At 68.1% G+C, this 53,229-nt stretch carries 47 protein-coding genes, 3 pseudogenes and 1 riboswitch; of the genes and pseudogenes, 28 read left to right on the forward strand and 22 right to left on the reverse strand.

Translation table 11 applies throughout. The annotated features are described in order from the left end of the window. The 3 genes from galK to ACLN58_RS01235 all read right to left on the reverse strand — a co-directional run. On the reverse strand, nt 1-976 hold a 976-nt coding region (galK, locus tag ACLN58_RS01225; protein ID WP_415853454.1), incomplete at its 3' end, for a galactokinase. Further along, nucleotides 973-2,103, reverse strand: a complete 1,131-nt coding sequence (galT, locus tag ACLN58_RS01230; RefSeq protein ID WP_415853455.1) for a galactose-1-phosphate uridylyltransferase — start codon at nt 2,101-2,103, stop codon at nt 973-975. The genes galK and galT, both read right to left, overlap by 4 nt. Then, nucleotides 2,100-2,882, reverse strand: coding sequence for a DeoR/GlpR family DNA-binding transcription regulator (locus ACLN58_RS01235; RefSeq protein ID WP_415853456.1), 783 nt, complete (start codon nt 2,880-2,882; stop codon nt 2,100-2,102). The genes galT and ACLN58_RS01235 overlap by 4 nt, the downstream gene beginning before the upstream one ends. A gap of 178 nt (nt 2,883-3,060) precedes the next feature. Here ACLN58_RS01235 and ACLN58_RS01240 point away from each other — a divergent pair, with 178 nt between their 5' ends. Genes ACLN58_RS01240 through ilvA form a run of 3 tightly spaced genes read left to right on the forward strand, consistent with a single transcriptional unit; the run spans nt 3,061 to nt 6,533 of the window. Next, entirely contained in the window at nt 3,061-3,993 is a 933-nt protein-coding gene (locus ACLN58_RS01240; protein WP_415853457.1) for an aldose 1-epimerase family protein, read from the forward strand. 50 nt (nt 3,994-4,043) lie between these two features. After that, on the forward strand, nt 4,044-5,267 hold the full coding sequence (locus ACLN58_RS01245) for an AI-2E family transporter (protein ID WP_415853458.1): 1,224 nt from the start codon (nt 4,044-4,046) through the stop codon (nt 5,265-5,267). 12 nt (nt 5,268-5,279) lie between these two features. Beyond that, a complete protein-coding gene (ilvA, locus tag ACLN58_RS01250; RefSeq protein WP_415853459.1) occupies nt 5,280-6,533 on the forward strand; it encodes a threonine ammonia-lyase in 1,254 nt (417 codons plus the stop codon). An 82-nt stretch (nt 6,534-6,615) separates the two neighbouring features. Here the strand turns inward: ilvA and greA are convergent, their stop codons facing one another. Together greA and ACLN58_RS01260 are read right to left on the reverse strand one after the other, a co-directional pair. Next, nucleotides 6,616-7,107, reverse strand: coding sequence for a transcription elongation factor GreA (gene greA, locus ACLN58_RS01255; protein ID WP_415853460.1), 492 nt, complete (start codon nt 7,105-7,107; stop codon nt 6,616-6,618). A gap of 220 nt (nt 7,108-7,327) precedes the next feature. Further along, a complete protein-coding gene (locus ACLN58_RS01260) occupies nt 7,328-7,756 on the reverse strand; it encodes a DUF4307 domain-containing protein (RefSeq protein WP_415853461.1) in 429 nt (142 codons plus the stop codon). Between the two features lie 18 nt (nt 7,757-7,774). Here ACLN58_RS01260 and mca point away from each other — a divergent pair, with 18 nt between their 5' ends. Beyond that, a complete protein-coding gene (gene mca / locus ACLN58_RS01265) occupies nt 7,775-8,680 on the forward strand; it encodes a mycothiol conjugate amidase Mca (RefSeq protein WP_415853462.1) in 906 nt (301 codons plus the stop codon). Nucleotides 8,681-8,684: 4 nt separating this feature from the next. Further along, nucleotides 8,685-9,053 carry a hypothetical protein gene (locus tag ACLN58_RS01270; RefSeq protein ID WP_415853463.1) on the forward strand — a complete coding sequence of 123 codons (369 nt, stop codon included), beginning with the start codon at nt 8,685-8,687 and terminating at the stop codon, nt 9,051-9,053. A gap of 30 nt (nt 9,054-9,083) precedes the next feature. On the opposite strand, the gene ACLN58_RS01275 is transcribed toward ACLN58_RS01270, so the two are convergent. Further along, a complete protein-coding gene (locus ACLN58_RS01275; RefSeq protein ID WP_415853464.1) occupies nt 9,084-9,380 on the reverse strand; it encodes a hypothetical protein in 297 nt (98 codons plus the stop codon). A 252-nt stretch (nt 9,381-9,632) separates the two neighbouring features. Between ACLN58_RS01275 and ACLN58_RS01280 the strand changes: the two are divergent. Next, nucleotides 9,633-9,803, forward strand: a pseudogene (locus ACLN58_RS01280) (DUF255 domain-containing protein); the annotation flags it as partial. 762 nt (nt 9,804-10,565) lie between these two features. Here the strand turns inward: ACLN58_RS01280 and ACLN58_RS01285 are convergent. Beyond that, a complete protein-coding gene (locus ACLN58_RS01285; protein ID WP_415853465.1) occupies nt 10,566-10,856 on the reverse strand; it encodes a hypothetical protein in 291 nt (96 codons plus the stop codon). Further along, nucleotides 10,853-11,089, reverse strand: coding sequence for a helix-turn-helix domain-containing protein (locus tag ACLN58_RS01290; RefSeq protein ID WP_415853466.1), 237 nt, complete (start codon nt 11,087-11,089; stop codon nt 10,853-10,855). The genes ACLN58_RS01285 and ACLN58_RS01290 overlap by 4 nt, the downstream gene beginning before the upstream one ends. Before the next feature lie 107 nt (nt 11,090-11,196). Here ACLN58_RS01290 and ACLN58_RS01295 point away from each other — a divergent pair, with 107 nt between their 5' ends. Beyond that, nucleotides 11,197-11,859 (forward strand): helix-turn-helix domain-containing protein, encoded by a 663-nt coding sequence (locus tag ACLN58_RS01295; RefSeq protein WP_415853467.1) that lies wholly within the window; start codon nt 11,197-11,199, stop codon nt 11,857-11,859. Here ACLN58_RS01295 and mobF read toward each other — a convergent pair. Further along, a complete protein-coding gene (gene mobF, locus ACLN58_RS01300) occupies nt 11,856-14,411 on the reverse strand; it encodes a MobF family relaxase (protein WP_415853468.1) in 2,556 nt (851 codons plus the stop codon). The genes ACLN58_RS01295 and mobF overlap by 4 nt on opposite strands. Nucleotides 14,412-15,377: 966 nt before the next feature. Further along, nucleotides 15,378-15,553, forward strand: a riboswitch (M-box (ykoK) riboswitch). A 328-nt stretch (nt 15,554-15,881) separates the two neighbouring features. On the opposite strand from mobF, the gene ACLN58_RS01305 reads away from it, so the two are divergent. The 3 genes from ACLN58_RS01305 to ACLN58_RS01315 all read left to right on the forward strand — a co-directional run bounded on the left by ACLN58_RS01305 (nt 15,882) and on the right by ACLN58_RS01315 (nt 19,272). Then, nucleotides 15,882-17,495, forward strand: coding sequence for an NRAMP family divalent metal transporter (locus ACLN58_RS01305; RefSeq protein ID WP_415853469.1), 1,614 nt, complete (start codon nt 15,882-15,884; stop codon nt 17,493-17,495). A 92-nt stretch (nt 17,496-17,587) separates the two neighbouring features. After that, nucleotides 17,588-18,853, forward strand: a complete 1,266-nt coding sequence (locus ACLN58_RS01310; protein ID WP_415853470.1) for a magnesium transporter MgtE N-terminal domain-containing protein — start codon at nt 17,588-17,590, stop codon at nt 18,851-18,853. A 53-nt stretch (nt 18,854-18,906) separates the two neighbouring features. Further along, entirely contained in the window at nt 18,907-19,272 is a 366-nt protein-coding gene (locus ACLN58_RS01315; RefSeq protein WP_415853471.1) for a hypothetical protein, read from the forward strand. A gap of 35 nt (nt 19,273-19,307) precedes the next feature. Here the strand turns inward: ACLN58_RS01315 and ACLN58_RS01320 are convergent, their stop codons facing one another. After that, nucleotides 19,308-20,777, reverse strand: a complete 1,470-nt coding sequence (locus tag ACLN58_RS01320) for a glycosyltransferase family 4 protein (protein WP_415853472.1) — start codon at nt 20,775-20,777, stop codon at nt 19,308-19,310. 443 nt (nt 20,778-21,220) lie between these two features. On the opposite strand from ACLN58_RS01320, the gene ACLN58_RS01325 reads away from it, so the two are divergent. After that, nucleotides 21,221-22,396 (forward strand): serine hydrolase domain-containing protein, encoded by a 1,176-nt coding sequence (locus tag ACLN58_RS01325; protein WP_415853473.1) that lies wholly within the window; start codon nt 21,221-21,223, stop codon nt 22,394-22,396. 517 nt (nt 22,397-22,913) lie between these two features. Here ACLN58_RS01325 and ACLN58_RS01330 read toward each other — a convergent pair. From ACLN58_RS01330 to ACLN58_RS01355, 6 genes are all read right to left on the reverse strand, one after another. Beyond that, a complete protein-coding gene (locus ACLN58_RS01330) occupies nt 22,914-23,501 on the reverse strand; it encodes a recombinase family protein (protein WP_415853474.1) in 588 nt (195 codons plus the stop codon). 247 nt (nt 23,502-23,748) lie between these two features. Then, complete coding sequence (locus ACLN58_RS01335) at nt 23,749-24,282, reverse strand: hypothetical protein (protein WP_415853475.1); 534 nt, start codon at nt 24,280-24,282, stop codon at nt 23,749-23,751. An 85-nt stretch (nt 24,283-24,367) separates the two neighbouring features. Continuing rightward, nucleotides 24,368-25,249 carry a methylamine utilization protein MauJ gene (gene mauJ / locus ACLN58_RS01340; protein WP_415853476.1) on the reverse strand — a complete coding sequence of 294 codons (882 nt, stop codon included), beginning with the start codon at nt 25,247-25,249 and terminating at the stop codon, nt 24,368-24,370. Between the two features lie 518 nt (nt 25,250-25,767). Further along, on the reverse strand, nt 25,768-26,532 hold the full coding sequence (locus tag ACLN58_RS01345) for a cation diffusion facilitator family transporter (RefSeq protein WP_415853477.1): 765 nt from the start codon (nt 26,530-26,532) through the stop codon (nt 25,768-25,770). Next, nucleotides 26,520-26,846, reverse strand: a complete 327-nt coding sequence (locus ACLN58_RS01350; protein WP_415853478.1) for an ArsR/SmtB family transcription factor — start codon at nt 26,844-26,846, stop codon at nt 26,520-26,522. Before ACLN58_RS01350 ends, ACLN58_RS01345 begins: the two co-directional genes overlap by 13 nt. Nucleotides 26,847-26,921: 75 nt before the next feature. Then, nucleotides 26,922-27,923: an IS1595 family transposase gene (locus tag ACLN58_RS01355; protein ID WP_415853479.1), complete on the reverse strand. Its 1,002-nt coding sequence runs from the start codon at nt 27,921-27,923 to the stop codon at nt 26,922-26,924. Nucleotides 27,924-28,022: 99 nt separating this feature from the next. Between ACLN58_RS01355 and ACLN58_RS01360 the strand changes: the two are divergent. Together ACLN58_RS01360 and ACLN58_RS01365 are read left to right on the forward strand one after the other, a co-directional pair. Further along, a pseudogene (locus tag ACLN58_RS01360) lies at nt 28,023-28,436 on the forward strand (LexA family protein); the annotation flags it as partial. A 30-nt stretch (nt 28,437-28,466) separates the two neighbouring features. Continuing rightward, on the forward strand, nt 28,467-29,744 hold the full coding sequence (locus ACLN58_RS01365) for a Y-family DNA polymerase (RefSeq protein ID WP_415853498.1): 1,278 nt from the start codon (nt 28,467-28,469) through the stop codon (nt 29,742-29,744). A 30-nt stretch (nt 29,745-29,774) separates the two neighbouring features. On the opposite strand, the gene ACLN58_RS01370 is transcribed toward ACLN58_RS01365, so the two are convergent. Beyond that, the gene (locus ACLN58_RS01370) at nt 29,775-30,326 is read right to left on the reverse strand and encodes a hypothetical protein (RefSeq protein ID WP_415853480.1); all 552 of its coding nucleotides are present in this window, start codon (nt 30,324-30,326) and stop codon (nt 29,775-29,777) included. A gap of 223 nt (nt 30,327-30,549) precedes the next feature. Here ACLN58_RS01370 and ACLN58_RS01375 point away from each other — a divergent pair, with 223 nt between their 5' ends. The 8 genes from ACLN58_RS01375 to ACLN58_RS01410 all read left to right on the forward strand — a co-directional run bounded on the left by ACLN58_RS01375 (nt 30,550) and on the right by ACLN58_RS01410 (nt 40,639). Then, nucleotides 30,550-34,086, forward strand: a complete 3,537-nt coding sequence (locus ACLN58_RS01375; RefSeq protein ID WP_415853481.1) for an SIR2 family protein — start codon at nt 30,550-30,552, stop codon at nt 34,084-34,086. 76 nt (nt 34,087-34,162) lie between these two features. Continuing rightward, complete coding sequence (locus tag ACLN58_RS01380) at nt 34,163-34,345, forward strand: hypothetical protein (protein WP_415853482.1); 183 nt, start codon at nt 34,163-34,165, stop codon at nt 34,343-34,345. Between the two features lie 149 nt (nt 34,346-34,494). Then, nucleotides 34,495-34,929, forward strand: coding sequence for a hypothetical protein (locus tag ACLN58_RS01385; RefSeq protein ID WP_415853483.1), 435 nt, complete (start codon nt 34,495-34,497; stop codon nt 34,927-34,929). Further along, nucleotides 34,926-36,458 (forward strand): tyrosine-type recombinase/integrase, encoded by a 1,533-nt coding sequence (locus ACLN58_RS01390; protein ID WP_415853484.1) that lies wholly within the window; start codon nt 34,926-34,928, stop codon nt 36,456-36,458. Before ACLN58_RS01385 ends, ACLN58_RS01390 begins: the two co-directional genes overlap by 4 nt. An 80-nt stretch (nt 36,459-36,538) precedes the next feature. Further along, a complete protein-coding gene (locus ACLN58_RS01395) occupies nt 36,539-38,194 on the forward strand; it encodes a hypothetical protein (protein ID WP_415853485.1) in 1,656 nt (551 codons plus the stop codon). A gap of 112 nt (nt 38,195-38,306) precedes the next feature. Beyond that, on the forward strand, nt 38,307-39,233 hold the full coding sequence (locus tag ACLN58_RS01400; RefSeq protein ID WP_415853486.1) for a hypothetical protein: 927 nt from the start codon (nt 38,307-38,309) through the stop codon (nt 39,231-39,233). Nucleotides 39,234-39,236: 3 nt separating this feature from the next. Further along, nucleotides 39,237-40,235 carry a hypothetical protein gene (locus tag ACLN58_RS01405; RefSeq protein ID WP_415853487.1) on the forward strand — a complete coding sequence of 333 codons (999 nt, stop codon included), beginning with the start codon at nt 39,237-39,239 and terminating at the stop codon, nt 40,233-40,235. Beyond that, complete coding sequence (locus ACLN58_RS01410; protein WP_415853488.1) at nt 40,232-40,639, forward strand: hypothetical protein; 408 nt, start codon at nt 40,232-40,234, stop codon at nt 40,637-40,639. Before ACLN58_RS01405 ends, ACLN58_RS01410 begins: the two co-directional genes overlap by 4 nt. A gap of 24 nt (nt 40,640-40,663) precedes the next feature. Here ACLN58_RS01410 and ACLN58_RS01415 read toward each other — a convergent pair whose 3' ends face one another. Further along, nucleotides 40,664-41,902, reverse strand: coding sequence for an IS256 family transposase (locus tag ACLN58_RS01415; RefSeq protein ID WP_415853499.1), 1,239 nt, complete (start codon nt 41,900-41,902; stop codon nt 40,664-40,666). On the opposite strand from ACLN58_RS01415, the gene kdpB reads away from it, so the two are divergent. The 5 genes from kdpB (at nt 41,874) to ACLN58_RS01440 (ending at nt 48,523) form a co-directional block, all read left to right on the forward strand. After that, the gene (kdpB, locus tag ACLN58_RS01420; protein ID WP_415853489.1) at nt 41,874-43,946 is read left to right on the forward strand and encodes a potassium-transporting ATPase subunit KdpB; all 2,073 of its coding nucleotides are present in this window, start codon (nt 41,874-41,876) and stop codon (nt 43,944-43,946) included. The two genes, ACLN58_RS01415 and kdpB, sit on opposite strands and share 29 nt — an antisense overlap. Nucleotides 43,947-43,974: 28 nt before the next feature. After that, nucleotides 43,975-44,556: a K(+)-transporting ATPase subunit C gene (gene kdpC, locus ACLN58_RS01425; protein WP_415853490.1), complete on the forward strand. Its 582-nt coding sequence runs from the start codon at nt 43,975-43,977 to the stop codon at nt 44,554-44,556. A 37-nt stretch (nt 44,557-44,593) separates the two neighbouring features. Beyond that, entirely contained in the window at nt 44,594-47,113 is a 2,520-nt protein-coding gene (locus ACLN58_RS01430) for a DUF4118 domain-containing protein (protein ID WP_415853491.1), read from the forward strand. A gap of 36 nt (nt 47,114-47,149) precedes the next feature. Further along, nucleotides 47,150-47,824 carry a response regulator gene (locus ACLN58_RS01435; RefSeq protein ID WP_415853492.1) on the forward strand — a complete coding sequence of 225 codons (675 nt, stop codon included), beginning with the start codon at nt 47,150-47,152 and terminating at the stop codon, nt 47,822-47,824. A gap of 255 nt (nt 47,825-48,079) precedes the next feature. After that, a complete protein-coding gene (locus ACLN58_RS01440) occupies nt 48,080-48,523 on the forward strand; it encodes a hypothetical protein (protein WP_415853493.1) in 444 nt (147 codons plus the stop codon). Nucleotides 48,524-48,776: 253 nt separating this feature from the next. Here ACLN58_RS01440 and ACLN58_RS01445 read toward each other — a convergent pair whose 3' ends face one another. After that, nucleotides 48,777-49,271, reverse strand: coding sequence for a DUF805 domain-containing protein (locus ACLN58_RS01445; protein ID WP_415853494.1), 495 nt, complete (start codon nt 49,269-49,271; stop codon nt 48,777-48,779). A 470-nt stretch (nt 49,272-49,741) separates the two neighbouring features. Here ACLN58_RS01445 and ACLN58_RS01450 point away from each other — a divergent pair, with 470 nt between their 5' ends. Continuing rightward, the gene (locus ACLN58_RS01450) at nt 49,742-50,107 is read left to right on the forward strand and encodes a hypothetical protein (RefSeq protein ID WP_415853495.1); all 366 of its coding nucleotides are present in this window, start codon (nt 49,742-49,744) and stop codon (nt 50,105-50,107) included. 31 nt (nt 50,108-50,138) lie between these two features. On the opposite strand, the gene ACLN58_RS01455 is transcribed toward ACLN58_RS01450, so the two are convergent. The 3 genes and pseudogenes from ACLN58_RS01455 to ACLN58_RS01465 all read right to left on the reverse strand — a co-directional run bounded on the left by ACLN58_RS01455 (nt 50,139) and on the right by ACLN58_RS01465 (nt 52,562). After that, nucleotides 50,139-50,420, reverse strand: coding sequence for a hypothetical protein (locus ACLN58_RS01455; protein WP_415853500.1), 282 nt, complete (start codon nt 50,418-50,420; stop codon nt 50,139-50,141). A 131-nt stretch (nt 50,421-50,551) separates the two neighbouring features. Next, nucleotides 50,552-50,965 (reverse strand): annotated as a pseudogene (locus ACLN58_RS01460) (HNH endonuclease); the annotation flags it as partial. Nucleotides 50,966-51,155: 190 nt separating this feature from the next. Then, complete coding sequence (locus tag ACLN58_RS01465; RefSeq protein ID WP_415853496.1) at nt 51,156-52,562, reverse strand: hypothetical protein; 1,407 nt, start codon at nt 52,560-52,562, stop codon at nt 51,156-51,158. Nucleotides 52,563-52,725: 163 nt separating this feature from the next. Between ACLN58_RS01465 and ACLN58_RS01470 the strand changes: the two genes are divergently transcribed. After that, the coding region (locus ACLN58_RS01470) for a thioredoxin domain-containing protein (RefSeq protein ID WP_415853497.1) at nt 52,726-53,229 on the forward strand (504 nt) is incomplete at its 3' end.

Here is a 53,229-nt window from a genome sequence, read left to right on the forward strand (position 1 = left end):
CGGCCCGGCTCGCTTCGACCGCCGTGTCGAGCTCGGGGCATGAGATCTCGAAGTCGTCGCGCATGGAGGCGTGGCTCGAGTCGAGGTAACCAGCGATCGCGGCTGGGCCCGAGGCGCGCAGGGCGGCGACGGTGTCGAGGACGCGCTGATCCTCCGTGACGACGTGGCGAACGCGCCGGAACGTGACGGCGTCCATGAGAGCGCGCGCCTCGTCGAGGTCCGCGACGGCCACGTCGCGCAGGGCCTTGACGCCGAGCACCTCGGCCCCGAGTTCGCACGCGGCGCGGCGGCTCGCGTAGCCCCCGTCCGCGTGCGAGTGCGCCACACGCGTGTCGACGACGAGCGTCACGAGGCCCGCGCCCTCTGCGTCGAACGGAACGAGTTCGGCGTTCTGGTCTCGGCAGTCGAGGAACACCGCGTGCCCGGATTTGCCTCGCAGCGACGCGGACTGGTCCATGATCCCCGTCGGCGCCCCGACGAACGCGTTCTCGGCCCGTTGCGTGGTGAGCACGAGCTGCTGCGCGTCGAGCCCGGCTCCGGTGACCTCATTGAGCGCTGTCGCGACGGCGCACTCGATCGCGTGCGAGGACGAGAGGCCGGCGCCGAGCGGCACGTCCGAGTCGAGCACGAGGTCGAATCCTGGCACGTCGATGCCGCGCTCCTGAAACGCCCACACGACGCCGGCGGGGTAGACGCTCCACCCCGGAGCGCCCTCGCGGCTGAGGTCCGCGATGGCGAGCTCGGCCACGCCGGCCTCGCCCGCCGTCGAGAGCAGGCGAATCACGCCGTCGGCCCTTGCGCGGAGGGCCACGCGCGCGGCGAGGTCGATCGCGAAGGGGAGCACGAAACCCTCGTTGTAGTCGGTGTGCTCGCCGATGAGGTTGACGCGCCCCGGCGCCGTCCACACGCCGTCGGGCTCGCCGCCGAACGCCTCGCGGAACGCGGTGGTGACGCCCTCCACGCCGCCCGCGGTCATCGGGCGGCTCCTGCGGAGGCGACGGCCTCGCGCAGCTGGGCGGCGACGCCCTCCGCGAGCGTGTCGTTGATGAATGCGCCCATCGCGGCCTCCGATCCGGCGAGGTACTTGAGCTTGTCCGCGGCCCGGCGCGGCGACGTGAGCTGGAGATGGAACCGCGAGGCGGGCCGCAGCGTGGGGTCGAGCGGGGCCTGGTTCCACGCGGCGATGTACGGGGTGGGGGTGTCGTAGAGGGCGTCGACGCCCGCGAGAAGGCGCAGGTAGACCTCCGCGAGTTCGTCCTTCTCCTCGCCCGTGAGGCCCGCGAAGTCCCGCACGTCCCGATGGGGGACGAGGTGCACCTCGATGGGCCAGCGGGCTGCGAACGGCACGAACGCGCTGAAGTGGTCACCCTCGAGGACCATGCGCTCCCCATCGGCGCGCTCGCTGTCCAAGAGGGAGCCGAGCAGGGTCTCGGTGCCGCCGTTGGACTCGTAGTGCTGGCAGGCGGCGGCCGCGAGCTGCGCCCCGCGCGGGGTCAGGTAAGGGTAGGCGTAGATCTGGCCGTGCGGGTGGTGGAGCGTGACGCCGATCTGGGCCCCGCGGTTCTCGAACGGGAACACTTGGCGGATCCCGGGGAGCGCGCTCAGCTCGGCGGTCCGGTGGGCCCACGCCTCGACGACGGTGCGGGCGCGCGTGTACGGCAACGCGCCGAACGATCCCGTGTGCTCGGCCGTGAACGAAACGACCTCGCACCGTCCCGCGGCCGGAACGCTTTCGCCCCACGGAAGCGAGCTCGGGAGCTCGGCGAGGACCGGGCCGAGCGACGGGAATCGGTTCTCGAACACCACGACGTCGTAGTCCGGATCCGGGATCTCGGACGCGAACCGCGGCGATGTGGGGCACAGCGGGCACGCGTCGGCGGGCGGGAGGTGGGTGCGGGTCTGCCGATGCGCGGCGACCGCGACCCAGTCGCCGCTCAGGGCGTCGAACCGGAGCTGTCCGGGATCGGGCCGCTCGGGCAGGTCCCGGGCGTCAGGCACGGGAACCCGTTGGGGGCTGCCGGGGTCGTCGAAGTAGATGAGGTCGCGGCCGTCGGCAAGCGAACTTCGGGTCACGGAAGGGGAGAGTCCGGCGGTCGTGGTCATGCTTGGCTTCCTTGGAGGGCGGTATCGGCGAAGATGACGTGCGGTACGCGGTCGTCGAGCTCGCGGCGGGCCGTGGCGGAGAGACCGGTGTCGGAGATGAGGGTGTCGGCGCGCTCGATCGGCGCGATCTGGGCGAGGCTCAGGAGCCCGTACTTGGAGCTATCGGCGAGCACCACGAGCCGCGCCGCGGCGTTCGCGGCAGCCCGGTTCGTCTCCGCCTCGAGCAGGTTCGGCGTCGTGTAGCCGCCCCGCGGATGGACCCCGTGGACGCCCATGAAGCACAGCTCGACGTGGAGCTGCCCGAGCGACGAGGTGGCGAGCGGGCCGACGAGTGCCTCCGACGGCGTGCGCTCGCCTCCCGTGAGGATCGTGCGGACCGAGTGGCCGAGCGCCTCGGCGACCTTGATGGAGTTGGTGGCGACGGTGAGGTCGGGGACGGTGGGGAGGAGCTTCGCGAGGGCGAACGTCGTGGTCCCTGCCGTCACGAAGAGCGTCGACCCGGGCCGGATGAGGGCGAGCGCCTCCCGCGCGATCGCGGACTTTGCGTCGGCGTGGTGGCCGAACTTGACCTCGAACCCCGGCTCGGCGAACGCGAAGTCCGCGACGCGGGCGGCGCCCCCGTGGACGCGCCGCGCGAGACCTTGGCTCTCGAGCTGCTCGATATCTCGACGAATCGTCATCTCGGACACCGCAAGCGACGCCGCGAGCTCGGCCACGCGGACCGCCTCCCGCTTGTCCAGCTCCGCCATGATGCGCGCGTGGCGCTCAGCTGCCAGCACGGTTCATCCCCCCTGCTCTGTCCGCTTGTGGATCCCTGCGGAGGGCCCGGCTGATTTTCGCAACTGGGATCCTCACAGCAACTCAATTTTTCTCACAAAATATAACATTGTTGCGGGCGGATGGGAAGGCCCTGCCCTCACTTTTCCGCCGTGTCGCTCCGCGCTAACGTGGGGGACCATGAGCGCCCTGAGCCCTGCCGCGACCCGCCGATCCGCCGCCACCGGCCGTCAGTTCCGCATCGAGCGGGGCGGCAGCTCCGCCGTCGTCACCGAACTGGCCGCGGGGCTGCGGTCCTTTGAGATGGGCGGCGTCCTCCTCACCGAGACCTACGACGACGGCGCCATCTCGCCCGGCGCGGCTGGCATCACACTCGCCCCGTGGGCCAATCGGATCGAGGACGGCCGCTGGACGCTCGGCGGGAAGGTCCAGCAGCTCGACATCACCGAACCGTCCCGCGGCAACGCGAGCCACGGCCTGCTCCGAAACACTGGCTATACCGCGCTCGAGACGGGCGCCGACCGCGTGAGCCTCGAGGCCGCAGTGTTCCCCCAGCACGGCTACCCGTTCCTCGTGCGGCACCGCGTCGACTACCGGATTGACGACGACGGCGGCCTCCGCGTGCGCCAGACCCTCGCCAACGATTCGTCCGGGTCCGCGCCGTTCGTGCTGGGCGCGCACCCGTACCTGCGGCTCGGGGACGTCGACTCGGGAGAACTCACGCTCACGGTGCAGGCCCGCACGCGGCTCGTCTCGGACGAGCGCCTCATCCCGCGCTCGAGCGCCGCCGCGAGCGGCGAGTGGGACCTGTCCGCGGGGCGCACGGTCGCGGAGCTCGACCTCGACGCCGCCTACACGGACCTCGCGTTCGCCGATGGCACCGCGCGGGCCACGCTCACGGCGCCGGACGGCCGGTCGGTGTGGCTCTGGCAGGACGAGAAGTGCAGGTACACCCACGTCTTCGTGACGCGGACATTCCCGGGCCGCGATGTCGTCGTGGCGCTCGAGCCGCAGACGGGACCGGCCAACGCTTTCAACAGCGGCCAGGACCTCGGCTGGCTCGAGCCCGGGGAAGAGTTCTCGATGGAATGGGGCATCGGGGCCTCCCTCTGAACCCGGGCCGCGGGCCTCTTCGGGGCGCGGGGGTCTGGCAGGATGAGGTCATGGACGCCTCCGACGCACCCCGGACCGACGCCCCTGCCCCTTCTGATCCCGCCAGCCCCGCCCCTTCTGGTCCCGCCGCCCCGACCCCGTATCGCCGCGTGAGCGACGCCGACCTGCCGTTCGCGCTGCGCATCTCCGCCGCGTGGGCATGGCGGCTCGCGATCATCATCGCGGTGGTGAGTGCGCTCCTGTGGGGGCTCGCCCACCTGAGCTTCCTCGTGGTTCCCGTTCTGGTCGCAGCCTTGCTCGCGGGGCTCCTGAGCCCCGTCGTCGCGTGGCTCGTTCGCGCGCGCGTTCCGCGGGGCCTCGCCGTCGCCATCACCGAACTCGGCTTCATGGGGCTCGTCGCGGGGCTCCTGACGCTTGTGGGCCGGCAGATCTCGGAGGGCTTCTCGCAGCTCTGGGGCGAGGCCATCGCCGGCCTCACGGAGGTCCAGAAGTGGCTCGCCGAGGGGCCGCTCCAGCTCACGGCTGGACAGCTCGAGACATATATCCACGACGCCCAGAGTCTCCTCCAGAACAATCAGAGCACGCTCGTGAGCGGCGTCCTGAGCGTGGGCAGCTCGGCGGGACACATCATCACGGGAGCCCTCATTGCGCTGTTCGTGCTCGTGTTCTTCCTGCTCGAGGGCGAGCGCATCTGGAGGTTCCTCGTGGGCCTCCTGCCGCGGGCGGCCCAACCTGCCGCGAACGGCGCGGGCCGTGCGGGATGGCGCTCGCTTGTGAGCTACGTACGGGTCCAGGTGCTCGTCGCGGCCGTCGATGCGGTGGGCATCAGTGTCGGCGCCGCGATTCTCGGCGTCCCGCTCGCGCTCCCGCTCGCGATCCTCGTCTTCGTCTCCTCGTTCATCCCGGTGGTCGGCGCGCTCGTGAGCGGCGCCGTCGCCGTCCTGCTCGCGCTCGTGGCGAACGGACTCGTCAACGCCGTGATCATGCTCGTGGTCGTCGTCGCCGTCCAGCAGCTCGAGAGCCACGTGCTGCAGCCCCTCGTCATGGGCCGCGCAGTCTCGCTGCACCCGATCGCGGTGGTGCTGAGCGTCGCCGCCGGCTCGTATCTCGCGGGCATCCCCGGCGCGCTCTTCGCGGTGCCCGCGCTCGCCGTCGTAAATTCGGCCGTTCGCTTCATATCCGCGAGGGCGTGGGAAACTGAAACTGCGCCCGGGGGTTCTGCTGAGATTTCCTCAGGAGCCGCGGGCGCAACTGAATCCGCCCCGACCTCTTAGGAGCACGCAACCATGACTGCCCTCTCGACCCTCGCTGTGACGCTGGACGATGTCCTGGCCGCGCAGGAGCTGCTCGGGGGCATTATTGCGAGGACGCCGATTGAGACGTCGCGGGCACTCGGGCAGATGGTCGGCGGCGAGGTGTTCTTCAAGTGCGAGAACCTCCAGCGCGCAGGCTCCTTCAAGGTGCGCGGCGCGTACGTGCGCATGGCGCGGCTGAGCGAGGAGGAGAAGGCGCTCGGCGTCGTCGCAGCGTCCGCTGGCAATCACGCGCAGGGCGTCGCGGTCGCGGCCAAGCGCCTCGGCATCCGCGCCCGCATCTACATGCCGCTCGGCGTCGCGCTTCCCAAGCTTCAGGCCACCCGCAGCCACGGCGCGCAAGTGATCCTCCACGGCCACAACGTGGACGAGGCGCTCGCCGAGGCCAAGCGCTTCGCGGAGGAGACCGGCGCGGTCTTCGTGCACCCCTTTGACAACGTCGACGTCGTCGCGGGCCAGGGCACCGTGGGGCTCGAGGTCATCGAGCAGATCCCGGACGTCGACACGATCCTCATGGGGGTGGGCGGCGGCGGGCTCCTCGCGGGCGTCGCCGTGGCCGCCAAGGCCCGGGCCGCCCAGCTGGGCCGCGAGATCCGAGTGATCGGTGTCCAGGCCGAGAACGCCGCCGCCTACCCGCCGTCGCTCGCCGCAGACGCGGTCGTGCCGCTCCAGAAGGTTGCGACGATGGCGGACGGCATCGCGGTCGGGCTGCCGGGCCAGATCCCGTTCAGCATCATCCGCGAACTCGTCGACGACGTCGTGACGGTGAGCGAGGACTCGCTCGCCCGCGCGCTCATCTTCCTGCTCGAGCGAGCCAAACTCGTGGTCGAGCCGGCCGGCGCGGTCGGCGTCGCGGCGCTCATGGACGGCAAGCTCGCCGAGCTTGGCATCGACGCGAAGAAGACCGCGGTCATCCTCTCGGGCGGCAACATCGACCCGATGCTGCTGCTCAAGGTCATCCAGCGCGGCCTCTCCGCGGCCGGCCGCTTCCTCACGGTCCGCATGATGCTCGACGACCGTCCCGGCTCCCTCGCGACGATCTCCCGCATCATCGCCGAGAACGACGCGAACGTGACCGGCGTCGACCACACCCGCGTGGGCGGATCGATCGCCATGGGGGACGTCGCGATCACGATCGACATGGAGACCAAGGGCCACGAGCACTCGCAGCAGGTGCTCGAGGCCCTGCGCGCCGAGGGCTTCCAGCCGGTCGTCATGCACGTCTAGCACCGCGCGCAGACGACGACGGCGCCGCTCCCCCGCGGGGGAGCGGCGCCGTCGTCCGTCGTCAGCCCGTGCGACGGGCCGGTCAGCCCGAGTACGGGGTGGCCGAGATGATCTCGACCTTGATTTCCTTGCCGTTCGGCGCGGTGTAGGAAAGCTTGGCGCCCTGCTTGTGCCCGATGATCGCGGCACCAAGCGGGGACTTCTCGCTGAACACGTCGATATCGGCGTCACCGGCAATCTCGCGCGAGCCGAGCAGGAAACGCTCCTCCTCGCCGGCGATCTTTGCCACAACAAGCATGCCGGGCTCCACGACGCCGTCGTCAGCGGGCTTCTCGCCCACCTGGGCGTTGCGCAGGAGCTCCTGGAGCTGGCGGATGCGGGCCTCGATCTTGCCCTGCTCCTCCTTGGCCGCGTGATAGCCGCCGTTCTCCTTGAGGTCGCCCTCCTGGCGGGCCGCCTCGATCCTTTCGACGATCTCGTGACGGCCGGCACCGGAAAGGTGGTCCAGCTCGGCCTTCAGGCGATCGTACGCCTCCTGCGTGAGCCAGGCGCCGCCATGGTGGGTGGTGGTCATCTCGTCTCCTCAATCAGTCCGCGCGGGGTTCCGCACGGCTATCCATACAAAGACCCCGCCGGGGGTGCTGCGGCGGCTCCGGGAGCGCGTCCCGGTCCGCCTGCTGCCACCGACGGGGCAATGGGTATTAGTACATTGTAGTGAGCGTGACAGGCGATCCCAAGTTTCCGTGCGGCGCGTGTCACACCGCGGGCCCGCTCCCGGGCCCCGCTTTCAGGACTCAGGTCCCGGCGATCCAGCACGAGTCGATGGCCACGGAGACGGCCTGGCTCTCGGTCCGGAGTGCCACGTTGGCGGTCTGCGTGACGTTGCCGGATGCCCCCGCGGTGGGCCCGAACGTCAGCTGCTTCCAGCCCACGACGCCGAACGAGTCGTCCAGGGCCTTGACCGTGCAGTAGGCCGTCTGCGAGGCATCCTTCGTGACCTCGAAATTCTCGGTCGCGTGCCACGCGTCCGGCGTCGTGAAGCCGACGTCGCGGAACGTCACGGTCTTCGCGTTTCCGCTCCACGCGAACACGGCCACGCCGGCGATGACCACGAGGAGCGCCACCGCGGCGATGACTGCCGCGGCACGGCGGCTGAGCCGGCCCCGCGGGGCGCCGTAGCGCTGGGCGTATCGCGAGGCGGCTGCACCGGGGGTTTGGGTCACCCGACTATTCTAGGAGGCGTGTCTGAGAACGACGGCGCTCTGCGCCTTCTGGCAGTCCACGCCCACCCCGACGACGAGTCGAGCAAGGGCGCCCCGATGATGGCCAAGTACCTCGCGGAGGGCCACGAGGTCATGGTGGTGAGCTGTACCGACGGTTCGCGCGGCGACGTCCAGAACCCCGCGCTGCTCGGCAACCCGCATGCCTCGCGGGACATGGCCGGCGCGCGGCGGCTCGAGATGGCCAAAGCCCAGGACATCATCGGCATGGACCACCGGTGGCTCGGCTTCACCGACTCGGGCCTCCCTGAGGGCGATCCGCTCCCGCCGCTGCCGTGGGGCGCGTTCGCCTCCCTGCCGCTGCACCAGGCCGCCGCGCCGCTCGTGCGGCTCGTGCGCGAGTTCCGCCCGCACGTCATCGTCTCGTATGACGAGAACGGTGGTTACCCCCACCCCGACCACATCATGGCCCACCGCGTGGCCGTCGAGGCGTTCCGCGCTGCCCCGCTCGTGGCCGAGTATCCCGACGCCGGCGAGCCGTGGGAGCCCGCGAAGCTCTACTACGACGTCCCGTTCAACGTCCGGAAGTTCGGGGCGTTCCACCGCGCGCTCCTCGAGGCGGGGATCGAGTCACCGTACGCCCGCTGGATCGCCTCCGCGACCGAGGACGACGCCGAAGGCCACCACCCGTGGGCGGCCTGCCACCCCGTGACCACCCAGGTCGAGTGCGGCGACTACTTCGAGGTGCGCGACCGCGCCCTCGCCGCCCACGCGACGCAGGTCGACCCGAACGGGACGTTCTTCGCCGTCTCGCTCGCCCTGCGCCAGAAGGTCTGGCCGTGGGAGGACTACTCGCTCGTGAAGTCCAGCGTGGGGTTCCCGGCCGACGGCGAGACGGAACGAGACCTCTTCGCCGGGCTACGATAGACGGGTGCATGATCTCTTCCTGGCCCTCGCGGCGACTCCCGATCCGACGCCCGCTGGGACTCTGAAGCCGGGTCTCACGGAGGATCAGGTTTCCCCCGGGATCTGGGGTTTCCTCGCGACGGCGTTCGTCGTGATCCTGAGCATCTTCCTCATCGTGGACATGGTGCGCCGCCTGCGGCGCGTCCGTTATCGGGGCGAGGTCGAGGAGGCGCGCGAGGCTCAGGCTGCCGCTGCCCACGAGGACGGGGAGCGCAGCGCTGGCCGCGGCGAGCCCGCTGGCGAGCCCTCCGTTGATGAGGGCGGCGCGGGGGAGGCGAACGCCGATCAGGCGGATCACGCGTCTCACGGCACCGGAAGCGGCCCGGCCTCGTAGGCCAGCTCGGAAGTCTGTCGACTAGCGGCATTACGTGCGCAGGGTCGTGTAGCCGAGTTCGCGTTCGGCCCGGTCCGCTCGGGCCTGGCGCGCGGCGGCGATGATGCACGGCACCGCGACGAAGACCAGAGGGACCCATGGCTCCCACGGGCGAAACCCGGCGTCGGCCGTTCCGTTGATGGCCAGGATCGCCAGGACAGCTGCCCATGCGATGCCCGCCGCGACGGCGACCGTAAGGAGTCGCCTCCTGGTACGCCACGCGGCCGCGGTCGGCTGGACTGGGAGCGATTCCCACCGATCCTTCGGAACGAACTCGACGCTAGACATGCGGCCTCCCCAGGACGTGAGTCGGAGCGCGTTCCGACCGGACGAGGCCGATCCTAACGGTGTCGGGGCGCGGCCGCACCGGTTGGCACAGCATGACCGTCCGTCAGCGCGGCGTGGCCGTCCCTCAGCGGCATGACCGTCCCGCGTGCCGGACGGTTGTGCCTATCTCCGACGGTCTTGCGGCAGAAGGGACGGTCTTGCGGCAGAAGGGACGGCCGTGCGCCGGCGCGGCGTGTGCGGCAGACTCGAGGCATGACGAATCGCCTCGCAGGGCAGGCCTCGGCCTACCTCCGTCAGCACGCCGACAACCCCGTCGACTGGCAGCCCTACGGCGACGACGCCTTCGCCGAGGCCGCCCGCCGCGACGTCCCGGTCTTCGTCTCGATCGGCTACGCCGCGTGTCACTGGTGCCACGAGGTGGCCGGGTAGACGGTCAGCGACGGACGTCGACGAAACCGCAGGTCAGAGCGGGCTCGTCGGTCACGTCGGCTCACGGCGTGCCGTCGTTGGATATTGTTTCCGCGAAAGTTTGCATCACTTCTTTACATCACTCCGGCACCCGCCTCCCGGCTGATGTCGGTCGTCGCCGATAGCGAGGGGGACGATGGCGAGTTCGAAAAAGCGGAGAAACGCCCCGGCGCCAAGCGTGCGCACGGGGCCGTCTGGAGTTGCGCGCTCCTGCGACCCGAATCGTCACGAGTCAGGGTGTCGCGCTGCGCCTCTACCTGACTAGCCTGGGAGCGGCCAAGGTCACGACCAAGAGCGGGCATCAGTTCGGCAATCGACCGCCGAAGTCGGCTGCGAGACGACGGCTTCCTCGGCACGATTCGTCTCCCCGTGAGCGATAAGCTCGATGTCGAGATTGGAGAGGTTGCGATTCCGGGTGAGGACCGACTTCGTTACTACGGTCTGCACTGAGATCCGTACGCCAGTGCCAGGAAGACCTTGGAGTGGTTCGGGCTCCTTAAGGTTCGTGAGGTCATGCGGCACTCCGGCGACGGCCGTGGCGAGGACGGCGCAACTCAACTTCACCGCTTGTCCCTGATTCGGGAGGGTTTGAAGCGAACGCCTATGAAGTAGTGCCCAGGCTCTTCGAGGCGCGAGCGGCGGTCTCCCCAGCAGTATTAGACATGAAGTCCTCGCCGTCCGAGTTGAGAAGCCGTCGCCGTTGCGGCCGCTACCCAATCACCCCGCCCGCCGTCGTCGCTTGGGCCGGGGGAGGAGGTCCGTAACGCTCACTTCCTCGCGGTCGGGCGTGAGCAGCGCCTCCAGCCCAGCCTCGGCCCGCGCGATGCGCTTCTCCTCCCAAGCCAGGAGCTGGTCGAGGCGCCAGCGGGCGGGGTGGGTCATGACCGGCGGTGGGACGAACGCGCGGTCCTTGAGGTTCTGGTAGCCCTTGGTCTTGCCCCAGCCATAGCGGGCCAGCACCTCGCCCGCGCTGAGGAAGACGTGGCGCGGGTCGTCCATCTCGCTCACACCGCCTTCGGCCGGCCGATAACCGGTCGGGAGGCGAGTCGCTGCCCGCGAATGAACCGGCGCAGCTCACCGACGGTCGTGTAGAGGCGCTTGCCGATCTTGAAGAACTCAGGACAGGTGCCCCGCTGGCGCCACCAGCGGACGGTGTGCTCCGAGGTCTTCAGGATCTTCGCGACGTCCTCCAAGGTGAGCAGCTCGTCGTCGTGGCGCTCGTGGAACGGCGTCTCGTTCATGGTTCCTCCTGCTTGTTGTGAGCCCGCGACGGTCGTGGGCAGCAGGTAGGTGTTCTGGATGGTCCGTTTCGAGGTCAAAATACGTTCAATCGGATATATCATGAGGTATGGACAGGTCGTTTCTGCTGTGGAGGGCGCGGCGAGCGCGGGGTCTGACGCAGGCCGAGCTCGCGGCCCGATCTGGCACGTCCCAGGCCACGCTGTCGGCCTACGAGCGCGGTCTGAAGTCGCCGTCGCTGAAGGTCGCTTCGCGCATCCTGGCAGCGATGGATCACGAGTTGACCCTGCGCACGCGCGTCGACTGGGTCGAGCACCATCCAAAGGGGATCGTGAAGTTCTGGGCGCCGAGCATGCTCTGGGCGGTGGAACCGCCGACCTGCCTAGTGACGGTCCACATGCCTGATCAGATCCGCAACACCGGGATGAGCCACTGGAACCTGCGCGACCGGGAAGAGCGCCGGGGCGCGTACGAGCAGCTCATCCGTCGCGGCCTTCCCCAACAGATGATCCGCTGGATCGACGGCGGCCTCTTGATCGACCTGTGGGACGAACTCGATCTGCCTGATCCGGTCAGGGAGGCGTGGGAGCCTGCGATCCGGCTCGCCACGCTGCCGCTGGAAGTGGACGGCCTGCGCTTCTTCTTCAGCGAGAACCCGGACGTTGCGAGCACTGCCCGGGCGCAGGGCTACGAGCCGCTGCCCAAGTCGCCGCCTCCTCCGCCGCCGCGACGTTCGCGGTTCGACCCGCGTCCGCCTCTGTCCTCAAGCTAGATGCCGAGGCTGGGGCCGGGCGACGGCGAGGATGCAGGCCGCCGGTAGCCGAAGTCCTCCTCGGGACGCCGTCTGACTGCCGCCGGTCGGCGGGGATAGCGCCGCTGCATCGGACCGTAGCGGTCGACTGCCTCGGCGGCGGTCACGCGGGCCTGTGCCGGTCCGAGGTCGGCGCGGTCGCGGCCGAACACCTCGATCCACTGCTTGCGGGCGTCCTCGACGGACTCGGCGACGAGGTGAGCGACGTTGCGCTCTCGGCCGCGGGTCATGCCGACGTACGCCGACGCAGCGCCGGTGTGCTCCCCGACGAGGACGTGGCTGACTGGGACCGTGGAGCCTTGGGCGCCGTAGGCAGTGGTGGCGTAGGCCAGCTCGACATGCTGGCGGACGTAGTCGGGTGGCAGGACCCGCTTTCCCGCATCTCCCCGGACGGTCAGCGCGCCGTCGCTGCAGGCGAGGACGGTCCAGGTCTCGCGGTTGGCGACATCGGCGTCGTGGTCGTTGCGTCGGGTGGCGATCCTGTCGCCGACTCCGATCCGCTCGCCGGACGCGGTGATCACTCCGTCGGTGACGTCGCCGCCAGTCTTGCGGACCTGGTGGGTGAGGCCGTTGATCTTGGCGACCTGCTCGCGGGTATCGGCGACGACGAGGTCGCCGAACCTGGCGCGCACGGCGAGCTTCTGGACGCGCTCGACGTCGCTGGCGTGCACGAGGATCTCGCCGCGCGCGAAGAGCTGGTCGAACACCTCGCCGGGCTTCTCACCTGTTCGCATCTGCAACGACAGTTCGGCATAGGCGGCGTCGGCGAACCGACGCACCTGGCCGAGCTGGGTGACCTGGTCGGGCGCGTAGCGGATCGCGAGGTCCAACACCCCACCACGGCCCACGGCCGGAAGCTGGTGCCGGTCACCGACCAGCATCAGCCTGGAGTGCGTTTCGTCCGCCAGCAGCAGCAATGCCCGAGCGGTGTCTTGGTCGAGCATCCCGGCCTCGTCCACCACCAGCAGGTCACCTCGCCGCAGTCGCGCGCCGGGCAACGGCTCAGACCGGACTCGGGTCCAGCGCCCGTCCTCGTCCCAGCGGAGACCGTGCTGATGCAACAGCCACGCAACCGAGTGCGCAGAAGTCTTGATCTCGGCCGCAGCGACCTGAGCAGCCTTGTGGGTCGGAGTGACGACGAACATCCGACGCCCAGCCGCCTCGAGCGCCTCGCGAGTCGCCCTCAGCCGCCTCGTCTTGCCCGCGCCCGCCGCACCTTCGATGATCGTGATCGACTTCGCCTCAGCGCGTGCGGTGATCCGGTCGACGATCTCGTGCTCGACCGCGAGCACATCGACTGAGGTGAACGACCGGACATGCTCAGGCACATCGGTCCGGCCCAGCAGCGGCCGGGACGCGGCGACGACTCGCGCGGTCAGGTCCTCGGCCAGCTCCCGCCGCAAGACCCCGTCGATGACGTTGCCGGTGGCGGCGATGAGCTTCTCGATCTCGCCCCGGGCGTCGGCGGCGTTCCACGCCGAGCGTCGCGCACCGAGCCGAACCAGCGCGAGGTCGACCAGAGCGTTGCGATCCTGCAACCCCGGCCGCAGCACCGCGACATCGGACGCAGCTCGAGCGGTTGGGCCTGCAATCTTGGACGAGCGGTATCCGAGTTCGTGCAACTCCTCGATCCACCGCTGCCGCAACTCCTCACCCGAGGTCGGCACCACCTTGTCGGGTCGCGCGTCGGCCCACGCCCGCCGGTCCCACGCCTGCCGCAACGCCGGCCCCGGCTCCTCGCCGGAATGCTCGAATCGCCACTCCGATTCGTAGGTGTCGATGTTCGACTCGATCTGCTTGGCTCGGGCGCTGAACGCTCCGGAGTAGGGCGACAGTTCGGCAACTTCGCCCGTCTTGGGATCGAGCGCGAGGCCGTGTGCGGCAAGCGCGGAGTGGAAGGCGGGGTTGGTCATCACCGCTGCGTGTCCGATGCCGTTGATCGCCTCCAGGCTGTCGCGGACGCCGACCGTGTGGATGCCTCGCCACTTGCCCCCGGCGAAGACCCGGGCGTTGAGCTGGAGATGCAGGTGACGGTGGGGGTCGCCGGCGCGGGAGGTGAAGTGGCGTACGACCGCTGCTTCGATCTGCTCGACCGGCGCCTGCACCTGCCGCCCACGCGGACCGACACGAGTCGTTGCGTGAGAGGCGAGCCAACCCATGATCTCCTCGGCTGCCGCCATCTGCGCCGCGTCGTATGCCTCGGCGACCTCGGGATGCAACGCTGCCGCGATGGACCAGGTCTTCGGCCCGTTGACGGTGACCTCGACGAACCGCACCGCTTGGTCGTCCTTCCGCAGTCGACCCTTCGGTGCGCCTGTCTCGACGTCGATACCGGCTACCCACTTCTCGTAGGTCTCGCCGTCCATGTCGGCATGATGCTCGGCAGTGTCCGGGGTGGCGACGATCCGCATGGCGACACCGCTGCCCTCCGCAAGGTAGTAGTCGTCAGCGCGCGAACGGTCGGCCTCGACGTAGTGCCGAGCCGCTGCTGCGGCACCCCGGTAGACCTTCATCCCACCGTGCATCGAAATCACCTCCGTCAACAGCCGTCGATAACCACAAACCCGCAGGTCAGACCCGCTTTCACGCCCGTGGCGTTTCCTACTTTCGTAGCATGCGTGCCGGGTATTGAGGGGGTTGAGAGAGCCGATTTGGAGGGCAGATTCGGGAGCCGCCAATAACCGTTGATGGATATCGATGGGGCGTCCACAGGCGAAGTCATCCGCAGAGTCGGTATCTCGATGTGGTAGGTCGAAATCGAACGAACGTGGGCGGATGACCGGGACTGCTGAAGGTTCGGTTGACTCCTTGCATATGACCGGGTCCGGGGGTCGGTTGGCTTAGTGAACTGAGCCAGTGCGCTCGTCGTGGTTGAGCCGGGGTTCTTGTGCTTGTGAGCCAATGGTCGCTGCGGGGTGGTGGCTGTATAGGTGAGATTCGGGAGCGACTGTCACTGACTTTCAGGAGCACTTCGACGCCGGCGAATATGATGTTCGCGACCACCGGCAGAACGCAGTGCGTTGTTCCCCTCGTCGCACGGCGGTCGTTCACGTCGTCGCACTAGCCATGCGCTCCTCCCATCGTGCTTGGAACGAAGGGGCGGCCCCGGCCCGAGGGCCGACGCGCTGTGGTGGGCCGGTTGGCGTGCGGCTCGTCAGCGCAACGGGCTCATGGGCTTCAACGATCGCCTGAATTCAGTTGGTGGGCGCCTCTTTCACGAGGAAGTTGTCGGCTACTTCGACCCACTTGCCCGGTGGATCGCTGCTCGTGGCGACGTGGGCGCTGCTCGGCGCGATCAGCCAGGCTTCGCTGCCGTCAGGGTTCCCGGTTCGCAGGCCGTAGTTCTCGAATCCCTTGATCTGGGCGCTTCATAGGGATCTGGGCGCGGGACGCGCGATAGGGTTCGGCCTACGGAACAGCCCGAGGCGATGACTGAGTTGGCTGCGTGGTCTCTTTCGCGGTGTATCATGTGCTCGCAAGGTGCCGTTCGTTAGCTGAGGCTCCTTCGCGTAAACAAGCCAGCGACCCTAAACGTCGAGAGACGCCACCGGTCAGGACAGGCTGCCCCGGTCTAAGGGGCAACCCCGATTGGCTCTCCCTGCTCCTGCGGGGGGTCACGACGCGAAGTGCCAAAGGTCTTACGAGGAAGGGCACCCCGGGCGTTCTGCCCGGGGCCTCCGGAAGGCACGTGAAGACGAGCGCGGGAGGTGACTGATCGTTGTCCAGCGGCGATAGTAGTACCTCCCTGCGCACCCCCTGACTGAGCCCGAAGCTCAGCTCGTCTTCCCGCCCTGACGCACGCCGATACCGGCCCGAGAACGGGTCTTCCGGCGTGCGCGCTTCACCAGCCCCGGCCGCCGCCGGGAGGAAGCAGGTCCCCCGTGATCAAGACACCACCGAACCGCGCCCGCAGGCCAGACCCACACAGGGCACCCAACAGAAGCGCAACGCCACACCAGGCCCCGACCGCAGCCTCTTCTGCGGTGCTTGATTCGGCGCATGTCGGCGACATCAAGGGCGCCTTCGGCACGATCCGGCTCGAAGAGGCCCCGACGCAGCAGAGCTGGAAGGCGCGCCTGAAGACGCTCCTGGCCATCCTCGGCCCAGGCCTGATCGTCATGGTCGGCGACAACGACGCCGGCGCCTTCGGCACCTACACGCAGGCCGGACAGAACTACGGCACGAGCCTCCTGTGGACCCTGCTGCTGCTGGTCCCGGTGTTGTTCGTGAACCAGGAGATGGTCCTCCGGCTCGGCGCCGTGACCGGCGTGGGGCACGCCCGGCTCATCCTCGAGCGCTTCGGGCGGTTCTGGGGCGCGTTCAGCGTGATCGACCTGTTCATCCTCAACGCCCTGACGATCATCACCGAGTTCATCGGCATCAGCCTCGGCCTGTCCTACCTCGGCGTGCCACAGATCCCCGGCGTCGTCATCTCCGCGCTCGTGGTCATCGGCGCCACGAGCACCGGCTCGTTCCAGCGGTTCGAGCGGGTGTGCATGGTCCTGGTGTTCGGCTCGCTCCTGCTGGTTCCGATCTTCTTCATGTCTAGCCCGGACTACGGCCAGATCGCGCATGACTTCGTGGTCCCCGGCATCCCCGCCGGGTCGAACATCGCCGACGTGACGCTGCTGATCATCGCGATCGTCGGCACGACGATCGCCCCGTGGCAGCTGTTCTTCCAGCAGTCCTACGTGATCGACAAGCGCATCACCCCGCGCTACATCAGGTACGAGAAGGTCGACCTGTGGCTCGGGATCGTCATCGTGGTGCTCGGGGCGGGGGCGATCATCGCGTTCACCGCGTTCGCGTTCTCGGGAAAGCCCGAATTCGGGCAGTTCACCGACGCGGGCGGCGTCGCCCAGGGCCTCGAGAAGTACGTCGGCCACCTCGCGGGCATCCTCTTCGCCCTGGCCCTGATCGACGCGTCGATCATCGGCGCGGCGGCGGTCGGCCTCTCGACCTCATACGCTGTGGGCGACGTGCTGGGCCTGAAGCACTCTCTGCACCGGAAGGTCAGTGAGGCGAAGGGCTTCTACGCCGCGTTCGCGGGCATCATCCTGATCTCGGCGGTCATCGTCGTCATCCCTGGCAGCCCGCTCGGCCTCCTGACGGTCGCCGTCCAGGTCCTCGCCGGCATGCTCCTTCCCTCGGCGACGCTGTTCCTCCTGCTGCTGTGCAACGACAGGCAGGTCATGGGCCCGTGGGTAAACGGCAGGGCGATGAACGTCTTCACATCCCTCGTGATCGCGGTGCTCGTGATCCTCTCGATCGTGCTCACGTCCGCGACGCTGTTCCCCGGCATCGACGGCGGCACGATCCTCGGGATCCTCGGCGGCGGGGCAGTGCTGGTGGTCCTCGCGGGCGTGGCGTTCGCCGCGTTCAGGATCCGCGCCCGTCTCCAGGGCGAGGCCGCGCCGGAGCCCGCCGTCGACCGCTCGGAGCGGCTCACGTGGCGCATGCCGCCGATCGCGCTCCTCGAGCGCCCCCAGCTCTCGCTCACCCGCCGGATCGGCCTGGGCGTCCTGTGGGTGTACCTGCTCGTGGCGATCGTCCTCCTGGTCGTCCGCGTCGTTCAGCTTGCCCTCGGCGCCGCCTGAGCATCAGGCGCCCCCTGAACCCGACTCTCCCCACGCCGTCCCCTCGTGACGTACGCTCGCCCCGAGACGCTTTGCACCCCGAAAGGCACCCCATGACCGCCGCAGCCCAGACCGCCACCCTGTCCCTGTCCGTCCTGCTCCGCCAGCCCGTTACCGACTCCGAGGGGCACCGCATGGGCGGCCTCGCCGACCTCATCGTCCGTCTCCGGGTGGACGATTACCCGCTCGTGACCGGCCTCGTCGTCGCCGTGGGCAACACTCGCGTCTTCGTCTCCGCCGCCGACCTGGCCGCCCTGACGCCCGAGCGCGTCCAGCTCGCAGTGAGCACTGTGGACGTGCGCGAGTTCAGACGCCGAGAAGGAGAAGTGCTCCTGAGGGAGGACGTCCTGGGCCACCGGCTCATCGACCTCTCCCGCGTCGCGTTCGTCAAGGCCTACGACGTCCAGCTCACCCAGGTCCTCGACGGCTGGGCCGTGACGGGCCTCGATGTGCACCGCCGCCGCTGGCTCGGCCTCGGCCCCCGCCACGCCGCCCACGCGCCGAGGGACTGGATGGACTTCGAGCCGCTCATCGGCCACGCCGAGTCGGCCCGGGTACGCCAGGCGACCGGACGCCTCCCGGAGCTCAAGCCAGCCCAGATCGCGGACATCATCGAAGAGGCCACCGACGACGAGCAGGACGAGCTCCTCGCCCAGGTCCACGAGGACCCCGAGCTCGAGGCCGACGTCTTCGAAGAGCTCGACGAGAACAGCCAGTCCGAGCTCTTCCGCGACCGCTCCGACGCCGAGGTCGCCGAGGTCCTGGCCCGAATGCAGGCCGACGACGCAGCCGACGCACTCATGGACCTCCCGCAGGAGCGACGCACCCCGGTGCTCGATGCCCTCCCCGAGCCGCAGCGCACCGACGTCCACCGGCTCCTCGGCTACCACGACCTGACCGCGGGCGGGCTCATGGGCACCGAATTCCTAGCCCTGCCGGCCACGGCCACGGCAGCCGACGCCCTCGCCGCCGTCCGCGCCGCCGACGCGCTCCAGCCGCAGGCCCTCGTCATGCTCTACACCCTGGCCCCGGACGGGACACTCGACGGTGCGCTCAGCCTGCCCCAGGCAGTCCAGGCCGACCCCGGGGCGACACTCGCCGAGATCACCGACGCCGACGTCGTAGTCGCCTCACCCAACGACGACGTCATCGACGTCACCACCCGCATGGCCGACTTCAACCTCCTCGCCCTGCCCGTACTCTCGGACGATCGGCGCATCATCGGCGTCGTCACCGTCGACGACGCGCTCGAGGCCGCCATCCCCGAAGACTGGTCCCAACGCGAGACAAGCCACCGCGAGACCGGCTCCGAAGCCTGAGAACCACGCTGGGGGCGGCCACCCGGCCGACCCCAGCGTGGAGAGACCCCGCCATGAACCACAGCGGCCCCACAGTCGCGGGCCAGCCCGAGCGGCCCAGCCTGAAGGTTCTGCTCGTGCCCCGCTTGCTCGCCCACGGCCTCGCACCCGAACAGGTCGCCCACATCACCGGGGTCCCCGCCGCGCTCGTCTGGCTCATCGACGAGAACCGCCGAAGCGAAGGGGACGTGCGCCCGACCACCGGCACCGTCGCGGCCGGAAGGGTGCACCGCGGACGGCACCGGCGAGAGCACCTGCGTCGACTCGCAACCCTGGCCATCTACGCAGCCGGCTGCACGCTGACCATCCTCTGGCACCAGCCCATCATGCCGCTCGCCGTCGCCGCAGCCGCCCTGATCGCGGCACGCCGGAACGCCTGACGTCCGCCGCCGGATCCCAGAGCCCGAACTCCTGCTTAGCGCACACTGCCCCCGGTTGCGGCGCGCAGTACGGCCTCTGCGAAGGCCACCGGGGTTCTGGCCAGGATCTCAGGCTCGGCCACGGGCCCCTCCCAGCACTGCCTGCTCACCCTCATCGCCGTGGCGATCCCGCTGCCGACGGGGTCGGCGAGGAAGACTCCCCGCATGCCGTTCACCGACTCGGCGACTCCGCAGGCACGCGAGACCACGGCGTGCAGACCGACGGCAAGTGCTTCCTCGACAGCCGTGCCCCAGGCCTCCTGGACCGAGGGAAGCACGAGCGTGTGATGCCCGGCCAGGACCTCCGGGACGCGGTCGTAGGGGACGGCCCCGACGAAAGCCACCCTGCCCCCGAGCCCGAGCAGGTCCCGCAACTCCTCGAGCTCTTCTCTCAGGGGTCCGGATCCGGCAATGGTGAGCGTGTCCCGTGGATTCCCGAGCAGCCAGAACGCCTCGAGCAGGGCCGAGACGTTCTTCCGCGCAGTCAGTGGACCGAGGTACAGGAAGCAGTGCCCGGGTGCGGGAGCAGCGGCCCGCTGTGCCCCAGCAGCTGCGGCGTGGATCCCGGCGACGTGGACGGGATTGAACCCGATATGGATCTTCGACTCGTGCACCCCCATGGCCATCAGAGCCCTCTTCGCCGCCTCTCCGGGGACGATGGCGGCGTCCAGGCCCCGGAAGAACCTCCGCTGCGCCCAGGGAAGCAGCCCGCGGCGGAACGCGTGGGTCGCCAGAGTCGGTTCCCAGAAGCCGACTAGCCGTGCCCCGGCAGCCCGCCCGAGCCCAGCGGCCAACCAGTAGGCGGGTGAGTCCCATCCCTCCAGGACCAGCGCGTCCACCCCTCCGCGGGGCAGGTCGCCGGGCCACATCGGCAGGCGGATCTGCCGTCCGGCTGCCGGCAACCGGACGGTCGGGACCGTTTTGATCGGGAAGGACACGTCTCCGACGGAGATGGACGCGTCGGAGTGGGCCGGCCATTCGGGGACACGTCTGCCACCGCTTCGCCCGCCCTTCTCGAGGACGAAGAGGGTCAGCTGCGCATGTCGGGCCAGATGCTCCCACACCGCCCAGCGGTATGGTGCGGCGGTGTCCGTGAGCCACCCTATCCGGGGAACTGCCATCTGCTGGGCCGACATCTTCGGAATCCTCCTGCGGGTCGGCGGCGCCCCTCGGCGCCAGCCTTGCCGCGTGCGTGCACTTACGCACATGCTACGGACCTTGTGACCCCAGCGGCTGGCCGAAGGGCGGTTCCGCTGCCCAGGCGGACGGCGTCGGGCGCGGGATGTCAGAAGAGGGTATCGCGCGCGCAGTGGTCGGTACCCGGTGGGGCCGAGCTGGGCGAGCTCGCCTTTGACGTCGACGTCGATGCCGCCGAAGAAGTTGATGTTCTCGCTGTGCGCCCGCCCGATCACCGGGAACCTCCGCAGACCCTCCAGCTCCTCGTCCGTGAACACGTGGACGGCCACCAATACCTCCCAAGCCAGAGGATCCCCAGCTCAGGAGCCTACCCAGTAGCCGTATGCGCCCGATTTTTCTCGGTTACTCCGGGAACCCTCTTTAGACCCGATCAGGCAGCGGGTGGACGCCCGCGCACCCCTAGACAAAGCCGCCCCGCCATGCACCACCCGGCGGGTCTGGCTTAGATTGCCGAAGCGGCCCAGCTTGAGTAGACACAATCACTGGGCATTGACTAGGACCGGCATGCATATCAACGGCTCACGCGTCCGGTGACCCTTCACCGGGCGGCGCCCTGTCGAGAAGAGGCACCGAGGCCTCTTGCGGCCTCTCACATATCCCGGTTCGAGGCTTAATATGGTCGCGCTGGGTCGTCGGCGCTCACCACGTGCGCCTTCCGGGCGTTCCGCCCGGCTGTTCTCGTTCTTCTTTCGCACATGGGACGGTGGTCGCGATGGCCCCCAGGCCAGGAGCGGCAGGAGTCCTGCTCCTGGCGCTCCTGCTGACCGCCTGCCAATATTCGGGCGCCGGCAGCTCAGCATCGCCCAGCGCTGCCAGCCCGTCGGCCGTCGGTCCGGTTGATGAGCAGGCGCGGCTGTTCATCGACGGCGGAGCGGCGTCCGCGGTCGTGCAGGTGAACTGGCCCGGAGGGCACTGGTCCAACGCGTACGGTGTGCGGAACCTCGACACGAAGGACCCGGCGCAGGCCGGGGACCGGGTCTCGGTCGGCAGCGTGACCGAGACCCTCACAGCGGTGACAGTCCTCAAGCTCGTCGATGACCACCTCATCGGCCTCGACGACCCGGTGAACAGCGTCATCCCCGGCTTCGAAGCCGAGCTGCACCCTCCCGGCCCCATCACGGTCCGGGAGCTGCTTGCCCAGACCTCCGGCATCCCCAGCTACATCCCCGCCGCGATGCCCGGGGTGGACTTCAGGTCAGCCTTCGCCCAGCCCCTGTCGCTGGAGCAGGCCCTGCGCGACGCGGGCGGCCAGCCATGGCCCGCCACCAGAGTCGGCAGCTCGTACCAATGGGACGAGACCAACTACATCGCCCTCGGCCTGCTCGTCCAGGCACTGCGGAAGAAGCCGTTCACCGACGTGGTCAACGAGGAGGTCATCGCCCCGCTCGGCCTGACGCACACCTCCATGGGCCGCCTCGACCTGACCCAGAAGGACATCCTCCACGGGTACATGACCCTGCACGGGCAGAGGATCGACACCACGGACAACATCCACTCCGCCGGCTCCTCCAGCGAGGGGCTGACCTCCACGATGGGCGACGTGAACACCTTCCTCGCCGCCCTGTTCGGCGGCAGGCTCATCTCCCCCTCCTCGCTTGCCCAGATGGAGAAGGGTGCCGGCCCAGCGCCTTTCGCCCTCGGGATCGCGAAGGGCCCACCGGGCTGCACGAGCAGCGGATCGTTCCACACCGTGGGCAATCAGGGGTACGCAATCACCGCCGCAGTCTCCAGCAGCGACGGGAGGTACACCGCGACCATGACGGTCATGCCGCAGCCACTGCCCGGCGCACTGGAGGACCCCAGCGGGGAGCGGCAGCGCAGCACGATCATCGAACAGATGTTTTCCTCGCTCGGGGAGGCCCTCAACTCCCTCTGCGGATCCCCGTGAGCAACCCCGGCCCCGAGCCATCCCCATCACCAGCACGCACTCCCGGATCCGTCCGGGAGCCCCCATCAAGGAAGGTCGCGATGTCAATGGCCAAGAACCCATCCGAGCACACGGAAACTGCAGCCGGGGAGCACCCAAGGCGCCACGGACTGCACCTGGGCGAGTGGCTCAAGCGGGAGGATGCAGGCGTGGCCGGAGGGTCTAGCGGGATCTTCTTCAGCTCCCACGACCAGCCCCTCCCACCCGAGCGGACCTGCATCCAAGGACACGAGATCCCCCCAGGCCAAGACCACTGCTCCCACGGCCACCCAGTCGGCTGACCCCGCCGAGGGCGCCTGGCCCGCCTCGGACCGCTGCGTCCGTAAGCCGGCCGTCCACCGGACGCCTCGTCGGCGGCCGCCGCGGCGCCTGAGAACCGCACGATTCCCGGCCTGCCCGATTCCCGTATGACGAGCCCGGGAAATTGCCCGGGCGAGGTGGCTCAAGCGGCCGGCGCTGCTCATCGGGCACAGGCAGATCACTCGGCAGGGGAAGCCGCGGTGGAGGGGACTGCTGCCCGCAGGTAGGCGTAGACGGTCTCGCGGCTGATGCCGTATTCGCGGGCCAGGGAGGCCCTGGACTCGCCCGCCCGTGCGCGGGCGACCATCGCGGCCGCCGATGCCTCGGTGAGCTTCGCCTGCCGGCCCTTGTAGACGCCGCGGGCCTTGGCCTTGGCGATGCCCTCGGCCTGGCGCTCCCGGATGAGTGCCCGCTCGAACTCGGCCACGGACCCCATGATGCCGAGCATGAGCTTCGCGATGGGGGAGTCGTCCCCAGTGAACGCCAGGCCCTCCTTGACGAATTCGACCCTGACGCCCTTGGCGGTGAGCTGGCCGACGAGGCGGAGCAGGTCGTCGAGGTCGCGGGCGAGCCGGTCCATGGAGTGCACGAGCACCGTGTCGCCCTCGCGCACGAAGCCGAGCATCTCCGACAGCCCGGGCCGGTCCAGGCTCGACCCGGACGCGTGGTCGGTGAAGGTCTTCTCCGCAGGGATGCCGTCGAGCTGCCGCACGGTCGACTGAAGGGCCGAGCTCACCCGCACATACCCCACACGCAATGCGTCCACCTTCTTCCCGGATGAGTCTGTCAGGAAAGACTCTAGACCCCGAAGGATCGGTGTCAGATAAAACGCCACGCCGACTCGAATCTGACACGATCCGGCCCGCGTGCCTGACGTGGTGCGGGGGTGCACCCCAACAACATACCTCGTCGTCAGTTCTCGATTGACCACACGGGACAGTTTTGAAGGGCGCTTGTGCTCGACGTGCGAGATCAAGTGCTCGGACTCGGACAAGCGCACGATCGGCCGTCGGTTACTTGGAGGGCTTCCTCATCCTGATGAGGCGCCTGATCGTTGTGATGGGCTCACGAAGGACTTGGCGGCGGATTCTTCGGCCGTCTTCGCGACGGAGGAGTTGCTGGTAGCTTTCGGACTGCGCTCTGCGCGAGTAGTTCGAAAGAGCGGTTCGTGCGGCGTTCCAATCGCTCTCTGCGCGGACGAAGCGCGCCCTGTTTTCGGGAGTGCCGCCTACGGCGAGCAGGTTGGCGAAGTGCTCTACTGATGAATATGCCGCTTCCACCTGCTCCAAGAGGGTGAAGCCCTCGGGTTCCTTGAGCACAGAGCGCCAGTGGTCGATCGGGTATCGGCTCCGAGCCTCGTAGATGTCTCTCGTTCGGGTCTCACGCCGCCACATCAATAGCTCGATGTCCTTCATCGCTATCTTCCATGACTCCCAAATCTCGTCACGTCGCTGCCGTGTAGCGCGTATTCGATCCGGAATCCAGAACATCACCGTGGTTAAGACGCCGGAGCCGAATCCGACAAGGGCATTTGGCCAGTCGATCACGTCGACAGTATCCCCCAGCGGGAGCGGATTCCGACCGGACTGAGTGTTCGTCGACGTGCAGGCGGATGTCATTGAGACTCCCGGATCAGTCCCCTTCAAGCGGGGTGCTGACCAATTTCTGATCGGGCTGCTCTTCCAACGGTTCCGGGTGTTCGGGTTGGATCCCGTCTCCCGTGACGCGCGCGAGTTCGTGCTCTATGAGGATCCGGGCCATATGGCGCAGGACTGGGGCGGCTTCCCTGCAGGTGTTGGTGTCGCTGACATAGTCAGCAACCCGCAGCTCCTGCCCGGGGTTGATGTGCAATGCGGCGTTCCTGGCCAGATGAATCGTCGCTGTGTAGACCTTTTCGAAAGATTTGCCGAGGTAGGGCCGGAATGGCTCGAGTTCCCATGGAGTCTTGTATGGCAGATCCGTCTCGGCACGGGGAATGTGGAAGGTCGTGAGTAGGCCGTTCTTCTCGGGTTTGTAGTTCGTCTCACCTGTGTCTCGGGCTCGCCGGGTGGCGAAGCTCCGAATCCCCTCAATCAGTTTGTGGAACGCGACAGCTTGGTACAGGGGCGAATTCGAGGTTAGGCCTTCACGGTAGGCGGAGAAGTACTTTTCCATGTCCGGATGGCTCAGCATCGGCTGTCCGGACGGCAGTGACTTTACCTGTCCCGGGAGAGTCACGATGGTCTGAACGGCACCAGAGGATTCCTCGGAAAGGACCACCGCCACGGCATCAACCGCCGTGTCGGTGGTGAAGGCTAGCCAGCTGAGCATCGGCAGCACAATGTCGGATGCGCCTATTTCTGCATCGCGGAAGTTGTCTGCCATGATCCTGAGCTCGGCTCGTGCCAGTCGTCCATGCCGGTTCGGAACAAGCATGACTTCCGCCGTCGGTTCCCCATCGCGGCCTCGCTCGAGAAGAGCTTGTGCGCCGGCTATGCGCGAATCGCCTGACTTCAGGAGCTCAGAGATGCTCACGTGTGGCATCAAGACGTTGTGGGCGCCCGGCACTCCCAAGACGAAGACAACCCGATAGATGCCGGGATTGCCTTCACTCGACGGACGAGGGAAAGGGGCTGGCTCCATTACCGGAACCACAGCTACTCGGACAGTTTCGGTCACACGGGGTAGGGGCAGCTCGGTTGACAGCGGTCCGGGCGCTGAAGTCCGACGGCCTTTTGACGACGACTTCCTGCGGCCTCGGTTCTTAGACACAACGCAGCCTACAGTCTCCAGTGAGTGGGTCTGCCCTTGCCGCGCCCTGTCTATTCGTTGGCGCCAGAAGCTGCCAGCAGCCGTGGTGCGTCGCCCGTGAGCCCCATCGGATGCCTCCGGCCTTGGTGGAGGACAATTGTGGACTTCCGAACAGAGTGTCGGAGGCAGGATCTACCATTGAGAAGAACATATGTATTGGGTATCTGCTTAGCTGAAGTCGCGACGGGTTTCGCTTTGACGCCGGTCCTGCCCGTCGTCCACGGCGTGGAGGCAGTGCCCGCTCAATGCTCGATTCGTCCGATCCGCAGCTGCTGCGGCTGCTCGGGCGCGCAGCACGAGCAGTCCGCCTCGCTCGAGGCGGCCGACTCTGCCTCAGGCTGCTGGGCTGGCTGCGTCTCGTCGGCTTCCATCGGGAGGATGCCCGCGGGCGTGCAGCAGGCGTCGCCGCGGGCGGCCTCGATGCCTTCCTTCACCGCGACGCCTGCGATCACCAGGGCGGCAACGGGGTCGGCCCAGGACCAGCCGAACAGGGCGTTGACCGCGAGGCCGACGAGGACGACGGCGGAGAGGTAGGTGCACAGGAGCGTCTGCTTCGAATCTGCGACCGCGCTTCGGGAGCCCAGCTCGCGCCCGGCGCGCCGCTGGCCGTAGGACAGTAGCGGCATCACGACCAGGCTCACCGCCGTCAGCACCATCCCGGCCGGGGATTCGACCGGCTCCTCGGCGCCGAGGAGCTTCAGCCCCGAGGTGATGACGAGGTAGGCGGCCAGGACGAAGAACAGGCCCGAGACAATGCGCAGCGCGGCCTTCTCGCGGCGCTCGTGGTCGCCGCCGGCGAACTGCCAGAAGATCGCGGCCGCGGAGACCACCTCGACGACGGAGTCGAGCCCGAAGCCGACCAGCGCCACCGACCCCGAGAGGACCCCGGCAACGATTGCCACAGCCGCCTCGAGGGTGTTGTAGGCGATGACCGCCGTGGAGAACCGGCGGATCCTGCGCGACAGGACGAGGCGTCGGTCCACGGTTACCGCGCTCACTGCGGGCACTCCGGCACCGAGCACGAGCACACCGGCTCGACCGTGAGGATCACGCTCAGCAGGTCGCCTAGAGCGTGGGCGAGCTTGGCGTCCGAGAGCTCGTAGCGGACCCGCCGTCCGTCCGGCTCGGCGACCACGAGCCCGCAGTCCCGCAGACAGGCGAGGTGGTTCGAGAGCACCTGCCTGCTCACCCCGATCGCCTCGGCCAGCTCCCCGGGGAAGGCGGGCCCGTCCTTGAGGCGCATCAGGATCGATGCACGCGTCGGGTCCGCCAGCGCCTTGCCGAACCGGGCCAGCACGTCGTTCGCAGCCAAGGTCTCCACACCGACAACTGTACAGGAATTCGTGTAATGATCTGTCGGGCATCCGAGGGAAGGCATCCGACCATGGTTCGGGTTCTACCTGTTGTCAGGGTCTGGGGTCAGCCTGATGTCGCCGCGGGAGTCGGTGTCCCGGGGGATGACGAGGTCCTTCAGGGGCGCGGGGTCGGTGTTCGTGGCCTGTTGGAGGAGGCGGTAGAACAGCAGCCCGCGGCTGGTGGAGGTGCGACGGTTGAAGCGGAACGTGAACTCGTCGAGGTAGTAGGCCAGCTGCTCGCGTGAGATGCCCTGGTGCAGTGTGCCGTCGATCCAGCGCTTGAGCTGGGAGGCGGCCATGTGCACGGCCGGCATGTTCACGTGTGCCGGGATGTCCGAGCCGAGCTGGGTGAAGTACTCGTGCTGGTAGCCGAGGTCGGCGAAGCGCCGCAGCTGCCTCGCCCCGTCGGTGCGGATCGTGGATCCGGGGGCGACGACGCGCTGTCCGAACTTCACCAGCGCGAGCCTGCGATCGGTAGGCCCTGGCTCGAGGCGGATGCGTCCGATCCGGTTGTGGCCCAGGTGCTCGGCGGCGATCAGGACCGAGATCTTGTCGGACCCGAGGCCTGGCATGTCCCGGTGGACGCCGCCGATGAAGCTCTCGTCGACCTCGACCAGCCCGGAGAGCAGTTCCCGCTCGGGGCGGACCATGGCGCGGCGGAGCTTGTGCATCCACGCCCACGCCGTCTCATACGAGTTCAGCCCCAGAACGCGCTGCAGGCCGAGGGCGGACACGCCGTTCTTCTGGGAGGTCACGAACCACACCGCCGCGAACCACGTCCTCAGCGGCGTGCGCGTGCGGTCGAAGATCGTCCCGGCCGTCACCGACGTCCGGCGAGAGCACGCCTTGCACATCCACAGCCCCGCGCCGGTGCGCCAGTACTCGCGCCCGCCGCAGTTCGGGTAGACGAAGCCCTCCGGCCAGCGCAGCCCCGCAAGATACTCGAGACAGGCCTCATCGGTGGCGAACCATTCCTGGAACTGCCCGAAAGTCCTCGGGTAGTCCACACCGGCACGAGGCATCTGCGGCGACAAATCGGCCATACCTCAGCCTACTTCAGCTAAGCAGATACCCAATACATATGTTCGAGGTGAGTGAATCTATATCATACAAAGATTTGAACGAGAGGTTGCTGGGCCTTCGTGCTGAATCCGCTGCGCGTCGACGCGGAGCCGCTGCCCCTGCCGGTCGCCCCCCAGTCCGTGCCGGCCGGGTTCCCGAGCCCGGCCCAGGACTACTATGACGGGCCGATCGACCTCACCGAGCAGCTGGTGAAGGACAAGGCCGCCACTTTCATCGTCCGCGTCGCGGGGGACTCGATGGAACAGGCCGGGATCAGCGACGGCGACGAGCTCCTCGTCGACCGCTCCCTCGAGCCCCGGCACGGCGACGTCGTCGTGGCGGTGCTCGACGGCGAGCTCACGGTCAAACGTCTTTGGCTCACCGCCCGCGGTGTCGTCCTGCACGCCGAGAACCCCAAGTACCCGGACATCGTCGTCCCCGAGCCTTCCGAATGGGCCGTTTGGGGGGTGGCGACTTACTGCATACATCACCTTTACCGGGGCGGCGTCGTGCTGGCTGAGCCGATGCACGAGCTCGTGGCGCACGTGGACGTGAACAGCGCCTACGCGTCCTTCGAGCGGGTCTTCGACCCCTCGCTCGAGGGCGTTCCAGTCTGCGTCCTGTCGAACAACGACGGCTGCGTGGTCACCGCATCCAAGGAAGCCAAGGCGCTCGGCGTCGAGGTGGGGGAGCCATGGTTCAAGCTCGCCCCGCTCGCGCCCCGTACCGGACTGATCCCGAAGAGCAGCAACTACGAGCTGTATGGGGATCTGAGCCGGCGGGTGATGGAAGTCCTGGCCCGCTTCGGGCCCTGGCTTGAGACGTACTCGATCGACGAGGCGTTCCTCGGCCTCGGGCCCCGCGCGGCCGCCGGCGACTTGGCGGCCCTCGGCCGCGAGATCCGGACCACGCTCCGCCGGCTCGTCGGGGTGCCAGTGTGCGTCGGGATCGCGAGGACCAAGACATTGGCCAAGCTGAGCAATCGCTGTGCGAAGAAGCTCCCGGTCTTCGACGGGGTCTGCGTGTGGGAGTCCACCCGCCCCGAGTGGCGGGCGAGCCTCATGGCCCAGCTGCCGGTCTCGGACGTCTGGGGCATCGCCGGGCGGCTGGAGAAGCGCCTCGCCGCCCTCGCGATCTTCTCGATCGCCGATCTAGCGGCCGCGGATCCCGTGATGATCCGGGACCGGTTCAACGTCGTGGTCATGCGCACCGTCCTGGAGCTGAAGGGGACCCCGTGCATCCCGTTCGAGGAGGTGCGCGAGGGCAAGGAGCAGCTGATCTTCTCCCGCTCGTTCTCCTCTCCCGTGACCACGCGGGCGGAGATGCGCCAGGTCCTCTCCGTCTACGCCCAGCAGGGCGCCGCGTGCCTAGAACACCACCACCAGGCCGCGAAGATCCTCACCGCCTTCGCCGGGACGTCGCACTACGCCGAGGAGCGGTCCTTCCCCACCGTGTTCGTGCCCCTCCAGGCGCCCACGACGGATCCGGTCGTGCTCGCCAAGGCCGCGCAGCGGCTCCTGCCGTGCCTCGAGGAAGGCACCCGGTACGCGAGGGCTGGGATCATGCTCACCGACCTGCGCCCCGCCACCGGGCAGCAGGCCCTGGAGCCTTTCCGCTACCGGCACGAGGAACAGGGCATCGCCACCCTCATCGACCAGATCCAGAAGAGGATTGGCAAGGACATGCTCGGCCTCGGCCACGGAGGCCTGCGCCCCGGGCCGCAGTGGCGGATGAGGCGCGACATGCTCTCGCCCCGGGCCACCACCCACTGGGACGAACTCGCCACCGTCAAAGCCAGCTGAGCCGCGCCCTCTTGCGTCCGGTCCCGAAACTCAACTTGCATGCCGTGCGGGAAGCTGTGACCTAGCCAGGTTGAACCCGGCGACGAACTCAGCGCGCGTGTTGCCGAGGGGGAACGCGATGGGACCGTCCTGCAGCAGGGGGAGGCCCGCCTCGAGGAGCGGTCGGGCAAGCACCCCGTAGAGATCCTTCTTCACCACGACAATGCCCGTGGGATCCAGTGCCGCTGCGCGCGCGACACATCCTGGGACGGCTTCGAGATGGATTTGCCGGCGTTCGGCGCGGCTGAGGTTATTGACGGGGTACGGGGCGAGATCGATGAGGAGGAAGCCGTCATCGCAAAGGCGTTCCAGCCAGGGGTGCTTCCCGGTCCGCTGGAGATCCAGCTTCGAGGTTCCGTACATCGCATGGACTACGCCGCGGAACAGATTGTCGGCACGGCCCAGCCGCGGTGCATAGAAGAACCTGCGGCTAGATTCGTCCCCTCCATTGGCCGGGGCGCTCTCTGCGATCATCAGCAGCCTGACGCGCTCGGGCTTCCACTGGATACGGAGCTGAGCGTACCAAGGCTCTTCGTCCGTCACAGGCTCACTGTATTGCCCACTGGACGGATGCGGATCAGGCCTCATGGAGCGACTTTTGCGGGGGCTGAAGAGCTCGATGGGTCGCTCATCTCGGACCGCGAACGAGTTGCTTGGACGGTATCTGGGCAAGCCAGCCCTGACTGTAAGGTCGAGGACAGGCAGCTCGAAAACAGGATTCTGAGAGCGGGGGGACATGTGGATCACGGGTGAAGTTGACCTTCCCTTGGAGGTCATCGACGCGCACGCAGAGGGACGCCTCGTCCTCTTCGTGGGTGCTGGTGCATCCATGAACGAGCCGTCCGGCCTGCCGAGCTTCGAGGGACTCGCAAGGAAATTGGCTGACATGGCCGGTGTCCCATTCGCGCCTTCTCCGGGGATCGACACCTTCCTGGGAGAGCTGTCGCGCAAGCTCGATGTGCATTCCCGGGTGCACGAGCTGGTCGGCCGGCCTGATTCGCGGCCCAACGAGACCCATCGGGCCTTGGTTGAGCTGGCGCTGGCCTCCCACAAACAGAGGATCGTTACGACCAATTTCGATGGCCATTTGACCGCCGAGGCAGCGGCCGCGACCGCAAAAGGCGGATCTCGGTCCTGGGACATCTATTGCGGGCCGGCCCTTCCCCTTGGGGACGATTTCACCGGACTCGTCTATCTGCACGGATCGATCTCACGCGGCCCTAAGAGCCTCGTGATCACAGACCGCGACTTCGGAAAGTCCTATCTGACAGACGCTTGGGCAACGCGCTTCCTTCAGCGGATGTTCGACGAATTCGTGGTCCTTTTCGTCGGGTACAGCCACACCGATCCTGTCATGGGCTATTTGGCCATGGGCCTCCCCTCCCGGACGCGCAGGTACGTCCTTACCGAATGCCCGCGGCACCCGCGTTGGGATCGGTTCGGGGTCAAACCGATCGGATACCCGGACACGCAAGGACACCCCGCGCTGACCGAGGCCCTCACCGAATGGACGCTGTTGGCGCGCATGGGACGGACCGAGCACCAGTCGCGCATGGCCGAGATCGTCGAGAACGGAATTCCGCGGTCACTGATCGATCTCGACTACGTCCTCGAGCGTCTGAAGCACTCAGAGGGTGCTCGTGACCTTGTCGCCCACGCGAGAGGCAGGGAGTGGCTGGAATGGCTCGAAGGCCGCGACGTGTTCGCATCTCTGTTCCGGGAATCGGGAGCCGCGAGCGGCCCCGCCCGCGAGCTGGCCGCATGGTATTGCCTTGAGTTCGCCGAGAAGCCCGAGATGCAGCATCTCGCCCTCGGGGTCATGCAACGGCTTGGACCGGCACTGAGCCGAGAGCTCTTTGAAATGCTCCAGATGTCGGTGGCTCGCCTCGCGGGCTTGGACCAGGCTGCGGCCCGACGTTGGCAGGCCCTTCTGGCGACATCGATTCCCGGACATACGATGCCATCGAGAATCGACCGGGCGCTGGCATCCGACAACACTGATCCGGCTGGTGCCCGAACCGTCCTGCGTGCCGTGCTGGCCCCGTATCTTGTGCTCAAGAAGTCCTGGTCGTGGTCCGCCGACGACGATGGCACGCCCCAGATCCCCACCGCAGACGTCAAATGGCCGGCTGAGGAGTACCTCTTGCGCCTGTTCTGGGACCGGCTCAAAGCGACCGGAGAGGCCTACAGCGATGCGACCAGGCTCGTCGTCGAGGGGGCGCTCATCGCGGCCTACGACATGGTCCACGCCTACGACGGGGAGCGGTTCTACGACCCATTCGCATTCAGGAGGCCGGCAGTCGAAGCCCATGACCAGAACAGCGGCTTCGACGTGCTGCATTTCCTCGTGGACGCCCTGAGCGAGACGGCCCGAAACCGGGCGAACGCCAGCCTGCACGAGCGGTGGTGGGCGCTGGAATACCCGCTCTTCCGCCGGCTGTCCGTTCATGCGCTCGGCATATCGGACGATCTGGACGCCAATGCGAAGATCGGCTGGCTCATGGACCGCGACCTCTTCTTCGACGCCGTCACGAAGCACGAGACGTACATGGTCCTCAGGGCGGCCGTGCCTAATGCCTCTCCCGAGACCAAGAACGGAGTGCTCGAGCGCGTCGCCCGTGGACCCGCCGAGCGCCCTGATGCCAGCGGGGAGAGGAAGCGACGCTGGGACTATGGGCGTTTCAATATCCTGGTTTGGCTGACCGAGGCAGATCCGGAATGGGCTGAAGCCAGGACTGCGCTCTCGGCCATCCAAGCCGAGCATCAAGACTTCCGTCCTCGCGAGCATCCGGACCTCGACCATTGGATGGAAACGGGCACTTGGGGCGGCCGCCTGCCGCTGCCGGCAGACGAGTTCGTCCAGATCGCGCTGAGCCTGGGAATCGAACCGGCTCTCGACCGGCTGCTTTCCCACGATTACACCGAACGGCGCTTCGACGAACCGACATGGGACGACGCCCTCGCCGTCGTCCGAGCGGCCTGCGAAGCCACTCCCAGCGTCGGATTCCTGCTCTGGGATTCGTCGCGACTGGACGGCATCGGCGATCAAGCGTCTGACATCAGACGCGAGGTTATAACCGGGTGGGGCAGAGCGGATCTGGAAGGCCGGCTGGTCGAAGCCGTGAACCTTGCGGGGCAGCTGATCGCGGTGCCAGGCGGCGAACGGGACATTGCACGCTTCCTGCACGATCAGGCCGAACGCGAGTCGCCCTACATACCAGAGGCCTTCGAGGCAATGGGCAAGGTCGCACGTGAGCTCTGGGCGGCCAGGAAGCTCGACTTCCGAGATGACCCCACCGACGACCCCCTCGAGTGGGCATTGAACAGCTGGCCGGGAGACCTTGCGTACTTCTGGATTCGAGCCATAGCACGGCGATGGCAAGCAGACCGGGAAGGATGGCGAGGACTCGACCAGAACGAGAGCAAATCGTTCATCCAGCTACTCGAGGATCAGTGCCCCGGGAACCGGGTCGTCTGGGCTGCCGCGGCAAGTGAGCTCTACCTCCTCCACGAAGCAGACCCCGAATTCGCCGAAGCGCACTTGTTCCCGCTGTTCTCCAAACCCGAGAGCAAGCCCTTCGCTTGGCCCGCTTTCCTCTCCCGTCCAAGACTGTCCAACCGAACGCTGGAGCGCGGATTCCTCAAGATCGTCATGGACAGCTCCGACCTGCTGACCCAGACGACTCAGGCTCGGGAATCCCTTCCCGAGCAATACCTCGGCATCCTCGTCTTAATAGCCAACTTCTTCGCCATATCGCAGGACCAGCGAAAAGCACTCGTGGACCTCCCCGTCCTCTACGCGGACGACCGATCCGGGGAAAGGTTCGCTGCCGTCCTTGCACGCGCGGCCGAGCGGATGGACCCAGCTACCGGAGAACAGGTCTGGGACCTGTGGATCAAGGAATGGATGGGGCGACGCTTCAGAGGCATCCCAAGGAAGCCCCAGACCGGAGAGCTGGAAGCCATCGCCGACATCATTCCGTTCCTCGGCGAGCGGATACCAGAGGCCCTTGCCGTCTTTGCCCTCTCGCCCGTCGGTTTCACCGAGCATCTTCACTTTGCGTCGGTGCACACGGACATTCTCGGACGCTTCGCGGAGGCTTTAGCTACCCATTTCGGCGAGCGTCTCCGCCTCACGCAGGATGCAGCGCTGCTGGTCTACGAGGTGCAAGAACTGTGGCGCCGCCTTCGCCAATTCCTCAGCGTCGACCAACTCGAGCCTTTGGCTTCCGCGGCCTATGCCGCCGGTATGCCCCTCCCAACGGACGAACGAGAGGCACAGCCGAAGAGCGCTTCGTTCTAAGGCTGGGCGGGAATTCCTCGCCGTCTGGGACGCGGCACGGGGCCGCCTGGCGTTCACACTGGTGGTGGAGGCTGAGATGACCAGCGATCTCGAGTATCTGAGCATGCGAGTCCGCGACGGGCTCAACGGCACCCAAGCCGGACACGACCCCTGGTTCGGCGTCCGGCTGATGCGCTCTTATGAGGAGCGCGAGATTGGGGGAGAGGACGCCGAGCCGTCATCCCCTGGAGCAGGCGGTGATGGCGGCGGGGCGGGCTGAGGCCCTGGGCGGGGCCTTCGACCTCGCCCAGGCCAGGGCCGCCGCGACAATCCCGCATGGACCGGCCATGCAATTCGAGCCCAAATGGGATGGCGTCCGCGCGGGTCTGACGGTTGAAGACGGACGCGCGAGGATCTTCTCCCGGAACGGTGCCGAACGCGTCTTACCCGGAGCTCGAGCAGGCTGCCCTCGCCCTGATCCCTGACTCGACGGTCGTCGACGGCGAGATCGTCTCGTGGGGAGACGGGCGTCTGGACTTCGATGCGGTCGTGCGCCGGATCGGCGCGGGCCCTGCCCTCGCCAGGCGGCTCGCGGCCGAGCGGCCGGCGAGCTTCGTCGCGTTCGACGTCCTCGCGGTCCTCGGCCGCGATGTGCGCCCGCTGAAGCTGGTGGACCGGCGCCGGCTTCTAGAGGAGCTCGCCTCCGTGTTCGTCCCGCCGATGCAGCTCTCGCCCGCGACCCTCGACCGAGAGGTCGCCCTGGCGTGGTGGGACGAGCTTGCCGGGACGGGTATCGAAGGCGTGGTCTCGAATTCCCTGTTGAATGGGCGTGTTGATGCCGTTCGAGAGGGAGACTTTCTGTGACGGGATGGCGTGTGTACTGGGTGCCGGCAAGCAGGTCCGTCGAGTCGCTACGGCTGCCGGATCTGCGCGATTGGGACGAACTCGAGGAGTACGAGGCGCGGTCCGGCGTCCGTCCCGGAACTCCGATCATGCTTTCTCCGAACTGGCAGGTCGACGGACGCCTTGCCCGTTTCCTCGTGCGTTCGTCTTTTGGCCGGCTTGAGCAGGAGACCAAGCGGAACTACACGACCGACTACTGCGTCTTCTTCGACTTCCTGTGGAACCGCGGCAAGGACTGGGACGAAGCATCCTCAGACGACCTGTGGGATTTCGAGGACTGGCGCACGAGATCGGTGAGCAACCCGCAAAGGGTCGGAGGCGCCCGCTGGAACCGCGGCCTGGCCGCTCTGGGCCGGTTGTACTCGTGGGCGGTCAGGGAGGGGCACATCCCGGTGAGCCCGATCGAGACGCGTGAGGCGGTGGGGCGGCGCGGAGGAGTCGTGCAGGTGCCAGCGGCGCGGGCCAAGGATGCGAAGTCGGCTGATGTGCATTGGCTGACGCCGAGGATGTTCCGGCGTTGGGTGGATGTCGGCCTGCGCGGATTCACCGCGGACGGTCCTCCGGACGCGGGATGGGTCGGGCGGCTGGAGGACAGGAATTCGGCGTTCGCGGACCTGCTGTTCACGTCGGGCCTGCGGCTGACCGAGGCGGCCTCGCTGCTGACTCTGGAGGTCCCGCGCCGGAGGGCCGATGCCCGCCGTTACCACGCGGGCCGGCTGGCCCCGGCGGTGACGAAGTCCAAGCGCGCCCGCACGTTCTATGCCGCCACGCAGGTGGTGGGTGAGATCGAGGCGTATTGCGAATCGGGCCGGGCCGCGGTGGTCCGCCGAGCCCAACGGTGGGGCAGGTATGACGAGCTCCCACAGATGCGCCTGGTGACATCGGTCTCGGGGCACCGGACGAAGGTCCTCCGCTGGCGTGACCGGGACGGAACGGCCGGGGAGACGGCTCTGGCCCGGGCGGGCGTACAGGAGCGAGCAATGCTCTTCACGGAGGGGCCCGAGGGTCCGGAACCGCTGTGGCTGTGGCTCAGCGAGTCCGGGCTGCCGTTCCGTCCGGCGTCGTGGGAGGGGGTTTTCCGGTCCGCGACCGCACGGTGCGCGAAGGTCCTGGCGGGGTCGGGGGGCGATGCCCCATTCTGCACACCGCATATGTGCCGGCATTCCTTCGCGCTCTTCATGCTGGTCGCCCTGCACCATGTCATGGACGTGCGCTTGGGCCTGAATCCGCAGGAGCGCCGCGACTTCCGCCTCCTCTACGGTGATCCCTGGCGGATGGTCCAGGACCTGCTCGGCCACGCGGACGTCGAGACCACCCGCAGCATCTACCTGGCGCCGGTGTCCGACCTCCAGCTGGACTCGCTGATCTCCTCATCGCCGGCGAAACCGGAAGACCCAGGCGGGGCCGAGGACGTCTCCTGGATCCTCTCCCGGCTCGCGACGGAGACGGGCAGGATCCAGGACCTGAGCGAAGACGTGCCGGTCCTGTGAGTGGGCGGGGGCGACGGGCCACCCTGCCGCAGGAGCCTCATCGCCGTCCAGTCCCACGCCGGCACGATGGGCTGGAGGTCGTGCACCGGGACAGGAAGGGGCGGGAGCGCACTTTCGACTTCGGCCGGGTGCAGGTGTGCGGCGAGCTGCAGCGCGTCTTCGCGCGGTGGTTCGCCGAGAAGTGCGCTCCGGGCGGCGGGTGGGACTCGCTCAAGTCGAGCGAGGCGATGTGGTTCCATCTTCGCGCGTTCGCGCGGTTCTGCGCCGAACAGGACACGCCGCCCCAGGCGCTGTCCGACATCACGCCCGCGCTCTGGAACCGGTGGCGGCTGCGGCGCCCGGAAGGGCTCCACGGCTATGCCCAGGTGACCTCTCTGGGCAGCTTCCTCAGGGGACACGAGGAGCTTGGCGAGGAGACGAGGTCTGCGATGGCCAAGAGGCTTCCCGCGGCCAGGGCCGAAGAGCGGGCACTGGCCCCGGAGGAGTTCGAGGAGCTGCGCGCGACGGCCCGGAAGATGTTCCGCGCCGCCCACCTGAGGATCAGGGCGAACACCGAGCATCTGCGGCAGTGGCGGGAGGAGGCCTTCGAGCCGGGATCCCAGGATTGGACCATCGGCGAGGCCCTGGACTCGCTGGCCCGCACCGGCTTCATCCCCCATACGGTGATGAAGAAGGGCACGAGGTACTACTTCGCCCGGTTCGTCGCCGCCCTCGGGGGAGCCGCCCCGCAGCACACGTGGATGCGGCTCTTCCTGACCCGTGCGGAGGCCTATGCGCTGGCGGTGCTGCTGGTGATGGAGTTCGGCCTCAACGCCACCGTGGTGTCGGAGCTGCGGACCCCGCGGGCCTTGGCGGGCGCCGGAGCCGACGGGTTCCCGATCTACCGGATGGAGCTGGAGAAGCCGCGGCGAGGGGCTGGGCGCCGCTTCGAGACCCGGAACTTCCCGGACACCGGTGATGCCGACACCCCGGGCCGGCTGATCACGAACGCGCTGGAGGCGACGTCCCCTGCGCGGGCTGTCGTCACTGCCGCGGACGGCGCCCTGGACTTCCTGCTCGTGTGGCGGAACGTCCTGCCGGGGCCTCGGAACCTGTCTCCTGTGCCACCCTTCGGTATCGGCCTCACCAAGAACGCGTCCGACTCCTGGCTTGCGGCAACCGGCCTGACCGGGGCGCCCCTGCGCAGGCTGCGGAAGACGGTGAACGCCCTGCACCGCAGGGAGCCGGGCCAGAACAGCCAGGACACCCACGATTCGGTCTATGTCCTGCGCGAGCCGCAGGTGCAGCAGGCCTCCGTGCCGGTCATCGCCGAGGGAGCCGAAGGAGCTTTGGCACATGCCCGGCACACCGTGCTGCGCGCGCAGCTGGCCGATTCCGCCGCCGTCCCGGGTTCCCAGGAGACTCCCACGGCGGAGTGCACCGACTACGGGAACAGCCCGTTCACCGCTCAGGGGACGGGATGCCGGGCGTCGTTCCTGATGTGCACCGCCTGCCCCAACGCCCGGATACACCCGAAGCACCATGCGCGCCTGGCACACCTGCACCGCTGCCTGGCCGGCCTCCGTTCGGTCCTGGGAGAGGAGACGTGGGCGGCGGACTGGGGCAATCCGTTCATACGCCTTGAGGACCTCAGGCGCCGGATCGGGGCCGAGGCATGGGCGACAGCGTTGGCCGCCGTGACCTCCGCGGATCGGGAAACCATCGCCAGCCTCCTCGAAGGGAGATACGACCTGTGACCCTCGCAATCGAAGCGACCGACGCACGCCCGGCGCCGCACGCCGACGCCATCCTGCCCCGCCTGGTCGCCAAGGGATTCACCGGCCCGATCCCCGCCTACACAGACCCCACGTGGAGCCTGGAAGCACTGGATCACGGCCCGGGCGTACCGCGCGGCAGGATCCACTGGAGACTGTACCGGAGGCCCTCCGGGAGGAGCTGCGCCACCTGGGCTGGCTGCTGATCAACACCCCGCTCCCGGCCTCCTTCCTGATCGGAAAACCCAGCAGGTGGCGGACCACGGTCTCTCCCGGCCAGGTGTATGCGACCGTCGCCCATTGGAGGGCGTTCTGCCAATGGTGGGACGAGAGAGGCCGGTCCTCGCTGGGCGAATGCACGCCGGAAGACCTGCGGGCCTATGCCCTCCACCTCGGAAGCGACCGGGGAGTTCCGCGCGCCGGGGTCCAGAAGGCCCTCGCGGCCCTGACACGGATGTGGGCCCTGGACTCCTCAAACCCCTTCCCGACCGGCTTCTGCGAGCCCCCATGGCTGAGCGAGGGCGCCGACGACTACCTCCCGGCAGGGTCCCCCGCGGGCGAGAACACCACAGAGCCGATCACCCCCGAAACCATGGGCCCACTGCTGATCTGGGCCCTGCGCGTGGTCGACGACTTCGCAGACGACATACTCGCCGCGGTCAAGCGCAAGGACGAGATCCTCGCCAAGGTCAACCAGACCATCCCAACCCCGGAAGGCCTGGCCGCGCTCAAGGACTACCTCGGACGCCTCATCGCCGCCGGAGCCCCGCTTCCGAGCATGGCGGAAGAGAGCCGGACCCGACTGGCAGCAACGTACATTGCCTACCTCACAGGGGCATCGGTCAGCCAGGTCTACTCGCAGGTGGGCATGGGCCCATGGCGCGAGCATCTCCTGGCGGCGAACGGCCCGGCTCCCATTCTCACAGGGCTTTCCGGCACGGTCGACGGCGTCCCGTGGAAGGAGCACATCGACTACTCGGAAGTGCGCGCACTCAAGACCCACCTGGCAACCGCGGCCTAGATCGTGGTCTCCTACCTGACGGGAATGAGGCCCCGCGAGATCCAGGGGCTCGAGCGGGGATGCTGCCCGGACCCCGAATCCGGGCGCCATCTGATCTACGGGCGCGTGTTCAAGACCGCCGTCGACGAGGACGGCAACCACGTCCCGCAGGGCATCGTGCGCGACGTCCCGTGGGTCGCGATCGAACCGGTAGTCCGCGCCATCCGCATTGTCGAGAGGATGGTTCCAGACGGGTACCTCTTCGGCGGGGTCGCCGCATCCACCATGAACCCCAGGATCGAGAAGTTCATCGCCTGGGCGTCAGGTCTCGCCAAGAAGCTTGACCGCCCGCATGAGGTGATCCCTGCCGACGGGTACGGCTCGGTCGGAGTCTCCCGGTTCCGCCGGACGCTGGCCTGGCACATCGCCCGACGCCCCGGCGGGCTCGTCGCCCTCGCCGTCCAGTACGGCCACATGCGCACCGCCATGAGCGCCGGCTACGCGTCCCGGAGCCGGAACGGGATCCACGACCTCCTCGACGTCGAAACGGCACTTGCCGTCGCCGACACCCTCGCTTCGCTCAACGAAGGCCTGGCGAACGGCGTGGGCATCTCGGGCCCGGCAGCCCGCAGGGCCATCCACGCCGCACAGCATGCCCCAGAATTCGCCGGCACGATCATCAACCCCAGGCAGGCTCGAGCGCTCCTGCAGAACCCGTCGCTGACCGTCTACGAGAATCCCACGGCCATGCTCATGTGCGTCTACAGACCGGACCGGGCCCTATGCCACCGCGTCACCGAACGCGATTCCCCTCGCCTCGACCGCTGCGTCCCAGCCTGCGCCAACATCGCACGCACCGACGGCCACGCACAGCTCCTGCGGCAGGAGGCAGAGTCCCTGGAGGCACAGGCAGCGCATTCCCCGGAGCCTCTCGGGCACCGGCTGAAGGCCCGGGCACAGCGGCTCCGCGAGGAAGCAGACCAGCATGACCGATCCCGTATTCCCCTCGAGGAGACCGAATGAGCCCCGCGCACGACGAACGAGCCCGCATCAGCGCAGCCATGGAGCGAATCCTCGAGGGAACACCGCAGAACTCCAATGGCGCCATGACCGTCGTAGCCCTCGCCGCAGAAGCGGGAGTACCCAGAAACGCGCTCACCCAACGGCATCTGGACCTGAAGAACCTCTTCTACGAGAAGCTGCGGGCACGCGGAGAGATGCCCGACAGCGAACGGCGCCTCCGACGCGAGACGGCGCGGCTGAAGCGTCTGCGGGAAGATGACAGAGAGCTGATCCGGCAGCTGAAGTCCGACAACGAAGCCCTCGTTCGGGCACTGCACGTCGCCCAGCTCCAGAACGAACAGCTCCGACGGCAACTTGCGGAGTCCAAAGGCAAGGTTTCGAATCATCGGGGAGTGTCCGAATAACGGTGGGAACGGCATGGCGTTCATCTAGTTGATTCGGCCTTCGAAGGCTATAGCGAAGGCGTTCAGTGCCGGCTTCCAGCGTGTGGCCCAGCGTGCCCTGCCGCGCCCGGTGGGGTCAAGGGAGCGGGTGACGAGGTACAGGCACTTCAGCGCGGCCGCGTCGTTGGGGAAGTGCCCGCGGGCCCTCACCGCACGCCGGTAGCGGGCGTTGAGGGACTCGATCGCGTTGGTCGAGCAGACCACACGGCGGATCTCCACGTCCCAGTCCAGGAACGGGGCGAACTCGGCCCACGCGTTGCGCCAGAGCCTGCTGATCGCCGGGTACTGAGCGCCCCACTTCGCGTCGAACTCCTCGAACCGCTCCCGGGCCGCGGCCTCGGTCGGGGCCGTGTAGACAGGCTTGAGGTCCTTGCCCATCTCCTCCCAGTAGTGCCGGGAGGCGAACCGGAAGGTGTTGCGGATCAGGTGGATGACGCAGGCCTGCACCGTGGCGAGCTCCCAGACCGCGGTGATCGCATCCGGCAGGCCCTTGAGCCCGTCGCAGACGGCGATGCACACGTCCTCGACCCCGCGGTTCTTGATCTCGGTCAGGACCCCGAGCCAGAACTTCGCGCCCTCCCCGCCGTCCCCGGCCCAGATCCCCAGGATGTCCCGTTCCCCGTTCACCGTCACGCCCAGGACCACATAGAACGGCTTGTTGCGCACCTGCCCGTCCCGGACCTTCACATGGATCGCGTCGATGAAGAGCACCGGGTAGACCCGGTCCAGCGGCCGGTTGGCCCATTCCGCCAGCTCCTCAGAGACCTTCTCGGTGATCCGGCTGACGGTGTCCTTCGAGACGCTGGCCCCGTAGACCTCCTCGAAGTGCGCCGCGATCTCACCGGTCGTCAGGCCCCGCGCGGACAGGGACAGGACGACCTCGTCGATCCCGTCCAGACGCCGTTTGCGCTTCTTGACGATCTGCGGCTCGAACGTGCCCTCCCGGTCCCGCGGGACCTCGATCTCAACCGGCCCGATCTCCGTCAGCACGGTCTTGGACCGCGTGCCGTTCCGGACATTGAGCCCCTCCGCGGGCCCGTGCCTCTCGTGCCCGAGGTGCTCGGTCATCTCCGCTTCGAGCGCGGTCTCCAGCACGGTCTTGGTCAGCCCGGCCAGCAACCCGCCCGGGCCTACCAGCCCCACGCCCTGTTCCCTTGCCTGTGCCAGCAGCCGCTCCGCTAACTGCCTCTGATCGATGATCTCCCCAGTCACGGGATCGATCATCTCGGCGGTGTCGGTCATAGCCCTTCCTTTCGGTCAGGCCACGCCGTTCCCACCGTTAATCAGACAGTCCCGGCACTCGCCGGTCATGTTCACCGTGCTCATCGGCACCGTGGTCTCCGCCATCGCCTGCGTCTTCCAGATCGCCCAGGGCAGCCCGGACGTCGTCTTCAGCATCGTCATCACGGTCTGGCTGCTGCTCACGGTCCTGTTCGCGAACTTCTCCGAGGCCCTCGCCGAGGGCCGCGGCAAGGCCCAGGCGGACAGCCTCCGATCCGGCCGCCAGGGTCTCGTAGCCCGCCGGCTCAACGGTCCCCTCGAGGAGAGCGTCCCCGCCCCGGATCTCCGGAAGGGCGATCTCGTGGTCTGCGAGGCCGGAGACGTCATCCCGTCCGACGGCGAGATCGTGGATGGCCTCGCGATGGTCGACGAATCGGCGATCACGGGCGAGTCCGCTCCTGTGGTTCGGGAATCGGGTGGCGACCGCTCGGCCGTGACCGGTGGGACGAAGGTCATCTCCGACCGCATCGTCGTGCGCATCACCGCCGACCCGGGGCAGACTTTCATCGACCGGATGATCGCCCTCGTCGAGGGCGCGGAGCGGCAGAAGACCCCGAACGAGATCGCCCTGCACGTCCTGCTCGTCGCGCTGACGATCGTGTTCCTCGCCGTCACCGTGGTGCTCGTGCCGTTCGCGAACCTCGCCGGCGCGGTCCCGTCCCCGGTCGTGCTCGTGGCCCTTCTCGTGTGCCTCATCCCCACGACGATCGGCGCACTCGTCCCGGCCATCGGCATCGCCGGCATGGACCGGCTCGTCCGGCACAACGTGCTCGCCACGAGCGGCCGCGCGGTCGAGACGGCCGGGGACATCACCACTCTCCTGCTCGACAAGACCGGCACCATCACGTTCGGCAACCGCCGCGCGGTGGACTTCCTCCCCGCGCCCGGCGTGCCCGGGGGCGAGTTCGTCGAGGCCGCGCGGCTGTCCTCGCTCGCGGACGAGACCCCGGAGGGCCGCTCGATCGTGGACCTCGCCGCCGAGCGCGGGGCCATCGGCCCGAGCCTGGACGAGCTCACCCGCCAGCGCGGCGGCCGGGTCACAGCGGTCGAGTTCACGGCCATGACGCGGATGAGCGGGCTCGACGACGACCACCACCGTTATCGCAAGGGCGCCGCGTCCGCCGTCGCCCGCTGGGTGCGCGAGCTGGGAGGGGACGTCCCCGCGGAAGTGAACGAGGCAGTGGACGCGATCGCGAGCGACGGCGGCACCCCGCTCGTGGTGGCGACGGACGAGGGCGGCAGGCCCCGCGTGCTGGGCACCGTCCACCTCGCCGACGTGGTCAAGCCGGGCATCGCCGACCGCTTCGCCGCCCTGCGCCGCATGGGCATCCGAACAGTCATGATCACGGGCGACAACAAGCTCACCGCGGCCGCAATCGCGAAGGAAGCCGGCGTCGACGATTACCTCGCCGAGGCCACCCCGGAGGACAAGCTGACCCGTATCCGGGCCGAGCAGAAGGCAGGGCAGCTCGTCGCGATGACCGGCGACGGCACGAACGACGCCCCGGCCCTCGCAGCAGCCGATGTCGGCGTCGCGATGAACTCGGGAACCCAGGCGGCAAAGGAGGCCGCCAACATGGTCGACCTCGACTCCGATCCGACCAAGCTCATCGACGTCGTCGCGATCGGCAAGCAGCTGCTCATCACGCGCGGGTCGCTCACCACGTTCTCTGTGGCGAACGACATCGCAAAGTACTTCGCGATCATCCCTGCCCTGTTCGTGGCCGTGTTCCCCGGCCTGGGCCTGCTGAATGTCATGGGCCTGGCGAGCCCGAAGAGTGCGGTGCTCGCCGCCGTGGTCTTCAACGCGGTCATCATCGTCCTGCTCGTCCCGCTCGCCCTGCGCGGCGTGCGCTACCGGCCCGTGTCCGCCCAGCAGGCCCTGCGGCGCAACCTGCTGGTCTACGGGCTCGGTGGCATCATCGCCCCGTTCATCGGCATCAAGATCATCGACCTGCTCCTGGCCGTCGTGCCGGGGCTGCACTGACCTATAGAGAAAGGGAGGGGAGACCACTGTGAATGCCTACCTGCGACAGCTCGGGACCTCGTTCCGGTTCCTGGCCGTGGCGACGGTCCTGCTCGGCGTGCTGTACCCGCTGGTCATGTTCGGCGTCGGCCAGGCCGTCGCCTCCGCGCAGGCCAACGGCTCGATCGCCCAGCTCAACGGCCAGGCCGCCGCGTCGACCCTGATCGTCCAGGCCGTCCCTGACACGGAGACCCGGTTCTTCTTCCCGCGGCCCTCCGCGGTCAAGTGGGACCCGACGACATCCGGTGCGACGAACCTCGGTCCCTCCGACCCGGCCCTTGCCAAGGCCGAAGCGGATGCCCGCACGGAGGTCGCTTCCCGTGAGGGCGTACCCGAGTCGGCCGTGCCGACCGATGCCGTCTCGGCCTCGGCCTCGGGCCTGGATCCTGACATCTCGCCCGCCTACGCCCAGCTGCAGGTGCCCCGTGTCGCCAAGGCCACAGGCCTGAGCGCTGCCGATGTCGAGCAGATGGTCGCGGACGCGACGAACACCTCGGCGCTGAGCCTGCTCGGCCAGCCTGCGGTCAACACGACCAAGCTCAACCTGGCCATCGCCGCACGCATCAAGTAGGGCTCCCTGAAGGCAGGGGGCTGGAAGAATCGGGAGTATGGAACGCGGTAGCCTGCGCATCTTCCTCGGCGCCGCGCCGGGCGTCGGCAAGACCTACGCCATGCTCGAAGACGCCCACCGGCTGGCCGCGGCCGGCACCGACGTGGTGGTCGCCGTCGTCATGGACCACGGGCGGGCCGCCACGGCGGCGCTCACGGAAGGCCTTGAGCAGGTGCCGCTGCGCAGCGTCGAATACCGTGGAACGCACCTTCCAGAGATGGATGTGGACGCCGTCCTCGCACGGCGGCCGCACACGGCCATCGTCGACGAGTACGCGCACACCAATGCCCCGGGCAGCCGCCACCCCAAGCGCTGGGAGGACGTAGACGAGCTCCTCGACGCCGGGATCAACGTGCTCACAACCGTCAACGTCCAGCATCTCGCCTCGCTCAACGACGTCGTCGCATCCATCACCGGAACGCGCCAGCAGGAGGTCGTCCCGGACGCGATCGTGCGCAAGGCCGACCAGATCGAGCTGGTGGACATCCCGCCCGAGCTCCTGCGCCAGCGCCTGAGCTCCGGCCTCGTCTATGCGCCGGACAAGATCGACGCTGCCCTCGCCAACTACTTCCGGCTCGGCAACCTCTCGGCATTGCGCGAGATGGCGCTCATCTGGCTCGCGGACCGCGTCGAGGAAGGGCTTGCCGAGTACCGGCAGCGGCATCGGATCGAGGAGACGTGGCCCGCGCGTGAGCGCGTCGTCGTGGCCCTCACGGGCGGGCCGGAAGGCGAGGCCCTCCTGCGGCGGGCCGCGCGCATCCTCGCCCGCGTCAGCGGCGGCGACCTGTTGGCCGTCCACGTCCGCCGGCCGGACGGCCTCACCGAAGGCTCAGAGCAGTCCCTCGCTGCGCAGCGGAAGCTCGTCGAGGACCTCGGCGGCAGCTTCCACCAGATCGCGGGCGACGATGTCGCCTCGAGCCTGCTCGACTTCGCCCGCAGCGTCAACGCCACCCAGATCGTCGTGGGCGTCTCCCGCCACACGCGCCTCCAGCAGCTCTTCGGCGCCGGCGGGGTGGGCAGCGCCGTCGTCCGCGACTCCGGCGACATCGACGTGCACATGGTGACCCACTCGCTCGCCGGCCGCGGGCCGCGGTTCAGGCTCACGCCGGTCCTCGGGCGCACGCGCACACTGGTCGGCTACGTCCTTGCCTTCGTCGCGCCGATCGCGATGACCTTGGCGCTCCTGCCCTTCCCACAGCTCAACCTCACGACCCAGGCGCTCGCCCACCTGTGCGCCGTCGTCGCGGTCGCGTTCGTGGGCGGCCTCTGGCCTGCCGTCGTAGCCGCCGTCTTCGACTCCCTCCTGCTCAACTTCTTCTTCACCCCGCCCGTCGGCACGTTCACGATCGACGACCCCCAGAACGTCTTCGCGCTCCTGGTGTTCCTCGCCGTGGCGGTCGCATTCTCCCTCGTCGTCGGCGTCTCGACCCGCAGATCGCAGGACGCCGCCGTCGCCCGGGCCGAGGCCGGCACGCTGAGCGAACTCGCGCGGGGTTCGCTCGCGCGCGACCAGGGTCCCGAGGAGTTCCTCGAGCAGCTCAGGGGGGAGTTCCAGCTCGCCTCCGTGAGCGTGCTCGCCGAGGACGCCGGATCCTGGAAGGTGCGCTCCAGCGCCGGGATCGACGTCCCGACGAACCCCGAGGAGGCCGACGGCGCCGACCAAATGGGTGCTGGCCTCACGCTGGCCTGGAAGGGCCGGCCGCTCAGCGGTGGGGAACGTCGGCTCCTGGCGGCCTTCGAGGCCCACCTCACGGCCCTCCTCGAGCGGCAGCAGCTCACGCTGAGTCTCCGCGACACAGTCAAATTGGGGGAGTCGAACCGGATCCGCACCTCGATCCTGCGTGCCGTCTCCCACGACCTCCGCACGCCGCTCGCGGGGATCCGCCTTGCCGTGACCGCTCTCCGGCGGCAGCGCGGCAGGACCTCGCCCGAGGAGCAGGCCGAGATGCTCGAAGCCATCGATGGCTTCTCCGGCCGGCTCGACAACCTCGTCGGCAACCTCCTGGACATGTCCCGCATCGACAGCGAGGCGCTCTCGGTGCTCCACGAGCCGGTGACGTGGCTCGACGTCGTCTCCGAGGTCGTCGAGCAGCTGCCGGCCGATTCCGTGCGCGTCGACCTGGCCCCGAACCTTCCGGCGCTCGACGGCGACAGGGGCCTGCTCGAGCGGGCCCTCGCGAACATCGTCGAGAATGCCGTCAAGTACGCGCCCGACAGCGACATCGTGATCGTGGCGACAACCGGGGGCCTCCTTGCCCCGGGCATCGCGGATCGGCCCGTGAGCGAGCTGCGTGTGGTCGACCACGGCACCGGGGTCCCAACCGGGCGGGTCCTTGCCATGTTCCAGCCGTTCCAGCGGCTCGGGGACGAGGGCAAAGGCGCCGGGATCGGCCTGGGCCTCGCTGTCGCGAAGGGCTTCATCGAGGCCATGGACGGCGAGCTCACGGCCGAGCCGACCCCGGGCGGAGGCCTGACGATGGTGCTGCGCATGCCCCTGTACGCTGGGCCGCGAGACTAGGCCGCGGGCCGGCCTCTGGAACGAGGAAAAGGGACGATGAAGCGCGTTCTCGTGGTCGACGACGAGCCGCAGCTCCTGCGTGCGCTCCAGATCAACCTGCGGGCAGAGGGATACACCGTTGCCGTCGCAGCAAACGGCACAGACGCGCTGCACCTCGCAGCGTCGAATCCCCCCGACGTCCTCGTGCTCGACCTCGGACTCCCCGACATGGACGGCGCCGAAGTGATCCGTGGAATCCGCGGCTGGTCCGATATGCCGATCGTCGTCCTCTCGGCCCGGCATGGCTCGACCGACAAGGTCGAGGCACTCGACGCCGGCGCGGACGACTACGTGACCAAGCCCTTCGGCCTCGACGAGCTCCTCGCCCGCCTGCGCGCCGTCGAACGCCGCTCCGCCCACGCCTCACCGGGCGGGGTGATCGAAGTCGGCGACCTGCGCATCGACCTCGGAGCGGCGACCGTGACCCGCGACGGCGAGCGGGTCCACCTCACCCCGCGGGAATGGGGCGTCCTGCAGATGCTCGTGGCCAACCGCGGCAAGCTGATCACCCAGCGCCAGCTCCTCCAGACCGTGTGGGGGCCCGCCTACGGCGAGGAGACCCAATACCTGCGCGTCTACATGGCCCAGCTGCGCCGCAAGCTGGAAACCGACCCCGCGCACCCGAAACACCTCATCACCGAGGCCGGGCAGGGATACCGGTTCGAAGAATAGCTGACCGCCTAGCACCCCCGATCGCGCGAAACGACGGTCTCTGGGAGGGCACGAGGGCCAAGGCCTGAGCTGCCGTAGAGGAGACGTTTGTATCGGTAACCGATGCAAACGTTGAGCTACATCAGTTCGGGCTGGGCGAGGACGTGTCCGGTGATCGCCCCCCCGGGGGGCTCTACTCCACCAGTCAGCAACGGAAGACGATCTCGAACTCAGTTTCAAGGGATTCGGACCACTGACACCTTCAACACGCAGAAGTTGACAGGGAACTCGAAGGCCGACCAGCCCTACCGAATCGGCCGTTACTGGCTCAAAACCAAGATCTACACCGCGTCCGACGCGGTCGCAGGAGCAGTAATCGGACCACGATCCAGACCACGGCAGCTCGTCCTCGGCCTGTACGACAGCACCGGCCGACTGAGGGTCGCCGGGCGCACCGGGCCACTCGCTTCCGCGCAGGCGACCGCGATCGCGCCGTTCCTGCACGCCCCGACTGGCGGCCACCCATGGCCGGAAGAAGTCACCCCGCGCTGGTTCGGCCAGTTCGCGCGCGACACCGAACCAGTGCATCTGACCCTCGTGGAGCCCGTGGCCGTCGAGGTCTCAGCGGACGCCGCGAGAACGGGGATCGCCTTCCGGCATCTCGTCCGCTTCATAAGGCCTAGACCGGACACCGACCCCACCGGCCTGCGGGCGGGCTAGCGCCCATCCCGGCGACGCCGCCGGGGTCCTTTCGATTTGCGCGCGAGAGAGAAGAATCCCGCAGCCGCGACTATCGCGGAGACGACGATCAGCAGCGCCGGCACAGCGCTCACGGACTCGTCCAATCCGCACACCCCCCATCTGCCCAGGTCATCGCGCCTCCACGGTATCGTCCGCCCGGAGCACGGAGAACGGACTGCCGAACCACGTAGATCTGGGGCGTCCCAAGGCGTCCTCAGGGCGCCAACATCTCCTACCTGCCGGAATCGACCGGCCGAGAGATCTCCGGCCGGTCGAAGCGCTGCCCCGCCGGGTTCGGGGGCAGGACCGTGAAGACGAACACGGCGATGCCGCCCACCAGCGGGACGAGTCCGAGCAGGAGGAACCAGCCGCTGAGGTTCGCATCGTGGAGACGACGAGCCGTGAGCGAGAGGTTCGGCACGATCGTGCCGAGGAACAGCGCCAGGAGAACGTAGCTCAGAACCGCGAAGCCGGGCCCGCTCACGGAGTCGCGGGATCCGCCGCCGAGGGCGAACGCGAGCACTTCGACGACGATCCAGACGATAGCGAAGGCCAGCGCCACCCACCAGTACTCGGGCCGGCTCGCACGGCCGTGGAAGACCGCGTACTTGGTGAAGAAGCGCCTCACGGCCTGCACCGGGTTCGCTCCGTAGAACGGCGCCCACGCCGGTGGCTCTCCCGCCGTCGTCGGGTCGGCCTGGCCTTGCTGATACTGCCGATCGCTCACTGCGGTACCCCCTGTTTGCGAATGGTCTCCGAACGGGCCCATCGTAGCCGAACGGCACTAACAGCCCGGCCATGCCCGGGCCGACAAAGGGCCCCAGGGCTGCGCCCTGAAATCGGTCCTCGCTGCGCTCGGGCTGTGAACGGGTCGCGCCCCGTCGTCTCCGCTGCGCTGCGCCGCCGGGCCGCGAGCCCGCCTTGTTTTTCCGGCTGTCCTGCGGATTGTACGCACCCGCTCCACCGGCACAAGCCCCTCCTGCGTCGGGGCCGGCACCGGGGGAAATTCTGCTCCGGCGCTCGCTTCGCTCCCTTGTTCCCCTCCGCAGATTTTCCCCCGCCACCGCCCTACGGGTTGCTGCCGTCTCCGCGGGCGCAAGCGAACAAGTTCGCCAGCCGGAAGAGCAGAGTCAGATTGCATTCCGGGCTCTGCGCGAAGTCGAAGCCGCGGTGTCGAACCATAGCGACACGAAGCTAATGGTGGAGCTCGAGGCAATGCGTTCGGTGGCACGCACGCTACCCACCCTCAAGCACCGTGGCTTTGAGGGCGAAGCGGAGTCGCGGATCGTCTGCGCGGCTGGAATGCATATCGACCTGATGTACCTCAAGCACCGGCCCGGACGTTTGGGCCTGATCCCGTATGTCGAGCTAGGGGTTCCAGTGAACCCCTTGGGTGACTTCGGTAAAGGACCCGAGCCTATGGAGAAGCTTCCGATCCTCGGAGTGGTGGTTGGCCCGGCCCGCTATAAGGAGGAAGCCAAGGTGGGCGCTCAGGAGCTGCTTCGCTCCCACGGCCGCGAAGTCTTTGGCGTTACTGAGAGCAAGATTCCGTTTCGGTCGTAATGGCTGGTGACCGACGGCTCCACAAACGATGTCATGCGGTGGGTCGGTCGTGCCCACTATCCATCGCGCGCGCATAGTAGCTGTCAGGGCCGTAGCCGGAGTCGTCGTCCTCGCCGTGGGCTGAGGATTCGTCACCGTCGTCCTCGTCGTCCGGATGCGCTGACAGGCTGACTAGATAGGGCAGCAGGGCGGCTGTGGTTCCCTGGATGAACCATTCCTCGAGGTCCGCCAGTCCGGCGAGCCGCTTGATACGCTCGGAGCGCAGCTGGGCCTCGAGCACCTCCCAGTTCTCGTTGTCATCGCAGAGCAGCACGGCGACCGCGGCACGATGCGCTCTCGCTGGAAGGCTTTGAGGATTTCTTGGCTCTCTCGCGATGCCGGGACGAGGTTGGCGTTGGTCTTGCTTCGGTGGCAGTCGGTGCACAGGAGCTGCAGGTTGGACAGGTCGCTGGAGCTGCCCGCGATGTGGTCGATCTCTGTGCCAGGCAAGCCGCACTGGACGCAGAGGCCGCCGTCGCGTTCCCTGACCGCGGCCCGTGTCGCCTTGGGGAGGCGGCGCTCGGTGCTCGGGTAGCCTCCGGAGAGCATGAAGGCGGCCCGGAGCCTCAGCGCCTCGCGGACATCTTCCCGTTCGATGCGCCCGTCCCCGCGAACGTCCCTCCAGTAGCGGACCAGACTCGCCCGTTCGCGGCAGGGATCGGAGCAGAAGAGGTGGTTCCTCCGCGCCGCCGGCAAAGGGGTGAAGCAGTCCGCGCACGAGTCGGGTTCAAAGAGACGTCCCTGGACCCCGGGCACGGGCAAGTCGAAGAACCACGCTTCCCTCGCGGCGGCCAGCCGCGCTTTCTGGAAGTCCCTCATCGCATGCTCTCCGTCTCTCCAAGGGTGGGTACGGGGCGAGCATATGCCGGGACCGCCGCTCGGTTGCCTGCTGGGGCTGCCTCACGGACAGATGCGGACTTCCGGAAGGATCCTTTGTCCCAGATCCGATCCGGGAAGCTCTTCCACTACACGGGGGCGGGGGCAGGCTTCTGATTCAAGACCGCCCGAACTAGCGGTGAGCCAACTTTGTGACGGAATCACGGAGGGCATCCTCGCCGGCGCGGACGTAGTGGTTGAGAACGGTGGTGAGCTTGTCTCCGAGGTATTGTGCGACGACTTCCCAGGACTCTCCCAGCTCTTCGTGGAACCACTTGGTGGCCGCGTGGTGGCGGAGGTTGCGGTAGACGATCGTCTTGGGCCAGGCGTTGTCAGGATCGTTCTCGTCGACCCACTTGCGGACGCGATGCCAGCGCTCGTTGTGCATCTCGGGCTTCACCGGCAAGCCGGTCTCGGTGTCGATAAACAGCCAGAGCTCGTCTTCGGGTGCAACAGCGTAGTTCCACCACGCGACGCTCTTGTCCTTCTCACGCGCGGCGAGTGAGACTCGGCGCTGGCGCTCCGCCTCCTGTGCGTTGAGTACCTGTTGCAGTGTTGCCTTAGCGGGAAGCCTGAGCAGTTCCTTGACGCGGGGGAGGAGTTCGTCGCGCATCAGCGACTTGGGGAGTGGCACCTCGTGCAGCGTGTGGTTCTTTACCGGGCCACGGAAGCCCGCCTGCCCGCGCGGCGTGATCCACGAGCCGTTGACGTGGACGTAGCCGCGGTCGAAGAAGACGTCGATTGCGCGCAGTGCGTTCTGCTCGCCGAGGCGCAGGCCCCCGAAGCCGGCCACGCGGATCTTCGTGCCGAACAGGGGGAGTCGCGTCATCAGGGAATCGGTGCCTTCCGGCCCGCAGAGCTTGTCGGCGGCGTCGGCCATCGCCTTCACTTGACGGGTCTCCGGCCGCAGGCGGGGATCGACGTAGTGCGTGGTGGCTCCGTGCAGGACGTTGGCCTTGCCGACCTCCAGGCCGTCGAGCGGGTCGATGCTGCGCTCGAGCCATCCGAGCCTCCACGCGAGCTTGCGCATGGCTGCCAGCTGGCCACGCAGGTCCTCGCGGCCTCGGTTGGAGAAGATGGTCTTAGCGCCCTTCTCCATCACCATGCGACTGTGCTCGACGCGCCACTTCGTTACAGGCACGTCACCGATGGTGGGGAGGACGTGGGCGTTGAGCCGGGACTCGCGCTGTTCCATCGTGCGAGGCTGTTTGCCGCGCGCTCGGCTGTCCGTGAGGTACTCCTCGCCGAGCGTTCGGATCGTTCGTGACGCGCGCACGTGGGAGGCGACCGGAGTCTCCTTCTCGGTGTCGAGCGCGGCCTCGGCTTGGGCGAAGATTCTGCGGGCTTCCTCTTCGGTGCTCGCACGACGCAGCACTCGTTTCCACGGCTCGCCTTCGCCTGCCGGGGCTTTGAAGATGACCTGATAGCCGGTGCCGCCCGGGGGCGGGGCGTAGAGCCGGACGCGCCACGGCCAGCCGGTGCCGTCGATGCGGCGCTCCTTGCCCTGGGCGAGCAGGGTGGACTTCCTGCGCGACGCCATCGTGGCCACCCCCTCCTAATCTAGTGTTCGGGGACCCGCGGTCGTGGTGGTTTCGAGACGGTCCTTTGGGCCTCCTCAACCACTGAGTACGAAAAGTTTGCATCACTTGTTTACATCATTCAAGGCATACTGACGCAAATATCACTGGACGGAGTGGCAGGATATGGCGAATCGACTGGCAAGCGCGACCTCGTTGTACCTACGTCAACATGCGGAGAATCCAGTGGATTGGCGGGAGTGGAGCCCCGAAGCATTCGAGGAGGCCAAGCGTCGCGACGTGCCAATCTTTCTATCAATCGGCTACGCCGCATGCCACTGGTGCCACGTCATGGCCCACGAATCGTTCGAGGACGCCGCGACGGCGCGCGAGCTCAATGAACGCTTCGTGAGCGTCAAGGTGGACCGCGAGGAGCGCCCCGACGTCGACTCGGTCTACATGGCCGCGTGCCAGAGCCTCGGCGAGCAGGGCGGTTGGCCGCTGAGCATCTTCGCGCTCCCGGACGGCCGCGCCTTCTACGCGGGAACCTACTTCCCGCCCCGCCCACAGCCCGGCCGCCCGAGCTTCCGCCAAGTGCTCGACGCGGTGTGGGACGCATGGACGGAGCGCCGCGAAGGCGTCGAGCGCCAGGCGGCCGCGCTCGCCGAGGGGCTCGGCGGTGTGTTCTCC

Origin of the sequence: Sinomonas sp. G460-2 (genome assembly GCF_047759905.1) — a bacterium.
Lineage (GTDB): Bacteria > Actinomycetota > Actinomycetes > Actinomycetales > Micrococcaceae > Sinomonas.

Excerpts from the sequence above, each read along its gene's own strand:
- ACLN58_RS01465 (WP_415853496.1), bottom strand. The coding sequence starts at position 52,562 with ATGGCGTCGCGCAGGAAGTCCACCCTGCTCGCCCAGGGCAAGGAGCGC.
- ACLN58_RS01380 (WP_415853482.1), top strand. The coding sequence starts at position 34,163 with ATGACCAGCGATCTCGAGTATCTGAGCATGCGAGTCCGCGACGGGCTC.
- mobF (WP_415853468.1), bottom strand. The coding sequence starts at position 14,411 with ATGAAGGTCTACCGGGGTGCCGCAGCAGCGGCTCGGCACTACGTCGAG.
- kdpB (WP_415853489.1), top strand. The coding sequence starts at position 41,874 with ATGATCTCCCCAGTCACGGGATCGATCATCTCGGCGGTGTCGGTCATA.
- ACLN58_RS01310 (WP_415853470.1), top strand. The coding sequence starts at position 17,588 with ATGACCGCCGCAGCCCAGACCGCCACCCTGTCCCTGTCCGTCCTGCTC.
- ACLN58_RS01290 (WP_415853466.1), bottom strand. The coding sequence starts at position 11,089 with ATGAACGAGACGCCGTTCCACGAGCGCCACGACGACGAGCTGCTCACC.
- galT (WP_415853455.1), bottom strand. The coding sequence starts at position 2,103 with ATGACCACGACCGCCGGACTCTCCCCTTCCGTGACCCGAAGTTCGCTT.
- ACLN58_RS01325 (WP_415853473.1), top strand. The coding sequence starts at position 21,221 with ATGGCCCCCAGGCCAGGAGCGGCAGGAGTCCTGCTCCTGGCGCTCCTG.
- greA (WP_415853460.1), bottom strand. The coding sequence starts at position 7,107 with ATGACCACCACCCACCATGGCGGCGCCTGGCTCACGCAGGAGGCGTAC.
- ilvA (WP_415853459.1), top strand. The coding sequence starts at position 5,280 with ATGACTGCCCTCTCGACCCTCGCTGTGACGCTGGACGATGTCCTGGCC.
- ACLN58_RS01245 (WP_415853458.1), top strand. The coding sequence starts at position 4,044 with ATGGACGCCTCCGACGCACCCCGGACCGACGCCCCTGCCCCTTCTGAT.
- ACLN58_RS01450 (WP_415853495.1), top strand. The coding sequence starts at position 49,742 with ATGGTGGAGCTCGAGGCAATGCGTTCGGTGGCACGCACGCTACCCACC.
- ACLN58_RS01415 (WP_415853499.1), bottom strand. The coding sequence starts at position 41,902 with ATGATCGATCCCGTGACTGGGGAGATCATCGATCAGAGGCAGTTAGCG.
- ACLN58_RS01410 (WP_415853488.1), top strand. The coding sequence starts at position 40,232 with ATGAGCCCCGCGCACGACGAACGAGCCCGCATCAGCGCAGCCATGGAG.
- ACLN58_RS01430 (WP_415853491.1), top strand. The coding sequence starts at position 44,594 with ATGGAACGCGGTAGCCTGCGCATCTTCCTCGGCGCCGCGCCGGGCGTC.
- ACLN58_RS01295 (WP_415853467.1), top strand. The coding sequence starts at position 11,197 with ATGGACAGGTCGTTTCTGCTGTGGAGGGCGCGGCGAGCGCGGGGTCTG.
- ACLN58_RS01435 (WP_415853492.1), top strand. The coding sequence starts at position 47,150 with ATGAAGCGCGTTCTCGTGGTCGACGACGAGCCGCAGCTCCTGCGTGCG.
- ACLN58_RS01240 (WP_415853457.1), top strand. The coding sequence starts at position 3,061 with ATGAGCGCCCTGAGCCCTGCCGCGACCCGCCGATCCGCCGCCACCGGC.
- ACLN58_RS01275 (WP_415853464.1), bottom strand. The coding sequence starts at position 9,380 with ATGTCTAGCGTCGAGTTCGTTCCGAAGGATCGGTGGGAATCGCTCCCA.
- ACLN58_RS01365 (WP_415853498.1), top strand. The coding sequence starts at position 28,467 with ATGCACGAGCTCGTGGCGCACGTGGACGTGAACAGCGCCTACGCGTCC.
- ACLN58_RS01315 (WP_415853471.1), top strand. The coding sequence starts at position 18,907 with ATGAACCACAGCGGCCCCACAGTCGCGGGCCAGCCCGAGCGGCCCAGC.
- ACLN58_RS01355 (WP_415853479.1), bottom strand. The coding sequence starts at position 27,923 with ATGGCCGATTTGTCGCCGCAGATGCCTCGTGCCGGTGTGGACTACCCG.